At 72.2% G+C, this 48,795-nt stretch carries 39 protein-coding genes and 1 tRNA gene; 27 read left to right on the top strand and 13 right to left on the bottom strand.

Annotation, left to right across the window (positions count from 1 at the left end):
- Window positions 1-95: 95 nt before the first annotated feature.
- The 7 genes from BIU98_RS02410 (at window position 96) to BIU98_RS18800 (ending at window position 9,215) form a co-directional block, all read left to right on the top strand.
- Window positions 96-4,592, top strand: coding sequence for an FtsK/SpoIIIE domain-containing protein (locus tag BIU98_RS02410; RefSeq protein WP_083392898.1), 4,497 nt, complete (start codon window positions 96-98; stop codon window positions 4,590-4,592).
- A gap of 50 nt (window positions 4,593-4,642) precedes the next feature.
- Window positions 4,643-4,939, top strand: a complete 297-nt coding sequence (locus BIU98_RS02415; protein WP_071270879.1) for a WXG100 family type VII secretion target — start codon at window positions 4,643-4,645, stop codon at window positions 4,937-4,939.
- Between the two features lie 53 nt (window positions 4,940-4,992).
- Entirely contained in the window at window positions 4,993-5,556 is a 564-nt protein-coding gene (locus BIU98_RS02420; RefSeq protein WP_071270882.1) for a hypothetical protein, read from the top strand.
- Window positions 5,553-6,437: a hypothetical protein gene (locus BIU98_RS02425; protein WP_071270885.1), complete on the top strand. Its 885-nt coding sequence runs from the start codon at window positions 5,553-5,555 to the stop codon at window positions 6,435-6,437. The genes BIU98_RS02420 and BIU98_RS02425 overlap by 4 nt, the downstream gene beginning before the upstream one ends.
- Window positions 6,430-7,971, top strand: a complete 1,542-nt coding sequence (locus BIU98_RS02430; protein WP_071270895.1) for a hypothetical protein — start codon at window positions 6,430-6,432, stop codon at window positions 7,969-7,971. The genes BIU98_RS02425 and BIU98_RS02430 overlap by 8 nt, the downstream gene beginning before the upstream one ends.
- On the top strand, window positions 7,968-8,438 hold the full coding sequence (locus tag BIU98_RS02435; protein ID WP_139200522.1) for a hypothetical protein: 471 nt from the start codon (window positions 7,968-7,970) through the stop codon (window positions 8,436-8,438). Before BIU98_RS02430 ends, BIU98_RS02435 begins: the two co-directional genes overlap by 4 nt.
- 390 nt (window positions 8,439-8,828) lie before the next feature.
- The gene (locus BIU98_RS18800) at window positions 8,829-9,215 is read left to right on the top strand and encodes a hypothetical protein (protein ID WP_139200523.1); all 387 of its coding nucleotides are present in this window, start codon (window positions 8,829-8,831) and stop codon (window positions 9,213-9,215) included.
- Between the two features lie 190 nt (window positions 9,216-9,405).
- Here the strand turns inward: BIU98_RS18800 and BIU98_RS02440 are convergent, their stop codons facing one another.
- On the bottom strand, window positions 9,406-11,619 hold the full coding sequence (locus BIU98_RS02440; protein ID WP_254787769.1) for an ATP-dependent DNA helicase RecQ: 2,214 nt from the start codon (window positions 11,617-11,619) through the stop codon (window positions 9,406-9,408).
- 110 nt (window positions 11,620-11,729) lie between these two features.
- A complete protein-coding gene (locus BIU98_RS02445; RefSeq protein WP_254787770.1) occupies window positions 11,730-13,112 on the bottom strand; it encodes a hypothetical protein in 1,383 nt (460 codons plus the stop codon).
- A gap of 237 nt (window positions 13,113-13,349) precedes the next feature.
- Here BIU98_RS02445 and BIU98_RS02450 point away from each other — a divergent pair.
- From BIU98_RS02450 to BIU98_RS02465, 4 genes are all read left to right on the top strand, one after another.
- Window positions 13,350-13,423: transfer RNA gene (locus BIU98_RS02450), tRNA-Pro, on the top strand.
- Window positions 13,424-13,567: 144 nt separating this feature from the next.
- Entirely contained in the window at window positions 13,568-13,912 is a 345-nt protein-coding gene (locus tag BIU98_RS02455) for a YciI family protein (RefSeq protein WP_071270913.1), read from the top strand.
- A gap of 94 nt (window positions 13,913-14,006) precedes the next feature.
- Complete coding sequence (locus tag BIU98_RS02460) at window positions 14,007-14,423, top strand: phage holin family protein (RefSeq protein WP_071270916.1); 417 nt, start codon at window positions 14,007-14,009, stop codon at window positions 14,421-14,423.
- 141 nt (window positions 14,424-14,564) lie between these two features.
- Window positions 14,565-14,897 carry a hypothetical protein gene (locus BIU98_RS02465; protein WP_071270918.1) on the top strand — a complete coding sequence of 111 codons (333 nt, stop codon included), beginning with the start codon at window positions 14,565-14,567 and terminating at the stop codon, window positions 14,895-14,897.
- Between the two features lie 63 nt (window positions 14,898-14,960).
- Here the strand turns inward: BIU98_RS02465 and BIU98_RS02470 are convergent, their stop codons facing one another.
- Complete coding sequence (locus BIU98_RS02470) at window positions 14,961-17,384, bottom strand: excinuclease ABC subunit UvrA (RefSeq protein WP_071270921.1); 2,424 nt, start codon at window positions 17,382-17,384, stop codon at window positions 14,961-14,963.
- 91 nt (window positions 17,385-17,475) lie between these two features.
- Window positions 17,476-18,186, bottom strand: a complete 711-nt coding sequence (locus BIU98_RS02475) for an alpha/beta hydrolase (RefSeq protein WP_071270924.1) — start codon at window positions 18,184-18,186, stop codon at window positions 17,476-17,478.
- A 139-nt stretch (window positions 18,187-18,325) separates the two neighbouring features.
- Here BIU98_RS02475 and BIU98_RS02480 point away from each other — a divergent pair, with 139 nt between their 5' ends.
- A complete protein-coding gene (locus tag BIU98_RS02480; RefSeq protein WP_083392899.1) occupies window positions 18,326-19,024 on the top strand; it encodes an SGNH/GDSL hydrolase family protein in 699 nt (232 codons plus the stop codon).
- Window positions 19,025-19,042: 18 nt separating this feature from the next.
- Here BIU98_RS02480 and BIU98_RS02485 read toward each other — a convergent pair whose 3' ends face one another.
- The 5 genes from BIU98_RS02485 to BIU98_RS02505 form a co-directional block, all read right to left on the bottom strand.
- Entirely contained in the window at window positions 19,043-20,986 is a 1,944-nt protein-coding gene (locus BIU98_RS02485; protein ID WP_071271020.1) for a DUF6807 family protein, read from the bottom strand.
- A 29-nt stretch (window positions 20,987-21,015) separates the two neighbouring features.
- Window positions 21,016-22,734: a hypothetical protein gene (locus tag BIU98_RS02490; RefSeq protein ID WP_071270927.1), complete on the bottom strand. Its 1,719-nt coding sequence runs from the start codon at window positions 22,732-22,734 to the stop codon at window positions 21,016-21,018.
- Window positions 22,734-23,711, bottom strand: coding sequence for a carbohydrate ABC transporter permease (locus BIU98_RS02495; RefSeq protein ID WP_254787771.1), 978 nt, complete (start codon window positions 23,709-23,711; stop codon window positions 22,734-22,736). The genes BIU98_RS02490 and BIU98_RS02495 overlap by 1 nt, the downstream gene beginning before the upstream one ends.
- The gene (locus BIU98_RS02500) at window positions 23,708-24,682 is read right to left on the bottom strand and encodes a carbohydrate ABC transporter permease (RefSeq protein WP_083392901.1); all 975 of its coding nucleotides are present in this window, start codon (window positions 24,680-24,682) and stop codon (window positions 23,708-23,710) included. Before BIU98_RS02500 ends, BIU98_RS02495 begins: the two co-directional genes overlap by 4 nt.
- A gap of 89 nt (window positions 24,683-24,771) precedes the next feature.
- Window positions 24,772-26,052 carry an extracellular solute-binding protein gene (locus tag BIU98_RS02505; RefSeq protein WP_139200524.1) on the bottom strand — a complete coding sequence of 427 codons (1,281 nt, stop codon included), beginning with the start codon at window positions 26,050-26,052 and terminating at the stop codon, window positions 24,772-24,774.
- Window positions 26,053-26,318: 266 nt separating this feature from the next.
- Between BIU98_RS02505 and BIU98_RS02510 the strand changes: the two genes are divergently transcribed.
- The 5 genes from BIU98_RS02510 to BIU98_RS02530 all read left to right on the top strand — a co-directional run bounded on the left by BIU98_RS02510 (window position 26,319) and on the right by BIU98_RS02530 (window position 33,451).
- Window positions 26,319-27,350, top strand: a complete 1,032-nt coding sequence (locus BIU98_RS02510) for a LacI family DNA-binding transcriptional regulator (protein WP_071270933.1) — start codon at window positions 26,319-26,321, stop codon at window positions 27,348-27,350.
- A gap of 293 nt (window positions 27,351-27,643) precedes the next feature.
- Window positions 27,644-28,822 (top strand): Gfo/Idh/MocA family protein, encoded by a 1,179-nt coding sequence (locus tag BIU98_RS02515; RefSeq protein WP_071271029.1) that lies wholly within the window; start codon window positions 27,644-27,646, stop codon window positions 28,820-28,822.
- A complete protein-coding gene (locus BIU98_RS02520; protein ID WP_071270936.1) occupies window positions 28,819-30,087 on the top strand; it encodes a DUF993 family protein in 1,269 nt (422 codons plus the stop codon). The genes BIU98_RS02515 and BIU98_RS02520 overlap by 4 nt, the downstream gene beginning before the upstream one ends.
- Complete coding sequence (locus BIU98_RS02525) at window positions 30,084-30,980, top strand: sugar phosphate isomerase/epimerase (RefSeq protein WP_254787772.1); 897 nt, start codon at window positions 30,084-30,086, stop codon at window positions 30,978-30,980. Before BIU98_RS02520 ends, BIU98_RS02525 begins: the two co-directional genes overlap by 4 nt.
- On the top strand, window positions 30,977-33,451 hold the full coding sequence (locus BIU98_RS02530) for a glycoside hydrolase N-terminal domain-containing protein (protein ID WP_071270939.1): 2,475 nt from the start codon (window positions 30,977-30,979) through the stop codon (window positions 33,449-33,451). The genes BIU98_RS02525 and BIU98_RS02530 overlap by 4 nt, the downstream gene beginning before the upstream one ends.
- Window positions 33,452-33,582: 131 nt before the next feature.
- Here BIU98_RS02530 and BIU98_RS02535 read toward each other — a convergent pair whose 3' ends face one another.
- Both BIU98_RS02535 and BIU98_RS02540 read right to left on the bottom strand, forming a co-directional pair.
- Window positions 33,583-34,284, bottom strand: coding sequence for a bifunctional 2-polyprenyl-6-hydroxyphenol methylase/3-demethylubiquinol 3-O-methyltransferase UbiG (locus BIU98_RS02535; protein ID WP_071270942.1), 702 nt, complete (start codon window positions 34,282-34,284; stop codon window positions 33,583-33,585).
- A 164-nt stretch (window positions 34,285-34,448) separates the two neighbouring features.
- Window positions 34,449-35,195, bottom strand: coding sequence for a FadR/GntR family transcriptional regulator (locus BIU98_RS02540; protein WP_071270945.1), 747 nt, complete (start codon window positions 35,193-35,195; stop codon window positions 34,449-34,451).
- Between the two features lie 139 nt (window positions 35,196-35,334).
- On the opposite strand from BIU98_RS02540, the gene BIU98_RS02545 reads away from it, so the two are divergent.
- The 6 genes from BIU98_RS02545 to BIU98_RS02570 all read left to right on the top strand — a co-directional run bounded on the left by BIU98_RS02545 (window position 35,335) and on the right by BIU98_RS02570 (window position 41,649).
- On the top strand, window positions 35,335-36,723 hold the full coding sequence (locus BIU98_RS02545; RefSeq protein WP_071270948.1) for an MFS transporter: 1,389 nt from the start codon (window positions 35,335-35,337) through the stop codon (window positions 36,721-36,723).
- Window positions 36,720-38,441, top strand: coding sequence for a dihydroxyacetone kinase family protein (locus BIU98_RS02550; RefSeq protein WP_071270951.1), 1,722 nt, complete (start codon window positions 36,720-36,722; stop codon window positions 38,439-38,441). Before BIU98_RS02545 ends, BIU98_RS02550 begins: the two co-directional genes overlap by 4 nt.
- A 103-nt stretch (window positions 38,442-38,544) precedes the next feature.
- On the top strand, window positions 38,545-39,027 hold the full coding sequence (locus BIU98_RS02555) for a ribose-5-phosphate isomerase (RefSeq protein WP_071270954.1): 483 nt from the start codon (window positions 38,545-38,547) through the stop codon (window positions 39,025-39,027).
- Window positions 39,024-39,896, top strand: a complete 873-nt coding sequence (locus BIU98_RS02560) for a triose-phosphate isomerase family protein (RefSeq protein ID WP_071270957.1) — start codon at window positions 39,024-39,026, stop codon at window positions 39,894-39,896. Before BIU98_RS02555 ends, BIU98_RS02560 begins: the two co-directional genes overlap by 4 nt.
- A complete protein-coding gene (locus tag BIU98_RS02565; protein WP_139200525.1) occupies window positions 39,893-40,738 on the top strand; it encodes a sugar phosphate isomerase/epimerase in 846 nt (281 codons plus the stop codon). The genes BIU98_RS02560 and BIU98_RS02565 overlap by 4 nt, the downstream gene beginning before the upstream one ends.
- Window positions 40,735-41,649, top strand: a complete 915-nt coding sequence (locus BIU98_RS02570; RefSeq protein WP_071270960.1) for a phosphogluconate dehydrogenase C-terminal domain-containing protein — start codon at window positions 40,735-40,737, stop codon at window positions 41,647-41,649. The genes BIU98_RS02565 and BIU98_RS02570 overlap by 4 nt, the downstream gene beginning before the upstream one ends.
- Here BIU98_RS02570 and BIU98_RS02575 read toward each other — a convergent pair.
- Window positions 41,639-43,198 (bottom strand): hypothetical protein, encoded by a 1,560-nt coding sequence (locus BIU98_RS02575; protein WP_071270963.1) that lies wholly within the window; start codon window positions 43,196-43,198, stop codon window positions 41,639-41,641. The two genes, BIU98_RS02570 and BIU98_RS02575, sit on opposite strands and share 11 nt — an antisense overlap.
- A 125-nt stretch (window positions 43,199-43,323) precedes the next feature.
- Between BIU98_RS02575 and BIU98_RS02580 the strand changes: the two genes are divergently transcribed.
- Window positions 43,324-44,082, top strand: coding sequence for an SDR family NAD(P)-dependent oxidoreductase (locus tag BIU98_RS02580; protein WP_071270966.1), 759 nt, complete (start codon window positions 43,324-43,326; stop codon window positions 44,080-44,082).
- 4 nt (window positions 44,083-44,086) lie between these two features.
- Here BIU98_RS02580 and BIU98_RS02585 read toward each other — a convergent pair whose 3' ends face one another.
- On the bottom strand, window positions 44,087-44,884 hold the full coding sequence (locus BIU98_RS02585) for an SDR family NAD(P)-dependent oxidoreductase (protein ID WP_071270969.1): 798 nt from the start codon (window positions 44,882-44,884) through the stop codon (window positions 44,087-44,089).
- Between the two features lie 123 nt (window positions 44,885-45,007).
- Between BIU98_RS02585 and BIU98_RS02590 the strand changes: the two genes are divergently transcribed.
- From BIU98_RS02590 to rlmN, 3 genes are all read left to right on the top strand, one after another.
- Window positions 45,008-45,904: an AraC family transcriptional regulator gene (locus BIU98_RS02590; RefSeq protein ID WP_071270972.1), complete on the top strand. Its 897-nt coding sequence runs from the start codon at window positions 45,008-45,010 to the stop codon at window positions 45,902-45,904.
- 172 nt (window positions 45,905-46,076) lie between these two features.
- Window positions 46,077-47,045, top strand: a complete 969-nt coding sequence (locus BIU98_RS18360; protein WP_083392902.1) for a C40 family peptidase — start codon at window positions 46,077-46,079, stop codon at window positions 47,043-47,045.
- 100 nt (window positions 47,046-47,145) lie between these two features.
- Window positions 47,146-48,390 (top strand): 23S rRNA (adenine(2503)-C(2))-methyltransferase RlmN, encoded by a 1,245-nt coding sequence (rlmN, locus tag BIU98_RS02600; RefSeq protein WP_071270975.1) that lies wholly within the window; start codon window positions 47,146-47,148, stop codon window positions 48,388-48,390.
- The last annotated feature ends 405 nt before the right edge of the window (window positions 48,391-48,795 follow it).

The raw sequence follows: 48,795 nt of genomic DNA on the forward strand, positions 1-48,795 counted from the left end.
GCCACGAGCCTCCCGTCCGGCCTGTGGAGAAGTCCGCAGGCCGTCGGTGCGGTCCTCTACGATGGTCGGCACGGGGGTGACGTGTGAAACTCAAGATGACCATCGCGGACACGGCGGGGACCGAGCAGGACGTCGTGGTGACGGCGGACGTGACGGCGACCATCGGGAGCCTGGCGAACCGGCTCGCCACGGGCAGTCCCGGGGGCGACGTCCCCCTGACGCTGCGCGTGCAGTTCCCGGACCGGCCGCAGGCCCGCCTGCTCAACCCGTCCGCGACCGTGCACGAGTCCTCGTTGCGGTCGGGCTGCCGCGTCGAGATCGTGCCGGCGACCGAACGCCGGCGCGGCGACGACGTCGAGGACGCCCCGGCGGCGATCGTGCAGGTGCTCTCCGGCCCGGAAGCCGGCCACGAGTACACGCTCACGCAGGGCGTCAACCTGATCGGTCGCGACGCCATGGCGCAGGTCTACCTGTCGGGTGACCACGAGGTCTCCCGACGGCACGCGTCGGTGATGGTGGGTGACACGATCGAGGTCGTCGACCTCAACTCCGCCAACGGCGTCGCCGTGGACGGCCGGCTCGTCGCCCGGGCCTTCGTCGAGCCCGGCACCACCATCCAGGTGGGGGAGTCCCGCCTGCGGATCGTCCCGCTCGCGGCCCCCGGTGTGCCGGTCGTGCCGGGGTCGGTCGGTGCACCGGCGCACGACGCCTTCTCCCGGTCCCCGCGCGTGGACCCCGCACACCGCGGCAAGCACTTCACCCTGCCGGAGATCCCGGTGCCCGGCGAGAAGCCCCGGCTGCCGATCCTCGCGATCCTGGCGCCGATCGTGCTCGGCGCCGTGCTCTTCCTCGTGACGAAGCAGCCGTACACGCTGATCTTCATCGCGCTCTCGCCGGTCATCATGATCGGCACCTGGATCGACCAGCGCGTCCAGGTGAAGCGGCGCAAGCGGGACGAACGCCAACGGTTCGAGGAGTCGCTCGCCGACACCCGCACGCGGCTCGCCGCCGAACGGGAACGGGAGGTCCAGGCCAGGATCGCCGAGTCGCCGTCGCCCGCGGTGGTGACCGCCGCCATGCGCTCGCGCTCCGAACTCCTCTGGACGCGCAAGCCCGAACACACGACCTTCCTCGAGGTCCGGTTCGGCGCCGGCACGCTGCCCTCGCGCGCCACCATCACGATGCCCTCGAAGAACTCGGGCAGCGTCGACGACTGGAACCGCGCCGAGGACCTCGCCGACGAGTACGCCACCGTCGGCCCGGTCCCCGTCATCGAGACCTTCGAACGCGCCGGTGCGATCGGCGTCGCCGGCACCGGCCTGGCGGCGGACGACGTCGCCCGGTCGCTCGTGGTGCAGCTCGTCGGGCTCCACAGCCCCGCCGACCTCGTCGTCACCGCGTTCGCCGGTGGCACCACCACCGACCAGTGGGGCTGGCTGAAGTGGCTGCCCCACGTCGACTCGCCCTACAGCCCGCTGCGGTCCGGCGGCCTCGTGCGCGACTTCGCGGGAGCGTCGACGCTCCTCGCCGAGCTCGAGGGCCTCGTGGCCACCCGCCGTGACGCCGGCGCCGGCCGTGGCGAGCACGTGCGGTCCCGACTCGACGAGTCCCGTGCCCTCGACGAGGAGCACGGCGAGTCCGTCGACCGCCTGCCGGCCACCCCGGCCGTGCTCGTCGTCGTCACCGCCGAGGCCCCGGCCGACCGCGCCCGGCTGGTGGCCCTCGCGGAAGAGGGAGCCGACTTCGGCGTGTTCGTGCTCTGGCTCGCGCCGACGCAGCAGGCGCTCCCGGTGGTGTGCCGGACCTACATCACCCTCGACCGGCAGACCGGCACCGCGACCGTCGGGTTCGTCCGCACCGGCCAGGCCGTCGAACTCGACGAACTCGACCGCGTCGACCCGCTCGAGGCCGCCACCGTCGCCCGGGCCATCGCCCCCGTGCAGGACACTGGCGCCCGTGTGCTCGACGAGACCGACCTGCCGCACAGCGTGGCCTTCGTCGACCTGTACGAGGGCGACCTCGCCGGCGACCCGGCCGCGGTCGTGAGCCGCTGGTCGAAGAACGACAGCCTCACCGCGGACTGGGTCCCCGGCGCCGGACGCGAAGCCGGCGGCATCCGGGCCGTCATCGGACAGGGGCCGAGCGAACCGCTCGCGCTCGACCTCCGCGCTCAGGGCCCGCACGCGCTCGTCGGTGGCACCACGGGCTCCGGCAAGAGCGAGTTCCTGCAGACCTGGATCATGGGCATCGCGGCCGAGTACGCCCCAGACCGCGTGACCTTCCTGCTCGTCGACTACAAGGGCGGTGCCGCATTCGCCGAGTGCGTCGGGCTGCCGCACACGGTGGGGCTCGTCACCGACCTGAACCCGCACCTGGTGCGGCGTGCGCTGACCTCGCTCCGTGCCGAGCTGCGCTACCGCGAGCACCTGCTGAACGAGCGCGGCGCGAAGGACCTCGTCACGCTCGAACAGCGCGGTGACCCGGCCGCACCGCCCGCGCTCGTGATCGTGATCGACGAGTTCGCGGCGCTCGCGTCCGAGATCCCGGAGTTCATCGACGGCGTGATCGACGTCGCCCAGCGTGGCCGGTCACTCGGGCTGCACCTGGTGATGGCGACCCAGCGCCCCAGTGGCGTCATCAAGGACTCGCTCCGCGCCAACACGAACCTCCGCATCGCCCTCCGCGTCGCGGACGAGGTCGACAGCAGCGACGTGCTCGGTGTCCCCGACGCGGCCTGGTTCGACCCGGGGACCCCCGGTCGAGCCGCGGCCAAGACCGGCCCGGGGCGCGTGCTGGACTTCCAGACCGCGTACCTCGGCGGCCGGTCCGACGACGTCGTCGTGCACGAACCCGACGTCGACGTGCAGGACTTCCCGTTCGGCCCGGGCACGATGTGGCCGAGCGCCGTGCGGGCCCCGCGGGACACCACCCGGGCGAAGGACATCGAACGGCTCGCGGGCACCATCGCGGCCGCTGCCGACCGTCGCGCGCTCGCCATCCCGCGCAAGCCGTGGCTCGACCAGCTCGGCGAGACCGTCGACCTCGGCACGCTGGCACCCTCGACCGGTGCGGCGCTCGTCATCGGCACGCTCGACGTCCCCGAGGACCAGCGCCAGTCGGCGCACGCGGTCGACCTCGACGTCGCGGGGAACGTGGCCGTCATCGGCACGGGTGGCTCGGGCAAGTCCACCGCGCTCCGTGCCGTCGCGGTCGCCGCGTCCGCCGTGGCCGACCGGCACCCGGTGCAGATCCACGCGCTCGACTTCGGTGGTGGCGGGCTGTCCATGCTCGAGGCCCTGCCGACCGTCGGGTCCGTCATCAGCGGGCCGGACGACGAACGCATCACCCGGCTGCTCACGGACCTCGAAGCCACGATCGCCGACCGGTCCACGCGGTTCGCCGCTGCCCGCACCGCGTCCCTCACCGAGTACCGCGCGGTCTCCGGCAAGGCCGAGCCGCGCATCCTGGTGCTCATCGACGGCATGGGCGCCTTCCGCAACGAGTACGAGTTCCGTCCCGGCACCCTGCAGCTCTTCGACCAGGTGCTGTCCCTGGCGTCGACCGGTCGCGCGCTCGGCGTCCACCTCGTGATGGCGGCCGACCGCGTCGGGGCCTTCCCGACGAACCTGCAGGCCAACATCGGCGAGCGGATCGTGCTGCGGCTCGCGAGCGAGATCGAGTACAACGCCGCCGACGTGCCCGCTGACGTCCTGGACGACGCCGTGCCCGGGCGCGGGCTCGTGGACGAGCACGAACTCCAGGTCGCCGTGCCCGCCGGCAGCGCGGACCTCGTGGTGCAGGCGGCGGCCGTGGAGGCCCTCGCCGCGTCGCTCGTCGAGCGTCGCGTGCCGCGCACCCCGGAGATCCGGCGGCTGCCGTCCGTGGTCGACGCCGCGACGCTCGGCTCCTCCGTGGGTGGCCGTCCGACGATCGGCCTGGCGGACGACACCCTCGCCGCCGTCGGCATCCCGACCGACGGGCTGTTCGTCGTCACCGGCCCGTTCGGCTCCGGTCGCAGCACGACCATGCGCACCCTCATCGGTTCCGTCACGGCGACCTTCCCCGACCGACCGGCCTACCTGGTCGTCGGACGCCGCAGTGCGCTCCGCGACGCCGCCGACTGGGCCGAGCTCGCCACGGACTCCGACTCCGCTGACGCGCTCGCCGGACGCCTCGCCACGGCGCTCGAGACCGGCGGTGTCGTCGGACCGGAGCCCTTCATCGTGATCGAGAACGTCGGCGACTTCGAGGGGCTGCCGGCCGAGTCGCAGGTCGCACGGCTGATCAAGGCGGCTCGTCGCGCCGGGGTGTTCGTGCTAGCCGAGGCGGACACCGTCACGGCTCCGAGCGCGTGGCAGCTCTTCGGCGAGCTGAAGACCGCCCGCGCCGGCATCGCCCTGCAGCCGGAGGAGACCGACGGCCTGACCCTGTTCCGCACCGCCTTCCCGCGGTGCACACGGTCGGACTTCCCGCTCGGACGCGGCTTCATGGTCGACTCCGGACGGATCACCCGCGTCCAGGTCGCCCTGCCTGTCCACAGGGGTTCACATCGCATGGGTGATGAACGAACCGGTGGTGCTACCGTGGCATGAGTCGTCGGAGGGGCTGACGACGAGAACGACCAACTGAACGGGGAATCACCATGCCGAACATCAACGTGTCCTACCAGGAGCTCAACGGCAACGCCGACCGGCTGCTCGCAGGGCGTGACGAGATCAACGCGACGCTGTCGAAGCTGCAGGCGCAGATCGCGTCGCTGACGCAGGCGGGGTTCCAGACCGACCGCTCGTCGGGTGCGTACAACGACGCGTACCAGCGCTTCACCTCCGGTGCGCAGAACACCATCGGTGGTCTGAACGACCTGGCCCAGTTCCTCCGCACCACCGCGACCACGCTGGGCGACGTCGACCAGCAGCTCGCATCCAAGCTCGGCCGCTGAGGCTGATCCGGGGGAGGACCGCCGCTCCGGCAGCGGTCCACAGGGGGTGAACTGTGTACGGGGAGATGTCGAACCTGCGGGCCAAGGCCCGGGCGCTCCGCGACGACGCTGACGGTCTGCGCTCACGAGCCTCTGCGCTCGTGGCGCAGGCCGAGGCGCTGTCGTCGTCGTCGAAGGCCGTCGAGGGCGTCCGCGCCCGCGTGCGGGAGTCCGGTGCTGAGCTCGGCAAGAAAGCCCAGCTGCTCGACGACGCCGCTGCGGCGCTCGAGGCCCACGCCAGGGCCGTCGACGCCGTGAAGGCGCAGATCGCCGAGGCCGAGCGGATCGCACGCGACCTCTGGAACCAGGCCTCGAACCTGGTCGCGAACGTCGTCAACACCGTCAAGGACGTCGCGAGCACCGCCGTGAACGGCTTCATGAACGTGCTCGGTGCCGCGATGTCGGGCAACCCGGACCAGATCCAGGTGTCCGTGTTCATGGCCGGCGGGCGCGAAGTGTCGAGCTCGCAGGTCTCCAGCGCGCAGTCCTTCATCGCCCAGGTCCCGGCACCGCCGGAGTCTGGGTCGAAGGACTGGATCGACGTCCGGAGCGCTGCCAGCCGGAACGGCATCGGATGACGCCCGGGCCGGACACCACCACCGACGTCGTCGAGTGGGACCTGTCCCTCGATGAGCTCCGCGCCGTACGGGAGCACCTGCCGGGGCTCGTGCTCCCGTCGTTCGTGCCCGAGGGCACGTCCACGGCTGATGCCGGTCTCGTCGACGTCCTCGTCGCGAAGGGCGTGCTGACGGCGATGCCGACGCCCGCCGCCGAGTCGTGGTCCGAGGACCTCGATGCACCGTTCCTGATGACGCTGGCGTTGCAGAACGCCGGTGCCATCGTCATCCAGGTCTCAGCCTGGACGCCGACCTCGACCACCGCGCACTCGACGGTCATCCAGGCCGCCGCTTCGTCGCACCTGACCGTCTGGACCGGTGTCGACCACGGCGAGGGCCGCGCGCGGGTCCGGGGGACGGTCCTCGACCTCGCGTGGCAGACGCTCGCGTCGCTGGTGCCCGAGCTCGACGTCACCGACCGTGTCCGTGGCACCACGACGGTCAGCACGGTGGCCTCGCAGGCGATCGTCGACGCGATCAAGGGGCGGGACGCCCGGGTGCTCGATGCCGTCGTGCGCGAACTCCACGTCCCCGCCGAAGCCGTGACGCTCTTCCGCGGGCTGGCCGAGCCGGTCCGGCACGGCTTCCGGGTCAAGGCCTTCACGCTGGACGGAGGCCCGGTGTTCGCAGGCAACTGGTTCGGCACCAGCCACGGGTGGCTGCGGATGAGCGTTGGTCTGGACGCCGCCGCTCGGACCGGCGAGGTCACACCCGAGCTCATCACCGACGCCGGCACGGTCACCGTGACGGCGCAGACCGACGAGGACATCCGCACGGAGTTGCTGAGCCTCGTCGCCGGACTCATCAGGGACAGGGATGTCATCGGGGGCAGCGATGTCTGACGGACTCAAGGTCGACTTCGCGGAGATCGACCGCATGGTGACGGGGCTGACCAACCTCAACGCCTACGCGCTGCCGCTCGTGCCGAAGGTGGGGGCGTTGTCGGCTGACGGCGACTTGCTCGCCTCGGCGATCCTGTCGCCGGGAACGGCTGTCGCTGCCGAGGGCGCGGTGCTCAGCGCATCGGCGCAGCTCGGCGTGACGATGGTGACGACCGAGGCGCTGGTGCTGATCACGGCGTCGATCGTGAAGGTCTATGAGGCGGCGGAAGTTGCTCTGGCACTGTCAGCGGCAGCTCTCGAAGTCGCCGGGGCAGTCGCCAGCCAGCAGATACAAGCAGGACTCGTGCACGCGGGTGACGCCGTGCTCGGATACTTCACCTCGGCAAGCACGGCCGCGACTGTGGTCGTTCTCGCCGTAGGGTCCTTCGCGCAGGGGCTGGGCCAGAACCTCGAGTTGTCGGCCGCAGTATCGTTGGCAGCTGCATTCGCGCAAACAGACAGCCCGCTCGACCTCGTGAACGGCGATTTCGCCCGCCATCTTGCTGCTGCGTGGGACGAGAACTTCTCCTGGTCCGATGCCTTCAGTGACGTAACTCGGACGTTCGAGAGCAATCTGGGCGCCGTGCCAGGTGGCTACGACGCGCTGATGTTCCTGGTCCTGCACGATGGTCGGAGCCTCGGGTTCTTCAACGACGGCCGATTCGACAAGCACGACGTTGACCAGAAGTCGATGAAGAAAAGCGCAGATAAGACCGTCGACGACCTTGACGCCTCGATCCCCGAGATTGCTGAGGGGCTGGACATCGACCCGACAACGGGAGCCATCAAGCCTCACTCTATCGCGGACGTCTTCGCCGGTGCGGCTCAAATTGACAACATCGGCAAGAAGGACTTCGCGGACATTCGGATAGTGGAGCGCAAGGTCGGTGAGGAGAGCTACTTCACCGTGCAGATCCCCAGTACCCAGAGGTGGGCACCATGGGGGCTCGGTAACCCCTGGGGCCAGGGAGCGCCGAACGATCTGACGTCGGACGTACTTGCTCTTCAACAAGGCGATCAGACGGCGCTTGCTGAGGCGGTCAAGCAGGCTATGCGGGACGCAAAAGTCGGTAACCACCCGGTGATGCTCACAGGCTTCAGTCTCGGGGGCATTACCGCTGGAGCGATCGCTCAGGGCAACAACGGCGAATTCAACATCCAACAGGTCGTCACGGCGGGTGCGCCTATTGCCAGGATGGACATTCCTGCTGACGTTCACGTCACGGCGCTCGAAAGCACGCAGGACGCTGTGCCTACGCTGGACGGGAAGGCCAACCCGTCGGCGTGGAGCGTCAGCCCGACGCCTGAGACTGCACGACTCGACAACGAATCTGCAGGCACGGTCATGTCTCCGAAAAACGTGCACGACGCAGCGCGTTACGCTCAGATGGCTGACAACTACTCCTCGAAGATCGACCCCGGCGTGTCTCAGTTCCTTGAGGACTCTCATGGCGCGACGATGACGGTGAAGGACGTTCAAGTGGTGCGACGATGAACAAATACACCAAGTGGTGTGCCCTTGCGGGAGCCCTTTTGATGATGAGCAGCCTGGCGGCTTGTTCGAGTAGCCAGGCCGGGCGGACGGCACCGGAGGCAACAGCAGCCGTCAAGTCTGTCAATGGAATCGCCGATGCCCAGGTTGAGATGCGGAACTACCGGTCCGGATTCACCTCGAACTGGGGCGTCACAATTTACTTCACACCTGACAGCGAATTTGATGAGATTGACAAGAAGGCCCTGTTCGAGCGGATGTTGCGGATTGGCTGGTCAGTGAATGAGCACAAGATCGACACCGGGGTGTCGATAGCTCTCGAAGATGACGATCAACAGATCAACCTCGTACAGATGGCAGAAGAGGCTGGCCTGTCCGACTTTCGCCGGGCGGGAAACCTGACTTCCCGCTTCACTGTGCCAACCCGGGCCCTGCAGGACGAGTTCGGTGATTGGCCGGGTCGGGATTAACTCGCTCGGTTTGTTCGGTCGCACAGTCCCTTGGAGGACCCGGGAACCAGACGACCGTCACCGATCACCAAGTTGCGGAGAGCCAAATGAGCTCGGCACGTCAACGACTCGCGCTGATCACTGCGGCCATCGTCGTGGTGGGAGCCATCGGAGGGTGCAGTATCGCGGACGACCCGGCCGGTACGGACTAACCGTCGAGTTCCGGCGGCCGTCGCAATTCGGATTCCAGCATCGGCTCTTCCCTTCAAGGTGGTTCGATGAGCGCGAAGGACTACTATGTCGCTCGAAAATAAGCATCGTCGCCTCGGAGCATCTATTGCGTTGCTTGCCGTAGCTGGGGTATTTCTTTCGGGGTGTTCTAGTGTTCGGGGAGGAAGTGACTCTCCCTCCGTGACGCGCACTATGGATCAAGCGGATCAATTCAGCGCTACAGGGATTGAACACCACGAGATCTCGAAGACGTTCGGGTCGACGGACCTCGTCATTCTTCGATCGAAGTACAGCGGTGATGTGGAAAGCGGCGATGAAAGCGTTCGGCTGGCTCGGTATCTGCTCGAGGCTGGATATGCAGTCAATGACCACAAGCCCACCTCGGGCATCCGCGTGATTCTGCAGGGGTATCGGGGCCAGCCGCTCGGACTTGCCCTAGAGAATTCCGGTTGGCAAGGCGTCGTCTATGAAGAGTCGGAGCCAGGGCGGTTCTTCGTCAACGGTGCCGTGCTCGAGAACAAACTCGGCAAGTGGCCCGGGCGTATGCCCGAGACCGCACCGCACTGATTGCTGCGGCACTTCGGTGTGAGTCTCATGGCGCACCCTCGGGGACATGACGTCGAAAACGGATCGGCGGGACCTCGGTTCGAACTCCTCCACGGGTCCCCGGGGCGAACTCGACTCCGATCCCAACACAGGAAGTCGTCTCGGATCGTTGGTGCTGTCGGTGCGATGGCGTGTGCGACGGATCCGAGCGTCAGGCGACCGTGGCCAGCGCGAACGGCAGCACGGCTGACGCCCCAGCGCGGCGGAGCTCCCGGCCCGCAACGGTCATCGTCCAGCGGCTGTCGACGAGGTCGTCCACGAGCAGCACCGGCCCCTCGTGCGACTGCAGTGCCGCCCCGAGCTCCGGCCCGACCGTGAAGGTGTCCCACACGCCACTCAGCCGGTATGCACTGTTCGTCGCACCGTCCCCACGCGGCACCCCACCATCGCGGTCGAGCGTCCCGAGGAACTCGAGCTTGCCGATCGACGACAACGCCGACGCCAACGACGCGACGAGCTGGGGCCGCGAGCGCGACGACATCGCGATGACACCGGTCGGCCGGGTCTCCCACGGCCAGTCGCGGAGCGCACGGATGCAGCCGTCGAGGAGCTCCCGTGACACGGGCGCATCGGGCACTCCGGAGGCGAACAGCGCTCGCAGGGGACCGCCCCAGCCGAGGTCGGTCAGCCGTGCGACAGCACGCCCCGGAGCGACGACCTCGCCCGGGCCGAGCTTGCCGCGCACGGGGACGTTCAACGCCGACATGCCGGAGGGCCACTGGGCCCGCGGCGCGATCTCGACGCCGACCTGGTCGAGGGCCGAGGACGCACCCTCGGCGGCAGCGCCCGGCACGTCGGTGGGGTACCAGACGCCCGCACAGTTGTCGCAGCGGCCGCAGGGCTCCGCGGACGGGTCGTCGAGGTCCTGCTGCAGGAGTTGCATCCGGCAGGCGTCGGTCGACTCGTAGTCGAGCATCGAAGACGCTTCGGCGGCACGGGCAGCGGCCACGCGGGCGTAGCGGGCCTCGTCGTACTCCCACGGCTGCCCGGTCGACACCCAGCCGCCGGTGACACGGCGGACGGCGCCGTCGACGTCGAGCACCTTGAGCAGGAGTTCGAGCGTGGAGCGCTTGATGTCGACGAGGCCTTCGAGCGCGACGGTCGACATCGCGGAGTCGGTGGAGAGGGCGTCGAGCACGGCCGTCGCACGCGACTGGGTCGGCATCGAGGCACTGGCGAAGTACTGCCAGATCTCGCGGTCCTCACGCCCCGGCAGCAGGATCACGTCGGCGTTGTCCGTCGCACGGCCGGCACGACCGATCTGCTGGTAGTAGGCGACGGGGGAGGAGGGAGCCCCGACGTGCACGACGAAGCCGAGGTCGGGCTTGTCGAAGCCCATACCGAGCGCGCTCGTGGCGACGAGGGCCTTCAGCTCGTTGTTCTTGAGCTGCTGCTCGAGCTGTTCGCGTTCGTCGGTGTCCGTCCGGCCCGTGTAGGCCCGGACCGCGTGGCCGCTCTCGCGCAGGAGCCGTGCGATGTCCTCGGCCGCGGAGACCGTCAGCGTGTAGATGATGCCGCTGCCAGGCAGGTCGCCGAGGTGTGCCAGGAGCCAGCCGAGCCGGGCGCGGGCGTCGGGCAGCGTCAGCACGCCGAGGCGCAGCGACGCCCGGGCGAGCGAGCCGCGGATGGTGAACACCGGGTCGGCTGGGCCGGCGGTGAGCTGTTCGGCGACGTCCTCCACCACGCGCTCGTTGGCGGTGGCCGTGGTGGCCAGCACGGGAACGCCGTGCGGCAGGGACCGGATGAGTTCGGCGAGCCGGCGGTAGTCGGGCCGGAAGTCGTGGCCCCAGTCGGAGATGCAGTGGGCCTCGTCCACGACGAGCATCCCCATCCGGGCGATGAGCGCCGGCATCTGCTCGTCGCGGAACTTCGGGTTGTTCAGCCGCTCAGGGGAGACGAGGAGCACGTCGACCTCGTCCCGCGCCAGCTTCGCCTGTGTGTCGGACCACTCGTGCGCGTTCGCGGAGTTGATCGACACCGCCCGGACTCCAGCCCGGGCTGCGGCCGCGACCTGGTCCCGCATGAGCGCCAGGAGCGGCGACACGAGCACCGTCGGACCGCCCCCGCGACGGCGGAGCAACAGGGTCGCCAGGAAGTAGACCGCCGACTTGCCCCACCCGGTGCGCTGCACGACGAGGGCGCGCTGGCGGTGCTCGACCAGGGCCGAGATGGCCTCCAGCTGCCCGGGGTGGAAGACCGCGTCGGGGCGACCGGTCAAGGCGAAGAGGGCCTCCCGTGCCTCGGCGGCGAGTTCGGTCGACGGCGGAGCCGTCGGCGCCGCTGCGGCGCCCAGCGCGGACGCCGACGGGGCAGCCGCGGACGCAGACGGGACGGACGGTCCGGAGCCGAGCACAGGAGAGGACATGCCCCCATGCTGTCAGCACCGTCCGACGGAACGCGCCCCCAGCCTCCCGGCTGTGGACAGACCGGAGGATGTGGAGAGCCAACCGGTCGGGAACGGCCGGACGATCCCCGCTACTGGTAGGTGACCAGCGACGGCGTCGGCGTCACCTGCGACATCGTCTCGGACGGCGACAGCATGGGCGTGTCCTCGTCGTAGAAGTTCTTCCAGCCCCAGTGGATGCCAGCGGGCGCGCCGACGTGGAGCGCCTTCCACGTCGCCTGCTTGTCCGGCTGGGAGCCCTGCCCGTCGACGTGCACGAGCATGTCGAGCTCCGGGTGTGCCTGCAGCGACGAGCGGTCCTGGATCATCGACAGCCGGAACTGGTGCAGGACGAGGGCCTTCGGCGGCAGGTCCTCCGATCGGACGAGGTCGGCCAGCCAGGCGGACACCTCGTTCACCTCGGCGGCGCTCACCGTCCCGATCTGCCGCAGCGGGACCTGGTCCGGTCCGAGTCGCCACTCCGGGTCGAGCGCGAGCCACACCCCGGGTCGCTCCAGCAGCGACTCGTACCGCTTCGCCTGCGACAGGAAGTCCGAGCGGCCCGGCTGCAGGTCGATGATGACCGGCATGCCCGCGTCGTGCGCCGCGTCCACGTACGGCTCGAGCGTCGACACCGGCAGCTCGGTCGAGTAGTCGCCGTCCGCACCCGCGTCGCCGGCAGCGACCGTCGCGATCAGCTCGAACGCGGGGGTCACCGGCTCGTCCGTCAGTCCGTCGTACGTCGTCGCGAGGTCGCGCACCCTCGTCACCGATGCCGCGGGGTCCTGCTCGCCGAGCACCCCGAGTGCCGGCGCGCCCGGCGCCCCGTACATCGCGACGTACCGGTGCCCGTCGAACGGCCGCTGGCCGCCGTGCGGCAGCTGCCAGCCGCCCTCGGCCGCACGGACGGTCCACCGGGGGTCCCCGAGCTTCACGAAGGCTCTCCCCACCAGGACCGTCGGCGACTCCTCGTGCTCGTGCAGGGCGCGGACCACCTCCGGCGCGGCGGCCGGGTCGGTCACGCCTTCCGGCATGGTCACCACCGTCGCACCCGCTGCCTTCGCGGTCGCGGAGACAGCAGCGTCCTCCGTCGCCTCCGCCATGACGACGGTCACCGACCGGGAGGCTCGGGGTGCGTCCGCGTCGTCCGTCTCCTCCGACGCGGCTCGCTTCTCGACCGATGTGTCGATGTGCACGGTGCCGACGGTCTGGTACCAGGACGCGTCGAGTCGCCGGAGCTCGGCTGCCACCGCTCGGCGCCGCTCGTCATCGACGAGCAGCACCGGGACGTGAGCGGTGCGAGCGGCGCTCGCCGCCTTCCTGATCGCCGGCGCGTCGTCGGCGGGGGCGAGGACCGCACCCGGTGCCGAGGCGAACAGCGCACGACTCGCCCGGAGCGCCCGTTCGGCGGCATCCCGCTGTGTCACGACGGTGATCGTGTCGGCGGAGGCCTTCGTCAGGGTGGCGCGGGTCACGGGGGGTGCTGTCCCGGTGCAACCGGCTGCTCCCAGCAGGAGCCCTGCGGTTGTGAGCAGAACGACGGAACGGGTGGAACGGGAACGCATCGGGCCACCCTAGGGGAGTCGCGCCGGACTGGGCGATCCGAGGTGGCGCGGCGAGGGCTCGTCGTCCGCTATGCTTGTCTGGCTGCTCCGCGCTCGGTCGGGTGCGGGTGGCGGAGTCCCTCGGGACTCCGAGTTCTCCGGAACTCGCGGGCTGTGGCGCAGCTTGGTAGCGCACTTGACTGGGGGTCAAGGGGTCGCAGGTTCAAATCCTGTCAGCCCGACCGACAAGCCCCGACGGAACCACGGTTCCGTCGGGGTTTCTTGCGTCCGGCCTCGTCTGTCCCAGCGACCGCCCGGGATCCGCCGTGCCGAGCACGCCCAGGTGGAGGACGATGGGCCGCACCGCACTCAGGAGATGATGCGCCATGCAGTTCCTCGTCAACGTGATCGACGACGGCCAGGCCGAAGCCGCTGGCCGGACCGAATCCGCCACCGCCGCTGAGGCCGACGCGGTCCAGGCCCTGAACGACCGGCTGCAGGCCGACGGTCGGATCGTGTTCGCCGGCGGCCTCGCCGGGCCTGCCGACAGTGTCGTCGTCGATGCCCGGAGCGGGGACGCCGTCGTCACCGAGGGCCCGGTCGTCGACGCGGCCGAGTACGTCGCGGGGTTCTGGGTGCTCGAGCTCCCGGACGTCGAGACGGCCCGAGCAGTCGCTGCCGAGGCCTCGACGGCGTGCAACCGGAGGATCGAGCTGCGCCCGCTGCTGTGAAGTGCCCGAGCAGCAGCGGACCCGGCGTGACGATCATCGGAGTCGTCGCGTCCCGTTCACGGGCGCAGCATCCCGTGCCCGGACAGGAGACACCATGAGCACCACTGACCACGACGACACCACCACCAGCCGGCCGTCCTTCCGGGACACCGTCACCGCGGGCCTCGCGCAGAAGGCGCTCGAGCCGGTGCTGCGTGCCGTACGGGACGAGATCGCGTCGGCTCGGCGGGAGATCAGCGAGCGTGCGACGAGCGCGAAGGCGGGGCTGCTGCTCACGGGCGTGGCGGTCGGGTTCGCGCTGACGACCCTCGTCGTGCTGGCCGGCTTCGTGGTCGCGCTCCTGGCGCTGGTGCTGCCGGTGTGGGCGGCGGCGGGCATCACGTTCGCCGTGTTCGCGATCGTGACCGCGGTCCTGCTCGTGCTCGGGCTGCGCGGCATCCGCCGTGGGGTACCGCCGGTGCCGTCGGACACGATCCGCTCGGCGAAGGACCGCCTGACCGACCATTCGTAGCGGCGGCCGGAGCGACGTCGAGCTGACGGATGCGGTCGGCGACGCGCGGGTCCTGCGAACCAGATCCGTCACGCGTCGATCCGGGAACGTCGATCCCGGCGAGCATCCCGGTACGGTGGAGACCTCTCGGGGGGAGCAGACATGAGCGACGGCAGCGACGGCAGCGACGACCGCGTCCAGCACGACGAGCGAGACCAGGGACCGCGCAGCATCGGCGAGCAGCGGGTCGCTGCCTGGATCGGCGGCGTCATCGGCCTCGTCGTCGCCATCGACGTCGTCTACCTGCTCGGGCACGCCATCGACGCCGGTGGGTCTGGTGCGTTCGCGTTCGGCCTGGCGATCCTCGGCGTCCCGCTCGCCGTCGTCACGCTCTTCGTCTGCGGTCTGCTGACGCGCCGCTACCGCGGGTTCCTGGTGAGCGTCGGCTTCGCGCTCCTGGTCTCGCCGTTCCTCGGCCTCGCCCTGAACACCTGACGCACGGCCGGCCGCACGGCCAGCCGCACGGCTGGCGCGCCGCGCCGACCAACGACAGCCCGGTCACATCCCGAGCTGTTCCCGCAGGTAGGGCGCCGTCCGGCTCGTCGTCGACGCAGCGACCTCGCGCGGTGTCCCCACGGCGACGACCTGCCCGCCGGCGTCGCCCCCGGCCGGCCCCATGTCGATCACGTGGTCCGCCCCCGCCACGACGTCCATCGCGTGCTCGACCACGACGACGGTGTTGCCCGCGTCGGTGAGCCGGCCGAGCTGCGCCGCCAGGAGTTCGACGTCCGCCGGGTGCAGCCCCGTGGTGGGCTCGTCGAGCAGGTAGAGCGTGTGTCCGGTCCGTGCGCGCTGGAGTTCGGTCGCGAGCTTGATGCGCTGCGCCTCGCCCCCGGAGAGCTCCGGTGCGGGCTGCCCGAGCCGGAGGTACCCGAGCCCGACCTCACGCAGGGTCTCGAGCCCGCGGGCGGCGATCGGCAGGGGAGCGAGGAACGGTGCGGCCTCGTCGACGGTCATCGCCAGGACGTCCGCGATCGACGCGCCCTGCCACAGGACCTCGAGCGTCGACGCGGTGTACCGGGTGCCGTGGCACTCCGGGCACGGCGCCCAGCTGCCGGGCAGGAACAGGAGCTCGACGGAGACGGACCCCTCGCCCTGGCAGACCTCGCAGCGGCCGCCGGCGACGTTGAACGAGAACCGCCCGGCGGTCCAGCCTCGTGAACGGGCCTCTGGCGTCGCGGCGAAGGCTGCTCGGACCGCGTCGAAGAGCCCGGTGTACGTGGCGAGGTTCGAGCGGGGCGTCCGTCCGATGGCCTTCTGGTCGACCACGACGACCCGGTCGACGATCGAGCTCTCCAGAGCAGCCGAGGGCAGGACCCCGCCGACGAGCGACGACTTGCCCGACCCACTGACCCCGGTGACGGCGGTCAGGACCCCGAGCGGCAGGTCGACGTCGATGTCCTGCAGGTTGTGTCGGCTGACCCCGCGCAACGCCAGCGTGCCGACCGGCGTTCGCACGGTCCGGGACACTCGGGATCCAGAACCCGCAACCAGGTACCGCCGCGTCACCGACGCCTCGACCGACGCCAGCCCGTCCACCGGCCCGCTGTACAGCACGGTCCCGCCGCCGGCTCCCGCCCCGGGCCCGACGTCGACGATCCAGTCCGCCCGCCGGACGATGCTCATGTCGTGCTCGACCACGAACACGCTGTTGCCGCTCGCGCGCAGGTCCTCGAGCACCTCCATGAGCGACTCGGCGTCAGCGGGATGCAGTCCCGCGCTCGGCTCGTCGAGCACGTAGACCACGCCGAACAGCCCCGAGCGCAGCTGCGTCGCGGTCCGCAGCCGCTGGGTCTCGCCGGGGGAGAGCGTCGGCGTCGACCGGTCGAGCGCCAGGTACCCGAGCCCGAGCCCGGTCAGCACCTCGACCCGAGTGAGCAGGTCCGACGCGATGGCCACGGCGACCGAGGAGCGCTCGCCGGAGGACGCCTTCGACGTCGCCGCGGACGCGTCCGTGATCGCCGCGATCGGCCGCAGCACGTCGGCCAGGTCGGTCAGCGGCAGCCCGTTCAGCCCCGCGATGGAGTGTCCGCCGACGGTCACGGCCAGGGCAGCGCGGGTCAGTCCAGTCCCGTGGCACAGCCCGCACGGCCCGGACTCGACGAACCGCAGCACCTTGTTCCGCTGCGACTCGCTCTGGGAGTCCGCCAGGGTGTGCAGCACGAACTGCCGGGCGCTCCAGAACCGTCCCTTGTAGGGCTTCGCCACGCGGTCGCGCTTCGGGTGCACCTCGACGACGGGCTGTTCCTCGGTGAACAGCAGCCAGTCGCGGTCCTCGCGGCTCAGCTCACGCCAGGGCCGCTCGATGTCGTACCCGAGCCCCGCGGTCACGTCACGCAGGTTCTTCCCCTGCCAGGCGCCGGGCCAGGCGGTGATCGCGCCGTCGCGGATGCTGAGGGAGTCGTCGTGCACGGCGGACGCCTCGGTCACCTCGTGCGCGGTGCCGAGCCCGTGGCAGCGGGGGCAGGCACCGGCGACGGTGTTCGGCGAGAACGAGTCGGACTCCAGCCGGTCCGCCCCGTCCGGGTAGGTGCCGGCGCGCGAGAACAGCATCCGCATCGAGTTCGACAGGGTGGTCAACGTGCCGACGGTGGACCGGGCACTCGGGGCACCGCGACGCTGCTGCAGCGCGACCGCCGGCGGCAGCCCGGTGATCGAGTCCACGTGCGGCGTCGACCCCTGCGCGATGAGCCGCCGCGCGTACGGCGCGACGGACTCGAGGAAGCGCCGCTGCGCCTCCGCGAACACCGTCCCGAACGCCAGCGACGACTTGCCGGACCCGGAGACGCCCGTGAACGCGACGATCCGGTCACGTGGGACGTCCACGTCGACGTCGCGCAGGTTGTTCTCGCGGGCTCCGCGGACACGGATGAAGTCGTCGTGCCCGGGGTGGTCGGCAGGGGCGGTTCTCGAAGTGGGCATCCCCTCGAGACTAGGCGCGCGCCCTGGACGCGGTGACCACCGGACGGGAGGCTCGTGGCGGCGCCGCCACGGGCCTCCCGTCCGGTGCGGCTCAGCCGAGCAGGCCCGTGAGCTGCTCCACGACCAGGTCCGGTCGGGTGATGAACGGGTGGTGCCCGGTGGGCAGCTCGACGGAGCGCGTCGCGCGCGCCGCGTGCTCGCGCTGCAGCGCGACCGAGGTGCTGCGGTCGTCGCCGCACACGATGGCGGTGGAGTCGACGTCCTGCCAGCCGGCCTCGGTCGTCGGCGTGACGAACGCGGCGGCGGACTGCGCGGTGACGCGCTCCCAGGCGGCCTGCTGGGTGGCGGTGTCCGCGTCCTGCAGGAACCGGGCTCCGAAGGAGTCCGCGTCGTAGCCGCTGACGCCGAGCGTGCCGTCGCCGTGGTCCGCGATCGTGACCGGGTCGGACTCGCCGCTCATGATCGCGGCCTGGGCCTGCCCGACCGCCGGCAGGTACGACGACACGAGGACGAGGTGCCGCACGGCGGGGTGGTGTCCCGCCTCGGCGATGACGGTACCGCCGTAGGAGTGCCCGACGACGATCGCGCCCGCGTCCGGGTCGACGGCGTCCAGCGCTCGCCGGAGGGCAGCGGCGTCCTCGACCAGGCCACCCTCGGGCGAGCCGGACGCGGTCTCTCCGCACGAGGGCAGTGCGATCGCACGGCTGCGGATGCCGGTGGTCTCGAGCAGCAGGTCAGCGGTGGGCTGCCACCACCAGGCACCGTCGCGGACCAGGGCGCCGTGCACGAAGAGGAGTTCCATGCGCCGACGCTACGACCGCAGGCGACCCCTCGCGGCCCGGTTCGCCGACGGCGCACGGGGCGCCGTCGGTGGTGTCGGAAGACCGCACAGTTCACGCGCTGCGGCGGCGGAGCCGTCCCCGGCGATCTACGGTTGAGGCATGAGCAGGTTCCGCACGGTCCTCGTCGCCGTCGCACTCGGCGTGTGCATCCCGCTCGCCGCGGTCGGCGTGGCCGTCGTCGTCCACCCGGCGCTGGGGAACGCCGAGTCGAGCCAGACGGTCTCCGGTCCCCGCGCCGGCACCTCGGTCGTGACGATCGGCGACTCGATCATGGCGGGCTACGGCCTCGACGACACGACCAAGGCGTGGCCCGCGCTCCTCGCCCGGAAGGACCACGTCCGCGTGACGAACCTCGGGTGCAGCGGCGGCGGGTTCCTGACGGTGGGTGACTGCGGCACGGACTTCGCGGGCCTCATCGCGCAGGCCAGGGCCGCACACCCGTCGATCGTCATCGTGCAGTCGACGGACAACGACATCGGCAACAGCGCAGCGTCGATCGAGACCGCCACGCGCGCGACCCTGCGAGCCCTGCACGCGGCGCTGCCGAAGGCCGAGATCGTCGCGCTGAACACCCTGTGGGACCAGCCGACCGCAGCTCCGCCCGAGATCGCGCAGGGCACGGCGAGCATCCGGCGGTCCGTCCGCGCCGTCGGGGGCACCTTCGTCAGCATCGGGCAGCCGCTCCGTGGGCACCGCACGCTCCTGCAGGCCGACAGCGAGCACCCGACGGTCGCTGGGCAGCGCGTGCTGCTGGACCGGGTCCTCCGGGACGTCCGCCGCGCCGGCGTCCGCCTCTGACCCTCGTACCACCGAGGGTCAGGCCGGGCGACGGCTGAGCAGCGCCTCCGGGTCCTGACGACCGTCGGCGACGACCGCGCGGAAGGCCCGGACCAGCGGGACCCCCGGGTGCACCGTCGCCGGGGTCGACCACGCCAGGGCCGACGCGATCGCCGGGTACTCCGCGAACCGGACGAACCACGGGTCGCGGTGCCCGAGCGCCTCGAGGACGATCGTGACGGGCCGCCCCTCGACGTCGGCGCTCCAGGCGACCCACGGAGCGACGGAGCCGTGCACCGCGGACTCCCCGGTGGCCGTCGGGGTGCGGACCTCGACGTCCGTGCACGGCGGCAGGCGCCAGGTGAACCCGCCGTACCCGGCACCGACGCGGCCGTTGCTGCCGGGGCCGCCCAGCAGGACGTCGTCGTCGCCCGGGGTGCTGAAGGACGAGGTCGTGCGGAGCTCCCACGCGCCGGGGCCCAGTGACCGGGTCGCCGTCGTCCGGTCCTCGTGCAGGCGCGGTCGCCCGTCGGGCCCGCGCCACGACAGCTCGAGGGTGTGGGAGTCGCCCTCGACGGTCTCGCGTTCGACGGTGACGGTGCCGTGGTCGTCGCGCCAGACGTAGCCCTCGCCGCGGACGTAGGTGCGACCACCCCAGCAGTTCGTGCCGTCGACGTCGGGGATCGCCGGCCCCACGCCGCAGTGCCAGTCGTGGTCGGGCGGGTGGTGCGCGCTGACGACGACCCCGGCGAGCGTCCGCACGGGGTGCAGGTACGGCCGGGGGACCGAGGTCGGGATGGTGCCGGCGCCGTCGAGCACGGTCGCGACCTCGGCCCGGGTGCCGTCGGCGGTCGGGACGGTCAAGCGGTGCAGCACGTCGTCGCGTGTGGCGTGCGCCCAGGGAGCGTCGACCTCGGAGAACAGCGCCAGCTCCTCGGCGGCGCGCTCGACGAAGGACTCGACGTCCTGCACGACGGGGTGCCGGGCGGGTCCCTCGTCGAGCCAGGTGACGAAGGGGTGGTCGATCTGCACGGGCTCCGTGGCCCGGACGGCCTCGAGCACCTCGACGAACGCGCCCGTCGACACCAGGGGGACGAGCAGGTCGGTCCCCGTGCGGCGGTGGTCGAGGAGGTCCTCGAGCAGGTCGGTGCGGCCGTGGTGCTGCGTCGGGGCGTCGGGCAGCGTGACGTGGTCGAGCGTGTAGTCGAACCGCGCGGTGCCGTCCGCTCCGGTGACGCGCACGGAGGGCACGGTCTCCTCGGCGGCGCACAGGGTCAGCGCGGCCGTGGCCTCGCGTCCCGATGCGGTCGTGACGCGCACCGACGACGTGTCGTCGCCCTCGATCGCGTTCGCCCGGTACAGCTCGACCTCGACCCGCGCCACGTCGGCGGCACGGCGGGCACCGACCAGGGCCAGCGCGGTGGCGACGGCGTGGGCGAGGGGGTTCGTCACGACGCCGTCGAGCACGTCGACGCCGTGCAGCCGTCGACGGCCGGCCCAGGCGGACCGCTGCCAGTAGGCGTCGTCGCGGCGCCAGGTGCCGACGGCCGCCGCCGAGCGGACCGCGCCGACGACGTGGCCGTCCCGCAGGGCACCGAGCGCGTCGGACCCGAGGCTCTGGAACCCGACCTGGACGACCCGTCCGGTGCGGCGTTCGGCGTCGAGCAGTTCGGCCAGGGCGGCCCGGGTCGTCACCGGTGGCTTCTCGAGGAGGACGTCCGCGCCCGCCTCGAGCGCCGCGAGGGTCAGCGGGAGGTGTGCCGCGATGGGGGCGGCGACGACGACCACGTCGACGGGACCGTGCGCGGAGGCAGCAGCGAGGTCGGCGACCACGGGGACGCCGCCGTCCGTCGGGCCCTCGAGCGCCGGGTCGAGGACCGCGGTGAGCGTGCAGCGCCCGGCAGCGACGAGCCGGTCGACGTTCGCGCGGTGGTGCAGGCCGTACCCGCGGGCGCCGACGAGCACGACGCCGGGCAGTGCCACGGGCGTGCTCCGGTCGGTGCCTGCGGGCGTCACACGGACGTCCCGGGGGACCCGCCCGTGCCGATCGTGACGCGCGTGCGCCCCGGGGCCCGCCCGGTCACGAAGACGTGCTCGCCGTCGGGGCGGTCGGTGCCGCCGAGGAACGCGTAGTCCTGGCCCGGTGCGTAGAACGCCGGCTGCGCGGGACCCGACCCGTTGCCCGGCCCGACGGTGACGACGTCGTCGCCGACCCGGTAGCTGCCGGTCCCGTCGGCGAGCACCCGGTTGCCCTCGGCGTCGTGGTCCATGCCGGTGACGGTACCCCCGGCGCGGAAGGACAGCTGCAGCGCCCACGGCACGTCCGCGCCGTCGAGGTCGAGGTCGAGCACGACGGCGTCGGGCAGCACGGTCACGTCGACGGTGGTCGTCAGCGTGACGGTGTCCACCGCCCGGTCGCCGAAGTCCATCGCCGCCGAGAACCGGCCCTCGTCGCGCAGGTCGTAGGCGCCGTCCGCACGGCGGCGCTCGCTCGGGAGTGGCTGGTGGTAGCCGGCCTCGACCGACTCGGTGAGCCGGAAGCGCAGGACGTCGTCGGCGTCGGGCGACAGCGTCGTGAGGGTCGTCGGGCGGAACGGCCCCAGGCCGAAGAACTCGCGGGACAGCCGCACGTCGGACAGCACGACGTCGCCGGCGAGCACCCGCAGGAACGTCGGGCTGTTCGCGAGTCCCGAGCGGACGTGCCCCTGCGCCGGCACGTCCGAACCCGCGAACACGACGACGCTCCGCCGGGGCTCCCGGACGTGCACGAGCCGGGCGTCCGCGAAGTGGAGCACCTCGCGCGCCGGAGCGGTCGGCGGTTCCCCATCGGGGAGCGGGCGTCCGAGCAGCGGGTCGGTCATGGCCCGCGCGGCGACGGCGCCCGGCTGCCACATCCCGAGCGTCACCGCACGGCGGGCAGCGGCGGCGACGTCGGCGCGGTCGTCCCGCACGGCGACGTGCCACAGCAGCGGCGCGAACGGGCCGATGCCGAACGGGCGGGACTGGTCCTGCCGGCGCGACTGCACGGTCTCGACGGTGTCGTCGGGGAGCAGCAGGGCGAGCACCGCGTCGATGCTCCGGCGTACCGGCTCCAGGAGCTCGGCGCGGTCGAGGACCTCGGCGAGCACGAGGAACGACGGGCACGACACCGCGACGGCGTAGTTCGGGCTGCGCTCTGACCACAGCCCGTCGGCGTCGATGTCCGCGCCCTCGGCCAGCCACTCGTCGATCCGGGCGACGAGCGCCGGGTCCGGGTGCAGGCGGTGGACCCGGGCCAGGGCAGCGGAGATCTCCCAGCGGTGGTTCGGGGTGTGCACGCCGCCGGTGCGCAGGGCGGGGGCGGCGCGGAGCACGATCCGGTCGAGGTCCTCGGCGAGGGCACCGGCGACGCTCGAGTCGGCACGGACGGGGCCGAGCAGCTCGAGGGCGTCGCAGCAGTCGTTGACCGTGAACGCGGAGTCCGGCGGCGACAGGACGTTGTCCCCGCCGACGAAGGTGCCGTGCTCCGACTGCCGGGCGGCGAGGTGCCGGACGTACCCGTGTGCGGTGGTGAGGTCGGTCTCGTCGGCCTGCGCCGGGCCTCCAGTCCGGACCCACGCGCCCACCAGCGTGAGCGCGCGTGCCATCAGCTCACGGTGCTGCAGCGTCGCCGGGTCGTCGGAGCTGGACCGTAGGTCCCGGACCGCCGCGTCGGCGGCCGGCCCCACGGCCTCGAGGAAGGTCGGTCCCATCAGTCCTTCAGCCCAGCGTTGAGGTCGGCGCCGTTCACGTACTTCTGGAACACCAGGTACAGGAGCAGGAGCGGCAGGATCGAGATGACCGAGGCGCCGAGGAGCACGGTCCAGTTCACGTTCTCAGCCCCGACGATGCTCTGCAGGGCGATCTGGATCGTGAACTGGTGCGGGTCGTTCAGCACGAGCAGCGGCCAGATGTAGTCGTTCCAGCGCCACTGGAACGAGAAGATCGCCAGGGTCAGCATGATCGGGCGGGAGATCGGCAGCATGATCCGGACGAAGATGCCGAACTCGCTCGCGCCGTCGATCCTGGCCGCCTCGACGAGGTCGTCGGGGACCGTCAGGAAGAACTGGCGGAACATGAAGATGCCGGTCGCGGTGATCACCGACGGCACGATGATGCCGGCGAGCGAGTCGTACAGGCCGAGGTCGCGGATCACGATGAAGGTCGGGGCGAGGATGACCTCGGTGGGGAGCATCGTCGTCGCGAGGATGCAGACGAAGAACACCTTCAACCACTTGTTGTCGTACTTGGCCAGGGCGTACCCGGTGCAGGCGCTCGCCAGGACCGTCAGCACCGTGGTGACCAGGGCGACGATGATCGTGTTGCCGAAGTACCGGGCGAAGTCGAAGCTCGACCAGGCCTCGGTGAAGCCGGACACCGACCACTGCTTCGGCAGCAGGGTCAGCGGGTAGGAGAACAGCTCGCTGCCCGGCTTGAAGGCGCTGAGGACGAACCAGAGCACGGGGAAGCCGAAGGCGAGGATGAAGACCCAGAGCAGGGCGGTCGCGGCGACGGCCTTCCCACGCGGGACGCGGGTGCGGCCGGGGCCGCCGGTGCGTGCGCTGCGCTTCGTCACCTGGTCGGTGACGGCAGCGGCGGTCGTCGCGGCGGCGACGCCGGCGGGGCTGGTCGCTGCCCCGGTGGTCGCGGCGGCGCCGGCGGGCGTCGACGGCAGTGTCGTGTCGGTCATCGGCGTGACTCCGTCCGGCGGTTCATGGCGAGCTGGATCAGCGCGATGGCCATGAGGATCAGCATGAGGACCATCGACGCGGCGCTCGCGTAGCCGATGTGGGCGTTCTGGAACCCGTTCGTGTAGATGTACTGCACGAGCAGGTTGTTGTCGGTGCCCGGGCCGCCGTTGTTGAGCGCCTGGATCGTGGCGAACTCCTTGAACGCCCCGAGCGAGGACAGCAGCACCACGATGAACGACGTCGGCGCGATGCTCGGCAGGGTGATGTAGCGGAACTGGTGCCACGCGCCGGCGCCGTCGAGCGAGGCGGCCTCGTAGTACGACTGCGGGACGTTCCGGATCGCGGCGACGAACAGCAGCATGTTGAACGCGGCGCCGGCCCAGGCGGTGGCGAAGATGACCACGAGCAGCGACAGGTCGGCGTTGGACTGCCACGGCACGGCCTTGCCGCCGAGGGACTCGATGACGAAGTTCGCCAGCCCGAAGTTCTCGCCGAACATCCAGCGCCAGATGACACCGGTGACGATGGGGGAGATCAGCCACGGCACGAAGAACACGATGCGGGCGACGCTCCGGCCCTTCGCGGCGGGGCTCGTGAGCATGAGGGCCATCGAGAGCGACAGCACGAAGCCGAGCGGCACGGCGACGACCGCGTAGATCAGGGTGCGGACGAGCGCGGCGTAGAAGGTGGAGTCGCCGAAGAGCTCGGAGTAGTTCTCCAGGCCGATGAACTTCGGGTCGCTCACGCCGTTGTAGTCGGTGAACGAGTAGCCGAGGCCGATGACGGCGGGCCACACGAAGAACACGACGAACAGCACGGCGTTGACCGCGACGAAGGCGATCGGGGCGAGGACCGGGCGGCTGACGCCGGAGCGGCGACGGCGTGGTCGGCCCGGCGTGCTCGGCCGGGCGGGTCCGGGTGGGACGGCCGCGGTGGCGGTGACGTCACCCGCTGCGGTGCTGGTGCTCACGATGATCCTCTTCGTTCGTCGTGCCGGGGTGGGGGAGGGACCGGTGGACGGCCGCCGGGTGCGGTGTGCGTACCCGGCGGCCGGGGTCGTCAGCCGACCTGTTCCTCGTAGTACTTCGTGATCGTGTCGAGCGTCTTCTTCGCCGACTGCTGCCCGTTGATGAGCTTGCCGACCTCGGTGGTGGTGGGGTCGGTGCCGAGCTCCTTGCCCTCGATGGCCCAGGTGGCGGCCTCGTTGGCGTAGGCGCTCGAGATCGGGTCAGCGGCCTCGATCTCCTTCGTGTACAGCGCGAACGAGTCCTTGGCGGCCTGCGAGGTGAACGGGTAGTCGATGTCGAGCCCGTTCTCCACCGGCAGGAACCCGTTGGTCGCGGAGAGCTTGGTGTAGTTCGCCGGCTCGTACATGTACTCGATGAACTTCTTCGCGGCGGCACCGCGGGCGTCCGAGTTCGCGAACCCGACGATGTTGCCGCCGTAGTTGATCTCCGTGGCGTGGGTCGGGTCGGCGGGGGTCGCTGCGCTCGCCCAGTCGAAGTCCACGTTCGACGCGAAGTCCGAGGTCTGCCAGACACCGGAGAAGTACGCGACGACCTGGCCGCTCTTGAACAGCGCGTTCGGGTCCTGCCCACTGGCCCAGACGGACTTCGGCATGGTCTCGTCGTCGTTCATGTCGGCGAAGTCCTGCAGGGCGCCGACCATCTTCCCGTCGCTCTCGAACGAGCCGTCCTCCTGCTGCTCGAGGAAGGTCGTGCCCTTCGTGTACATGTAGGCACGCAGCCGCGACGGCGAGGCGTCGAACGTCAGGTCGTACTTGGCGCCGGTCTTCGCCTTGACCTCGTCGGCGGCCTTCAGGAACTCGTCCCAGGTCCACGCCTTCGCCGGGTCGGTCGGGTAGCTGACCCGGGCCTTCTCGAACAGCGACTTGTTCACGAACAGGCCCGCCGCGGTGATGTCGGACGGGATCGAGAGGACCTTGCCGTCCTCCGCCTTCGCGATGAGGTCCTGGTTGATGCCGTTCGCCTCCTTGCCCGTGACCGAGCTGAGGTCGACCGTCTGCGACGTCCAGATCGGGTCGATGGCGGCAGCGCGGACCACGTCCGGCAGCGACTTCGCCTGGGCGGACTCGCGGAGCTTCGTCTGCAGGCCGTCGTACGGCAGGTTCACGATCCGGACGTTGACGCCCGACTCCTTCTCGTAGGCGGTCGCCAGGTCCTGGTAGCCCTTCTCCTGCGCGGTCGAGGTCGACAGCCAGAACGTCAGCTTGTCCACCTTCCCGCCGTCGTCCCCGGAACCTCCGGAAGCGCAGCCGGAGAGGAGCGCGAGGGCGGCGAGGCCGCCGGCGAGTGCGAGCACTCGTTTGGATGACTTCATCGTCACTGCTTTCGTTCGGGCCACGGACTGTTCGCCGTGGACGAGCATTCGGGATGTCTCGGCCGAGGGTCCAAGGTCTACACGATCGGCGACCGGTTGGGCAAGCGCTTTCCCGCATTTGTCCTCACATCCACATCGGCCGGGAGGCTCGGCTCGCCCAGGTGCACACGTCCGGTTCCCGACGGGGCCGGTTCCGCCGCTGGAGGGGCGGAAACCGCTAGCCTGACGCCGGACGCGCACAGCAGCGCGCACCGGAGAGGACGCCCGTGTCGGACCGCAGCACCGCGACCCTGGCGGACGTGGCCCAGCGCGCCGGGGTCTCCCTCGCCACGGCGTCCCGCGCGCTCAACGGCAGCGCACGACGGGTCCGTCCCGAGTTCCTGGAGCGCGTCCACGTCGCGGCCCGCGAGCTGCACTACACCGCGAACGTGCAGGCCCAGGCGGTGGCGCGTGGCACCACGACCTCGTTGGCGCTCGTCGTCGGTGACATCGCCGACCCGTACTTCGCCGCGATCGCCGCCGGGGCGATCCGGGCCGCCGACGAGGCCGGGCTCGTCGTCACGATCACCTCGACCGGCGGGGACGCCTCCCGCGAGCGCGAGGTGCTCGACGTCGTCGCCGGGCTCCGTCCCCGCGCCGTCGTGCTCGCCGTCAGCCGTCACCTGGGCGGGAACGGCGATGCGGTCCGCGACGGCATCGCCGCCCTCGTCGCCGGGGGCGCCGGGGTTTCGGCGCTCGTGTCCGACGTCGACGGGGCCGCGGCCGGCGTGGAAGGCGTGCACGCGCTCGTCGTCCGGAACCTCAGTGGTGCCGCGGCCCTGGCCGGGGCGCTCGTCGAGCAGGGGCACCGGTCCTTCGCCGTGCTGGCGGGGGAGCCCGACCTGGTCACGGCGCACGCCCGGGTCGAGGGCTTCGTCGCGGGGCTCGCCGCCCACGGCATCCGGCTCGACCACGGGGCCGTGATCCCGTCGGCGTTCTCGCGGGACGGCGGCTACCAGGCCATGACCCAGCTGCTCGACGCGGGGTCGCCGCCGCGGTGCGTGTTCGCCGTCACGGACCTGATGGCGGTCGGGGCGCTGACGGCGATCCGGGAGCGCGGGCTCGTGCCGGGCGTCGACATCGGGGTGGCGGGCTTCGACGACGTCCGGATGCTCGTCGACGTGGTCCCGGCGCTCAGCACCGTGCGGCTGCCCCTCGAGGAGATCGGGGCGCGGGCGGTCCGTCGGGCACTCGGAACGGACGACGACGCGGACGACGTCGACGGCGAGGTCGTCCTGCGCGCGAGCACCGCCCGCTGACCCCTCCCCGGCGGCGTTCCCGAGGCGCGAGCTCCGCGACCGGTCACGACACCCCGCACGCGGGTCGTCCACCGGCCACAGCTCGTCGTCCCGCGCCCCTCCGACCGACGCTTCTCGACCGCTCGGCAGACGTGAGCGGGGTGTCCTGACCACTCGGCGCCCCGCCGCCGACCCCGGGGCTGCGCTCCGAGCACGGTGTGGTGTACGGTGCCGGGCAAGCGCTTTCCGCACCGGCGGGAGCAGCTCGGCGAGCAAAGGAGCACGCGTTGACCACCCGCACCCTCGGCATCATCATGAACGGCGTCACGGGACGCATGGGCTACCGGCAGCACCTCGTCCGCTCGGTGCTCGCGATCCGTCAGGACGGCGGTGTGCTGCTGCCCGACGGCTCCCGGGTGCAGCTCGAACCGGTGCTCGTCGGCCGCAACGCCGGCAAGCTCGAGGAGATCGCCCTCCGTCACGGACTGGAGCACTGGACGACCGACCTCGACGCCGCGCTCGCCGATCCGCGCTGGGACGTCTTCGCCGACTTCGCCGTCACGAGTGCCCGCACCGACGCGATCCGTCGCGCAATCGCCGCGTGCAAGGCGGTCTACACCGAGAAGCCCACCGCGGAGACCTCCGCCGAGGCCCTCGAGCTCGCCCGCCTGGCCGCCGAGGCCGGCGTGCCGAACGGCGTCGTACACGACAAGCTCTACCTGCCTGGTCTGCGCAAGCTCGCCCGGCTGATCGACTCCGGGTTCTTCGGCCGGGTGCTCTCGGTCCGCGGCGAGTTCGGCTACTGGGTCTTCGAGGGAGACTGGCAGGACGCCCAGCGCCCGAGCTGGAACTACCGCAGCGAGGACGGCGGCGGCATCGTCGTCGACATGTTCCCGCACTGGAACTACGTCCTCGAGCAGCTCTTCGGTCGCGTCGAGTCGGTGTACGCCCGCGCCGTGACCCACATCCCCGAGCGCACGGACGAGCAGGGTCACGCCTACCCGGCGACCGCGGACGACGCCGCCTACGGGGTCTTCGACCTGGCCGGCGGGATCACCGCGCAGATCAACTCGAGCTGGGCCGTGCGGGTGGACCGCGACGAGCTCGTCGAGTTCCAGGTCGACGGCACCCACGGCAGCGCGGTCGTCGGGCTGTTCGGCTGCCGGGTCCAGCCGCGCACGACGACGCCGAAGCCGGTGTGGAACCCGGACCTCCGCGACGACCGCGACTACCGCGGCCAGTGGCTCGAGGTCCCGGACAACGACGAGTACGGCAACGGCTTCCGTGCGCAGTGGGAGGACTTCCTGCGCGACCTCGTCGCCGGCCGTCCGCACCGGTACGACCTGCTCTCCGGCGCCCGCGGTGTCGCGCTGGCCGAGGCCGGCCTCCGGTCGAGCGCCGAGGGCCGCCGCGTCGACCTGCCGGAACTCCACCTGCCGGAGCCGCACCGGACGGCCGGAGCCGACCCGAGCCTCCAGGCGGTCTCCGCATGACGGACCTGACCCTGCTCGCCGCCGACGGCACCACCCGGACGGTGCCCCTGCAACCGGCGCCCACCTGGACCAAGCCCGACGGCCTGCTGACCGAACGCGTCGTGTACGCCGCCGCCCACGTCGTGCCCCGCGGCGGGTCCGAGACCACCCCCGGCGCCCCGGCCGACCTCGACTGGGACAGCACCCTGGCCTTCCGGCACCACCTGTGGTCCTGGGGCCTCGGCGTCGCCGACGCGATGGACACCGCGCAGCGCAACATGGGCCTCGACCCGGCTGCGACCCGCGAGCTCGTGACCCGCAGCGCCGCCGAGGCCGCGGGCGTCGGCGGCCGCATCGTCGTCGGGGTGAACACCGACGACCTGCCCTCCGAGGACGCCAGCCTCGACGCGATCGTCGACGCCTACGTCCGCCAGCTGCACCACGCCGAGGACGCCGGCGCCGGCGTCGTGCTCATGGCCAGCCGCCACCTCGCGCGCGCTGCGTCCGGGCCCGACGACTACCGCTCCGTCTACGAGCGGGTCATCGCCCGAGCCGGCGCCCCCGTCGTGCTGCACTGGCTCGGGGCCGCGTTCGACCCGGCGCTCGCCGACTTCTTCGGCGACGAGCGGTCGGCACCCGAGACGGTGCTCGCCGTGATGCGCGACGCGGGCGAGCGGGTCAGCGGCATCAAGATGAGCCTGCTCGACGCGTCGGCCGAGGTCGCCCTGCGCGCCCGCCTGCCCGAGGGCACACGGATGTACACGGGCGACGACTTCCACTACGTCGACCTCATCGCGGGCGACGGGGACGCGCACTCGGACGCGCTGCTCGGGGCCTTCGCCGCCGTCGGGCCGGCCGCGTCCGCTGCGATCCGTGCCCTGCCGGACGAGACCGCGTTCCGGGCGGTCCTCGGTCCGACCGAGGCCCTCGCGCGCCACGTCTTCTCGGCGCCCACGTGGTTCTACAAGACCGGGATCGCGTTCCTGTCCTGGCTCAACGGTCACCAGCCGTCGCCGGCGATGGTCGGCGGCCTGCACGCGGGCCGCAGCCTGCCGCACCTGTCGGAGACGGTCCGGCTCGCCAACGACTGCGGTGCGCTCGAGCAGCCGGAGCTCGCCGCCCGGCGCTGGCACGCGCTGCTCGCGGTACACGGGGTGGACCGGCACGTCACGTCCGTCGGTGGTGCACAGCCGGCCGGGAGGCCCGGTTCGGCTGGCGACGTCGCTCCGGCCGGGAGGCTCGGCTCGGCTGCCGACGTCGCTCCCGTCCCCGAGTCGGTCGCGTGAGCGCCCCGGCTCCGGCGCGTCCGCTGCCGGCGGTGGGCGCGGCCCGGCTCTCGCTGAACCAGGCGACGCTCAAGTACGCCTCCCTGGCCGACGCCATCGCGGCGGTGACCGCCGCGGGTCTCGAGGCGATCGGGACCTGGCGCGAGCCGGTCGCCGACGTCGGGCTCGACGAGGCCGTGCGGATGGTCCGCGACTCCGGGCTCCGCGTGTCGACGCACTGCCGGGGCGGGTTCTTCACCCTGGCCGACGGTGCAGAACGCCGGCTGGCGATGGACGACAACCGGCGGGCGATCGACGAGACCGCCGCGTTGGCCGATGCCGGCGCACCCGGGTCCCGGCCCGTGCTGGTCCTCGTCGCCGGGGGACTGCCCGTCGGCTCGAAGGACCTCGGCGCCGCGCGTGCCCGGGTCGCCGACGCCCTGACCGAGCTCGTGCCGCACGCCCTCGACGCCGGGGTCCAGCTCGCCGTGGAGCCCCTGCACCCGATGTACGCGGCCGACCGTGCCGTGGTCTCGACCCTGGCGCAGGCCCTCGACCTCGCCGCGCCGTTCCCCGCCGAGGCGGTCGGCGTCGCCGTCGACACCTTCCACGTGTGGTGGGACCCCGCGCTCGAGTCGTCCATCGCCCGCGCCGGTGCTGCCGGGCGCATCGCGACCTACCAGGTGTGCGACTGGGTCACGCCGCTCGCCGCCGACCCCCTGCTCTCGCGGGGCTACCCGGGCGACGGGCACATCGACTTCGGCCCGATCGGTGCCGCGGTCGCCGCCGCCGGGTACACCGGGGACGTGGAGGTCGAGATCTTCAACCAGGCCGTGTGGGACACCGCGCCAGCCGTCGTCGTCGACCGGGTCGTGCGGAGCGTCGCCGCCCACGTCCCGCTGGGGCCGGCATGACCGCCGTGCTCCGGTACCGCGGCCCCGCGACCACCTGGACCGACGCGCTCCCCGTCGGCAACGGCCTGCTCGGGGCGATGTGCCACGGCGGCGCGCTCGTCGACCGGCTCGGCATCAACGACGGGTCCGCCTGGTCGGGCACGGTCGCCACTGAGCACGTCGACCCGCTCGACCCGCAGACCGTCCGGGCAGCGCTCGCCGAAGCCCGCGCCGCGATCGCCGAGGAGCGCTTCGACGATGCCGCGGACGCCCTCCGACGAGTGCAGCACCGGCACACGCAGGCGTTCATGCCGTTCGTCGACCTGCTCGTGACGATCACGCCCGACGGGGACGGCCTCGTGCAGGAGCACGAGCGGACGCTCGACCTCGCGACCGCCACTGCGACGACGTCCTTCGTGCTCGACGGCCAGCCCGTCCGCACGGCGACCTGGGCATCGTGGCCGGACCGGGTGCTCGTGCACGAGCTGGTGTTCCCGTCGTCGGGCGTGGGGGTCGTGGACGTGTCGCTCGAGACGCTGTTGCATGCGCCGCTCGACGGGTCGTCCGGTCCGGCGGCTGCAGGGGCTGCGGGGGCTGCCGCCGGTGTGGCGGTGGCCGGGGATGCCGCCGGTGTGGTGGCGCACGGGCTGGGCGACGCGGCGCTGCTCGTCCGGCTGCCGAGCGACGTCTGGCCGCCCCACGACAGCGACGTGCAAGACCCGGTGCGCTGGGACGGCCCGGCGCTCGAGGGTGCCGCCGTGCTCCGGGTCGTCGACGGCGACGGACGTCCCATCGCGTCGGGTGCTGGCGCTGGCGCTGCCGGCGCTTCGGGCGACCACGTCCGGGTGACGGCCCGCGGCACCGTCCGGATCGTGCTCGCCACGGCGACGACGGCGCAGGGAGCCGGCCGCGAGCCGACCGGTACCGCGGCGGACGCGGCCGCGACGGCGCTCGGCATGGTCGACGCCGCGGTCGCCATGGGCATCGACCGGGTCCACGACGCCCAGCGCGCCGACCACGCCGCCCTGGTCGATCGGTTCACCCTGACGCTGCCGGACGGCGACCACGTCGACGACACGACCGACGAGCGTCTCGCCCGAGTCGCGGAGGACGGCATCGCGACCGACCCCGGGTTCGCCGCGCTCCTCGTCGCGTACGGCCGCTACCTCCTCATCTGCTCGTCCCGCCCCGGTGGCCTGCCCGCGACGCTGCAGGGCATCTGGAACGCCGCACTCCGGCCGCCGTGGAGCGCGAACTACACCACGAACGTCAACCTCGAGATGGCGTACTGGCCCGCCGAGGTCACCGCCCTGCCCGAGACGGTCGAGCCGCTCGTCGCGCTGGTCCAGGCCGTCGCCCGCAGCGGGGAGCAGACCGCAGCCCGGCTGTACGACGCTCCCGGGTGGGTGGCGCACCACAACACCGACGCCTGGGGCTACACCCAGCCGATCGGCGAGGGACAGCACGACCCCGCCTACGCGTTCTGGCCCATGGGAGCGCTCTGGCTGCTCGACCCGCTCGTGGCGCACGCCGACCACGGTGCCGACGACTCCTTCGTGCGCGACGTACTGCTGCCGCTCGTCGCCGGCGCGCTCGAGTTCGTCGACGCCTGGCTCGTCACCGGCGACGACGGGACGCGGCACACGGTCCCCTCGACCTCGCCGGAGAACCACTTCGTCACCGCGACCGGTGCCCCCGGGGCGGTGGACACCGACGCCGCGATGGACCTCGCGCTCATCGGCATGACGGTGTCCGCCTACCGACGTCTGTCGGCGCGGATCGGGCAGACGCCGGACCCGCGACTGGCGGCGCTCGCCGACGCCCTGCCAGCGATCGAGCCGGGAGCCGACGGAGCCGTGCCGGAGTGGCGTGCGGACCGGCCGCACGCCGAACCGGGGCACCGCCACGTGTCCTCGCTCGTCGGCGCCTACCCCGGCACCGAGCCGCTGGACGGGCCGATGGCCGCAGCGGTCACCCGGACGCTCGACGCCCGCGGCGACGACTCCACCGGGTGGTCCCTCGCGTGGAAGCTCGCGCTCCGAGCCCGGCTCGGCGACACCGCCGCGATCGGTCGACTCCTGCCGCTCGTGTTCCGGACGATGGACGGCGTCGACGACGAGGGGCAGCGGGGCGGGCTCTACCGCAACCTGTTCGCCGCCCACCCGCCGTTCCAGATCGACGGCAACCTCGGCTTCGTCGCCGCGGTGGCCGAGATGCTCGTGCAGTCGCACCGCGGTGGCATCGACCTGCTCCCGGCCGTGCCCGAGGCCTTCGCGCACGGATCCGTCCGCGGGCTCGTCGCCCGACCCGGCATCGACGTCGACGTGACCTGGGGTGCGGTGGGCGAGGACGGCGCGGAACTGCTGCAGGCTGACCTGCGGGCACGCACGCCGAGGGCACTCGGCGACCACGTCGTACGGCACCGCGGGCGCGAGGTCCTGGTCCGGCTCGCCGCGGTCGGCGTCCGCGTCCGGGTGGTGTTCTCCGCCTGACCGTCGGCGGTCGCTCGGCGGTTGCTCGCACCGTGCGCGTTGCTCCGGCCCGTGCGAGGTCGACCACCCCGTGCGGGACGTCAGCGTCGCACGGTGTGGTCGACCTCGCACCAGAGCGAACCACCGCGGGCTCAGCGGCGCTGGACGAGCACCACGCTGTCGAGCAGCTCGTGCACGGTGCCGTCGTCGCGGGCGACGGAGCGCGGGCGCAGCTCGGCCGTGACGACCGTCCAGGCGCCGACGGCGGCCTCGAGGTCAGCACCCTCGCCGCGGTCCACCCCGAGCGCGGCCAGGTCGTCGTCCGGCGTCGGGAACCGGTAGGACCGCAGCTCCTCGGGCAGTTCGCCGGGCGGGGCGGCGTGCGCGGTGACCAGGAGGTGCCCGCCGGGTGCCACGAACCGGGTCGCCCGGCGCAGGATCGCCGCGCGGGGGATCTCGATCGGCCACGACTGCAGGAACGAGGCCGTCACCAGGGTGAAGCGCTCCTCGGTGTCCCACGTCGCCAGGTCGCCGGCGTCGAACCGCGCGAGGTCCTCGACGCCAGCGTCCGCAGCGGCCGCGCGACCTCGGGCAGCGGCGGTGGGGGAGAGGTCGACACCGGTCGCCCGCCACCCCCGCGAGGCCAGCCACAGCACGTCACCGCCCTCGCCGCAGCCGAGGTCGAGCGCAGAGCCGACGGGCCCCTGCTGCTCGAGCGTCGCGACGACGTCGGCGAGCACGGCGTTCACCCGGCCCGACCACATCCGGTCCCCGTCGGCGTACCGGGACTCCCAGTACGTCGCGGCGTCGGGCAGTGCCTCGGGCGACTCGTGCTCGTGCTCGTGCGTGTGCATCCGCCCAGTGAGACACACCAGACCGCCCGGACGCGAGCCCCGTTGCCGAACCGGCAACGCCGCACCGTGCGCGTTCCGCCGGCCCGTGCCAGGTTGACCACTCCGTGCGGGACGCCAGCGGCGCACGGCGTGGTCAACCTCGCACCAGAGCAAGCGCGCGACAGCTACTCCGTCGGCACCGCGTCCGCGTGCTCGATGCGGGCGCTCGCCGTGGCCATGTGCTCGTCCATCGCCCGGAGCGTCGCGGCGACGTCCCGCGTCCGCATGGCGTCGTAGATCGCCCGGTGCTCGTTGTACGCGGCCTCGGTGGCCTCCCGCGTGCTGACCCGGCGGCCGACCCACACGCTCAGCATCGACCGGAGACTCTGCAGCAGGTCCGCGAGCACGTCGTTGTCGGCGGCGCGGGCGAGCTGCACGTGGAAGCGGACGTCGGCCTCGATGAACGCGGAGGGGTCGTCGAGGGTGGCCTCCTGCCGGTCCAGGTGGTCGCCGAGTGCGTCGAGTTCCTCGTCCGTCGCCCGCTGCGCCGCCAGGATCGCCGCGGTGCGCTCGAGCGAGGACCGGATCTCGAGCAGTTCCCGCGTGCGGTTCGACGCGAGCATCAGCCCCCACGAGAGCGTCGTCGGCAGCAGGTCGGACATGCCACCGCGCAGGTACGTGCCCGAGCCCGGCCGGATCTGCACGATGCCGAGGATCTCCAACGCGGCGAGGGCCTCGCGCACCGCGGACCGACCGACACCGAGCCGTTCGGCGAGCACGCGCTCGGACGGCAGACGCGACCCGGGGGCCAGGTCGCCGGCGGTGAGCAGCGACACGAGCTGCCGGGCGACCTCGGACGCGGGGGACCCGACCGGCACCGACTCGAGCTCGAGCCGGATGTTGAGTGGGTCGTTCTCGCTGAACGCGGGCATGTGCCGAGCGTAGCGGTGCCGTGCTCGCCGACCCGGCGCCGCGCACGAATCGGTCAACCGGTTGACAACTCGTTTGGATCGGCGCAGGATGGTCCGCGTTCCAACCCCGACCAACGTCGTTCCCCCAGCAGGAGTCACTGTGGACATCCCCGCCACCCGAGGCATCCCGACCTCGGTCGTCGAGAAGACGACCATCCGGAAGATCGCCATCCGCATCGTGCCGTTCGTGGCGCTGATGTTCTTCATCAACTTCCTCGACCGCACCGCGATCTCCTTCGCGGCCCCGAACGGCATGGAGGCCGACCTCGGCCTGACCGCCGCGCAGTTCGGCTTCGCGTCCGGGGTCTTCTTCATCGGCTACCTCGTGCTCGAGGTCCCGTCGAACCTCGCGCTGCACAAGTTCGGCGCCCGGATCTGGCTCGCCCGCATCATGATCACGTGGGGCATCGTCTCGCTGCTCTTCACGTGGGTGCAGAACTACCCGCAGCTGGTCGGGCTGCGCTTCCTGCTCGGCATCGCCGAGGCGGGGTTCTTCCCGGGCGCGATCCTGTTCCTCTCCACCTGGGTCCCGGCACGCCACCGCGGCAAGATGCTCGCGCTGTTCTACCTGGCGCAGCCGCTCACCAGCGTCATCGGGTCCCCGCTCGCAGGGTGGCTGATGACCCACGAGGGACTCCTCGGCGGCCTCGCCGGCTGGCGCTTCATGTTCCTCTGCGTCTCGATCCCGGCGATCATCGTCGGCGTCCTGTGCCTCTTCGTCCTCAAGGACAAGCCGTCCCAGGCCAAGTGGCTCGACGAGGACGAGAAGGTCTGGCTGGAGACCGCGCTCGCGAAGGAGGCCCAGGGCAAGAACGACGGCCACGGCAAGGGCGCCCTGCGCTCCGCGTTCGGCAACGGCCGCGTCTGGATGCTCGCGTTCGTCTACTTCGGCTTCATCTACGGCCTCTACGCGCTGAGCTTCTTCCTCCCGACGATCATCGACGGCTTCCAGGAGCAGTTCGGCACCTCGTTCGACCTGTTCCAGAAGGGCCTCATCACGGCGATCCCGTACGTCCCCGCCGCAGTCGTCCTGTACTTCTGGTCGCGTGACGCCTTCCGCCGCGGCGTGAAGGTCTGGCACATCGCGCTCCCCGCCCTCGTCGGTGGCCTGAGCATCCCGGTGGCGCTGTTCATGAACTCGCCGGCAGCCACCGTCGCCGTCATCGCGGTCACGGCCTGCGCGATCTTCGCCGCCCTGCCGAACTTCTGGACCATGCCGACGCAGTTCCTCACCGGGGCCGCAGCAGCAGCGGGCGTCGCGCTCATCAACACGATCGGCAACCTCGGCGGCTTCGCTGCCCCGTACATCACGGGCATCGTCAGCGAGTGGACCGGTGGCTACCAGGTCCCGATGTTCATCGTCGGCTTCTTCATGGTGCTCTCGAGCATCCTCATGGTCGTCGTGTCCCGCCAGCACCGCGGCGAGACCGGCACCGCCCCGACCACCACCGACGCCGACCGCGCGGTCACCACGGAGGCAGGCGCATGACCCGGCTGTTCAACGACCCGGCGGACTTCGCCGACGAGATGGTGGACGGCTTCGTCGCGGCGAACCAGTCCCGCGTCCGGCGCGTCCACGGCGGGGTCGCCCGGTCCACGGCGAGTCCGGACGGCACGGTCGCCCTCGTCATCGGCGGCGGCTCCGGCCACTACCCGGCGTTCGGCGGGCTCGTGGGCCACGGGCTCGCGGCCGGAGCGGCGATGGGGAACCTCTTCGCCAGCCCGTCCGCGCAGCAGGTGACCGCGGTCGCGAAGGCCTCCGAGCACGGCGGCGGGGTGCTGCTGTCCTACGGCAACTACGCCGGCGACGTGCTGAACTTCGACGCCGCCGAGCGCGCCCTGCGCGCCGAGGGCATCGACGTCCGCACGGTCCGCGTCACCGACGACATCGCGTCCGCCCCGGCCGCTGAGGCGCACAAGCGTCGCGGCATCGCGGGGGACCTCTGCGTGTTCAAGGTCGCCGGTGCCGCCGCGGAACAGGGCATGACCCTGGACGAGGTCACCGAGATCGCCACCAGGGCCAACGACCGCACCCGGTCCTTCGGGGTCGCGTTCTCCGGCTGCTCCCTGCCCGGTGCCGACGAGCCCCTGTTCACGGTCCCGGAGGGCCGCATGGCGATCGGGATGGGCATCCACGGCGAACGCGGCATCGACGAAGCCGACGTCCCGTCCGCTGCCGACCTGGCCCGGCTCCTCGTGGAGCGCCTCCTCACCGAGCTCCCCGACGGCGTCACGGCGGACGGCGCCCACGTCGTCCCGATCCTGAACGGCCTGGGGAGTGTGAAGTACGAGGAACTGTTCGTCGTCTACGCCACCGTCCAGCGCCTGCTCACGGACGCGGGAGCCGTGGTCGTCGAGCCCGAGGTCGGCGAACTCGTCACGAGCTTCGACATGGCCGGGGTCTCCCTGACGCTGTTCTGGCCGGACGCGGAACTCGAAGAGCTCTGGGCAGCGCCGGCCGACACGCCCGCGTACCGGAAGGGCGGCGCGGTCCCGCAGGAGCGCCTGCCCGAGCACGTCCTCACCGCCCACGTCGCCGCGCCGGTCACCCCCGGCACCCCGGACTCGCAGGCCTCCGCCCGGATCGTCGCCGACGCCGTCGCCGCGATCCGCACCACGATCGACGCGCACGCCGACGAACTCGGTCGCATCGACGCCGTCGCCGGTGACGGGGACCACGGCATCGGCATGCAGCGCGGCTCGACCGCCGCCGACGCGGCCGCTCGGGACGCCGCCGACCGCGGTGCCGGTGCCGGCAGCGTCCTCGCGATCGCGGGGGACGCCTGGTCCGACAAGGCCGGTGGCACCTCCGGCGCGATCTGGGGTGCCGCCCTGGAGGCGCTCGGTCGCGTCCTCGGCGACACCGACCGGCCCGACCCGTCCACCGTCCAGCGCGCGGTGCATGCCGCGACCGACGCGGTCCTCGCCTTCGGCGCGGTCGTCGGCGACAAGACCATGGTCGACGCCCTCGTCCCCTTCGACGACACGTTCGCCGAGCGGGTCACCGCGGGCGACGACCTGGTCACGGCGTGGACCGCGGCGTCCGACGCGGCCCAGCGCGCCGCCGACGCCACTGCGGCGCTCCTGCCCCGCATGGGTCGGGCCCGGACGCACGGCGAGGACGCGGTCGGCACCCCCGACGCGGGTGCCGTGTCGTTCGCGCTCATCACCGCGGCAGTCCTCCGGACGCTCGACGTCCCGGCCTGACCACGACGCAGCCCGCAGCCCGCAGCACCAGCACCACCACCACCACCACGCGCACCAGTACCAGCACCAGCACCAGCACCAGCACCACACGAGAGGCACCCCCATGAGCGAGCAGTTCCGTCTGGTCGTCGGCTCCGACGACGCCGGCTTCGACTACAAGGAGGTCATCAAGCGTGACCTCGAGGCCGACCCGCGCGTCGCCAGCGTCGTGGACGTCGGCGTCGACGCGGACGGCCACACCGCCTACCCGCACGTCGCCGTCGACGCCGCCCGCCTGGTCGCGAACGGCGAGGCCGACCGCGCGATCCTCATCTGCGGCACCGGACTCGGCGTCGCGATCGCCGCGAACAAGGTCCCCGGCATCCGTGCCGTCACCGCGCACGACTCCTTCAGTGTCGAGCGCTCGGTCCTGTCGAACGACGCCCAGGTCCTCTGCATGGGCCAGCGGGTCGTCGGGGTCGAGGTCGCACGGCGGATGGCGAAGGAGTGGCTCGGCTACACCTTCGACCAGAGCAGCGCCAGCGCCGAGAAGGTCAACGCCATCTGCGAGTACGACGGCAGCGCCCCGGTCGGGACCGACGCATGACCCGGGCCACGGCGACGCCCCGACTGACGATCGGGGTGTCCCTGAAGATGTACTTCGGCCACGCCCGCACGATCGCGTGGGCCGAGGCCGTGGCCGACATCGCCCGCACGCACCCGGTCGTGACCGACGGCACCGTCGAGCTGTTCGTCATCCCGACCTTCCCGTCGCTCGTCCCGGTGCGGGCAGCGCTCGAGGGCTCCCGCGTGCTCCTCGGCGCGCAGGACCTGGCGTGGGCGGACGAGGGCGCCTTCACCGGCGAGGTCTCCGGCCGTGAGCTCGCGGAGATCGGCGTCGACCTCGTCGAGATCGCGCACGCCGAACGACGCTCCCTGTTCCACGAGTCGGACCAGGACGTCGCCGGGAAGGTGCACGCCGCCTTCCGCAACCACCTGCGGCCGCTCATCTGCGTCGGCGAGTCGACCCGAGCCTCTCCCCACGAGCTCGGCCGTCACGCTGCTCCGCAAGCTCCGCAGCGCGCCGGTACCGGCTCGCGTGGGCCCAACCCGGAAGAGGTGACCGACGCGATCAGGGAGGTGACCGCCCAGCTCGACCGCTTCGTGGCCACCGCGGTGGCGGACGGCATCGCCGGTCCCATCATCGTGGCCTACGAGCCGGTCTGGGCCATCGGCGCACCCGAGCCCGCGCCCGACGATCACATCGTCGCGGTGCTCGCCGGCATCGAGGCCCACCTCGCCACCCGACCGGAGCTCGCCGGCAGCGTCGTCATCTACGGCGGCAGCGCCGGTCCCGGCCTGCTGACGCGGGGCCGGGGCCGCATCGGCGGGTTGTTCCTCGGCCGCTTCGCCCACGACCCCGCCGCGATCCGGACGATCCTCGACGAGGCCGAGCAGCTGGGGGCCGACGCGTGACCTCCCTCCTCGGACTCTCGACGTACGCCTACTTCTGGCGGATGTCCGACCGCGTCCCCGCGCCGATGTCCCTCGAGGACGTCCTCCGTGACGCGGCCGCGCACGACGGCGTCGACCTGTTCCAGATCTGCGACCACCTGCCGCTCGACACCGCGTCGGACGAGCGGCTGGCCGAGCTGAGGACCCTGGCCGACGACCTCGGCCTCGTGCTCGAGGTCGGCACCCGCGGCACGGCGCCGGAGCACCTCGCCCGGTACCTGCACGTCGCCGAGCAGCTCGGCGCGACGCTCGTCCGGTCGATGTGGACGAGCGGCGACGACCGTCCCGACGCGGTCGAGACCGAACGGCGACTCCGCCAGGCCCTGCCCGCGTACGAGGCCGCCGGCGTCACGCTCGCCCTCGAGACCTACGAGGTCGTGCCCACCGCGGACCTCGTCGACGTCGTCGCCCGGATCGGCTCCGACCACCTCGGGATCTGCCTCGACCCGGCGAACACCGTGGCTGCCCTCGAGCACCCGGCGGACGTCGTCGCGTCGACCGCCCCGTACGTCGTGAACTGGCACGTGAAGGACGCCGACTTCACCCGCACCCCGGGCTGGGTCGGCTTCCAGTACACCGGCGTGCCGATCGGCACCGGTCGCATCGACCACGTCGCCATCCGGGACGCGATCGACCCGGACACCCGGGGCGTCAACCGTGTCATCGAGTTCTGGCTCCCGTGGCAGGACGACACCGTCGCTGCCGAGCCGGAGCCCGACGAGACACCCGCACAGACCACCACCCGCATCGAGGCGGCGTGGACCGAACACACCATCGAGTACACCAGGAGCAGGGAATCATGACCGACACCGCCATCAGCCACACCACCGCAGCCGGCTCGGGCACCGCCGACGTCACCGTCGCCGTGATCGGCGCCGGCGGCAAGATGGGCACCCGCGTCTCGAACAACTTCGCCAAGAGCGAGTACACGACGCGCTACAGCGAGGCCTCGCCCGCCGGCCAGGAGCGCATCAAGGACCTCGGCCGCGAACTGACCGACAGCATCGAGGCCGCCAAGGTCGCCGACGTCGTCATCCTCGCCGTGCCGGACGTCCTGCTCGGCACCGTCTCGGAGCAGCTCGTCCCCGAGATGCGCGCCGGTGCCACGATCCTGACGCTCGACCCCGCCGCGGCCTACGCGGGCCTCCTCGCCAAGCGCGAGGACGTCCACTACGCCGTCGCGCACCCGTGCCACCCGTCCGTGTTCCTCGAGCGGACCAGCAAGGAGGAGTGGGACGACACCTTCGGTGGCATCGCCGCCCCGCAGGAGGTCATCGCGGCCTTCGACGCCTCCGAGTCGCTCGGTGACGCCGACGGCAGCGCCCAGGCCATCGCCGAGGCCGTCATCACGACCATGTACGCGCCCGTCATCCAGGTGCACTGGGTCACCGTCAAGCAGCTCGCCGTGCTCGAGCCGACCCTCGTCGAGACCATCGCCTGCATGATCGGCGACTTCCTCCACGACGCCCTCGAGGAGACCGTCAACGGCGTCGGCGTGCCCCGCGAGGCCGCCCGCGCCATGCTCTACGGCCACACCTGGATCGCGCTGACGAACGGCCTCCGCGGCTCGAACCCGTTCTCCGACGCCTGCCACATCGCGATGGGCTACGGCCGCGAGAAGCTCATCAAGGAGGACTGGAAGCAGGTCTTCGACGACAGCGAGCTCGACAGCGTGATCGCCAAGATGCTGAAGATCGACGCGATCAAGCGCTGAGCGACCGCCCGGTCGACCCCCGCGGGCCCCAGGCCTCGTCGAGCGTGATGCTCACGAGGCCCGGGGCCTGCAGTGCGTGCACAGCGCGGCGGAACCAGGCGTCCGCAGCGGGGGAGTGCTGCTCCGGGTCCGTCGCGTCCGGCACGAACTGGGGCCCGTGACCGTCCTCCACGTCGGCGCGGGTCACCGGGACCGGCGTCGAGGTGGCGACGGCGTTGAACCGGGGACGCAGGGTCACCGGTCCGACGTGGAGCGGTCGGCCTGCGGCCAGCCTGGAGGCACTCATCGCCACCCAGCGCAGCATCCGCACCGCCTCGGTCACCTGGGCACGGGACCGGTCGTGCATCTGCGGCGTCACGCTGAAGGTCAGGGGGCCGTCCCAGTCGCGGAGGAGCTCGATCGCCCGGTTCAGTTCGGTGAAGTGCGCGCGGGTGCCGGCGACGACCTCGAGGCCGCCGTCCGCCCGGGCCGCTTCCCGCAGCGCCTGCTGCAGGGACGGCGTCGTCACGTGGGTGCGCGGGTCGAACGCCCCGACGCGGACCACCGCGCCGCTGCCGAGCACGTCGTCGATCGCGGCGCGCAGTGCCACCGGGTCGTCGGTCACGAACCGGACGTCGAGCGGGGCGTGGACGGCGTCGCGGCGGGCCGACGCGAGCACCGCGGCGGCGTTCGGTGCCCCGACGACCGGTTCGACCAGGATCGGCACGCCCGGTCGCAGCTCGTCCTCCGCCGGGCGCAGCGCTGCCGGAGCCGACGACGCGAGCAGCTGGAGCACCGGGGCGGGACCGGACACGGGGTCCATCGCCGGGTCGTCGACGGGCGGGACGTCCGAGAGGACCGTCACCGTGCCTCCCGTCCGCACGTGCGCGCAGCGCAGGGTGAGGGCCTGCCGGACGGACGCACCGGGCGCGAGCGCGACCGGGAACGGCTCCGCGAGGGGTGTCGAGTAGGTCTTGAAGGACGCGTCGGACCAGTTCCGCTGGTCCTCCATCTCGAAGACGTCCCCGGTCAGGGTCATCGCGACCGCGATCGTCCCGGCGGTCCAGCGGTACCCGACCACGTCGACGGCGGGCTGGTGCGGGGCGATCCAGCGCGGGTACGCCGTGACGGACGGCCGACCGTCGGGGTGCTCGACGACCAGGGGCACCCCCGCGAGCCCGGCGGGGTGCAGCGCGACGAGCCCGATGCGGTTGCGGCGGAACGGGCGGAGCGTCGTCGCGGACCCGTCCACCCGCAGGACGTCGCCCTCGATCCGCACCGCGAGCGTGTACTCGAGCGCGTCATCGCCGTCGAACCCGCTCCGCGCACCGATCCGCACGTCCACGCCCGTGCTCGTCCGTTCGACGGTCCGCGTGACCAGGGTGTCCTCGGCGGTCCGCCAGTCGTGGTCCCGCGTGACGAACCGCACGGCGCGCAGCACCGGCGTGCCGTCGTGGGTGAGGTCCGCGACCTCGGTCCCGCGCAGCCGAAGGCGCCACGGGCCGACCGTGACGTCCTCGTCGGGGGTGGCGTCCGGCCAGGCGTCCGCGCGTGCGTCGTCGTCGATCACGGCGTCAGTCAACCCCGTCCCGCGCTCCACCGCCAGTACCTGCGAACCGGTTGACCATTCCGCGCCGATCGGTACGCTGAGCGGACGGACGGGGCGACGGCGCCCCGCGGGACGGGGCAGATGCGATGACCGGGCGACTCGACGGCAAGGTGGCGCTCGTGACGGGCGCGGGATCGGGGATCGGGCGGGCGATCGCCGACCGCTTCGTCGCCGAGGGCGCCCGTGTGGTCTACGCCGACCGGAACACCGACGCGGCGACGACGGCGGCCGGGGCGGCCGGTGCCCTCGCCGTCCCGCTGACGATGGACATCGCGTCCGAGCCCTCGGTCGCCGACGGGTTCGCGTCGCTCGCGGACGACGGCCTCGTGCCGGACGTCGTGGTCGCGAACGCTGGTGTGCAGCTCTTCGGCCAGGACGCCGCCGTGGCCGACGTGTCGCTCGAGGCCTGGGAACGCACGCTCGCCGTCAACCTGACGGGCACGTTCCTGACGCTCAAGCACGCCGTGCGGGCGATGCGGCCCCGCGGCGGCGGCTCGATCGTCTGCACGGGCAGCCCGACGGGCTTGAACGGGGAGGGCTCGACCTTCGCGGCGTACTCGTCGACGAAGGGCGGCATCCACGCGCTCGTCCGCTCGACGGCCATGGCGTACGCGCCCGACGGCATCCGGGTGAACACCGTGGTCCCCGGGTACACCGAGACCGGCCTGGTGTCGACGATCGCGACCGACCCGGCGGCGCGGGCGGCCATCGTCGCGCGCACGCCGCTCGGCCGCGCGGGGACGCCGGACGACGTGACCGGGATCATGGTCTACCTGGCCAGTGACGAGTCGTCCTTCGCGACCGGCGCCGAGTTCCGTGTCGACGGCGGCATGACGAGCCTGTAGCCGGTCAGCTCATCCGGGTCGACGCCACCCCGCCGTCCACGTCGATGGTGCCGCCGTGCACGAACACGGCCTCGTCCGAGGCGAGCCACCGCACCGCGAACGCGATGTCGACCGGCCGCACGGGCACCCCGGCGGGGGTCCCGGCCGTCATCGCCGCCAGCACGTCGGCGGAGTCCGCGTTCCCCGGCGTCGCCGTCGCACCCGGCGCCACCGTGCTGACCCGCACCCCGCTCGGCCCGAACTCGGCCGTCCACGCCCGGGTCAGCTGCTCGACGGCGGCCTTCGTCGCCGGGTAGAGCGCCATGAAGGGCACCCCGACGCGGGCCATCCACGACCCGATGTTCACGACGACGCCGGAGCCCCGCGCGGCCATCGCCGGGGCGAGCTCCCCGACGAGCACGTGCGGCGCCCGGAGGTTCGTCGCCCAGAGCTCCTGCATCGCCGCGTCGGAGACGGTCGCGGTGGGGCCTCCGGGGTAGACGCCGGCGTTGTTCACGAGCACGTCGACCCGCCCGCCGAGCGCCTCGGTCGCCCTGGCGGCGAGGTCACGGACGGCGTCGGGCTCGTCGGACAGGTCGGCACGGACGGCGACCGCGTCGCCGCCCTGCGCGGTGATGGCGTCCACCACCCGCTGGGCGCGCTCGGCACTGCGACCGGACACGGCGACCCGGGCACCGGAGGCCGCCAGGACCCGGGCGATCGCCTCGCCGATGCCGCTGGTCGCGCCGGTCACGAGGGCGGTGCGGCCGGCGAGCCGGTCGTCACGGGGGAGGGAATCGAGGACTGCGTCGTTGGTCTGCATGCCGTCCAGCCTCCGGGTGGTACCGGCCCGTCGGGTTGCCCGGATCCGCGAGGTCCTTGCCCGATCCCGCACGAGCCCGGAGTGGTCGCCGCCGCCCACGGCCGGGCGGGGTTGGATGAGCACATGGACGACCGCACCAGCGACCCCCTCGACCGCGCCCTCGCGACCGCGCTCCGCCGTGTCGAGGACCGCCGCACGGTGCCGGAGCTCGGCCTCGTGGTCTCCCGCGTGCACGACACCACGCCGCTCGGCTACCAGCGCTACACGCCGTCGCTCTCGGTGGTGCTCGCCGGGCGCAAGCGCTCGGTCGTGGGGGACGACGACCAGGTCTGGGGCCGCGAGCACTTCATCATCACGCCCGTCGACCTGCCCGTCATCGCCGGGGTCGTCGAGACCGTGCCCGAGGTCGGCTTCGTGTCCGCCGTCTGGCAGCTCGACGCGTCCGTCGTGGCCGAGGTCGCCGGCGCGATGGCCCGCGCGACCCCGTCCGACCAGGAGCCCGGGCGGCTCGGCACCTGGACACCCGGACTGGCCGACGCCTTCGCCCGGCTCGTCGCCCTCATGGACACGCCCGAGGACGTCCCCGTCCTCGCACCCCTGCTCAGCCGGGAGGTCGTGCTCCGGCTCCTGCAGACCGACCAGGCGCCGCGCATCCTCGCCGCGATCGGCACCGGCGAGGCCGAGGTCGTCGTCGCCGCCACCCGCCTGCTCACGGAGCGGACCGCCGAGCCGTGGTCGATGGCCACGCTGGCCGATGCCGTCCGCACGAGCGAGTCCACGCTCTACGCGCGCTTCCGGAGCGCCACGGGGATGTCGCCCATGCAGTACCTCAAGCGGCTCCGCCTGGGGGAGGCCAAGCGCCGGATGGTCGTCCACGGCGACACCGCGGCCCAGGCTGCGTCCGCCGTCGGCTACCGCAGCGCCTCGCACTTCTCGCGGGACTACCGCGCCGCCTACGGGCGCCCACCGGCCGAGGACGCGGCCGTCGCGCGCACCCACTTCGCGCTCGTCCCGGCCTGACCCGACGGACAGGAGGCTCACCCCGGCCTGGCAGGACACCGTCAGCCCGGGGCGAGTCTGTGACGGGCCGCAGGAACTCCCCGCCGTTCCCCAGCCGGGATCAGGTTCGTGACCAATACGTTATCTTCCCGAGTCGCCGCACGAGACGGGCGGTTCTGACCCGGAAGGAACCATGGGACGCCACGCACTGCCAGCAGGTGACGACGACCGTCGACCCGCATCCACCACCGTCCCCAGCTCCACCGCCAGCGTCACCGCACCCGCATCCGCAGCCCGCGCCCGTGGCCGTCGTGCCGCCGCCGGACCCGCGGTCGCCCGCACCACCTTCGTCGAGCACGAGCAGCCGGCCCGCGTGGTCGCCCTCGCGCCGACCCGCGCCGCACGCCCCTTCGTGGTGGCACCGTCCGCGGCCGGGTCGTCAGCTGCCGCCGCCGTCTCGCGGAACGCTGCGCTCCGTGCCGAGCGGGCCGTCGACCCGCGGCACGTCCGCCGCGCTGCCAACGCCAAGCGTGCCGCGCTCCTGCTCGCTCCGGCCCTGGCGATCACCTCGACCCTGTCGTTGTCGATCCCCGCGAACGCCGCGACGCCCGACGCGCCTCCGGTGCCCGCGACGACGGCGTCCGAGCACCTGCAGACCTTCACGGTCGCCCACGACGTCGAGGTCCCGATCATCTCCTCGGACGGCATGACGACGACCTCGGTCGTGTCGTACCCCACGCTCGTGCTCCGGTTCGGCGTCACCACCGCCCAGGCGCAGGCCGCGCTCTCCGCAGCGCTGTCGCCCGGCGGTGACCGGGCCACCGTGCTGCAGACGGCACTGGCGTACATGGGCGACCCGTACGTCGAGGGCGGTGCGAGCCACGCCGGCATCGACTGCTCCGGGCTGACGATGGTGGCGTACCAGGCCGTCGGCATCCCGCTCGCGCACTACGTCCCCACGCAGGACGCCGCCGCGACGACCATCCCCGCGTCCGAGGCCAAGCCGGGCGACATGGTCGTCTACGACAACGAGGACCACGTCGGGCTGTACCTCGGCGACGGCCTCGTGCTGCAGGCCCCGCACCCCGGCGAGGTCGTGGACATCGTCCCGATGTACTCGGCTGCGCACCACTTCGCCCGACTCCTGCCCGCCGGTTCCTGACGCCCCGCGTCGGGCGCACCCGGCGTGCCCTGGAGCCGCGGGTCCACCGGGCCGACGGCCGCACTGCCGAGTGGGGCCGAGCCTCCCGTAAGCTGGAGTGATGGCCACCGAGATCCGCACCCCCTTCGAGGAGCAGAGCGCAGCAGCCCGCTCCGCCCGACCGCAGGTGCGCCCTCGCACCGAGGGCTGGAAGCAGGCGACCGACACCGACGGCCGACCACTGCTGCAGTTCGCGTCGCCGAAGCGGGGCAAGCCGCCGGTGCACCTCGCCGACATGACGACCGAGGAACGCGAGGCCGCCGTCGTGGCCCTCGGCCTGCCGAAGTTCCGGGCCAAGCAGCTCGCGACCCACTACTTCACGCACTACACGTCCGACCCGGCGAAGATGACCGACCTGCCGGCGGCCCACCGCGAGCAGCTCGTGCAGGGCATGCTCCCGCCGCTGCTCACCGAGACCCGACGGCTGGCGACGGACAAGGGCGACACGATCAAGTTCCTCTGGAAGCTGCACGACGGAGCCCTGGTCGAGTCGGTACTCATGCGCTACCCCGGCCGGATCACGCTGTGTGTCTCGTCGCAGGCCGGGTGCGGCATGAACTGCCCGTTCTGCGCCACGGGCCAGGCCGGACTCACGCGGAACATGTCGACGGCGGAGATCATCGAGCAGATCGTCCGGGCCAACGCCGCCATCGCCGCGGGGGAGCTCGGGGGTGACCCGCGCAAGGGCGGACAGGACCGCGTCGACGCCGAGCGCGTGACGAACATCGTCTTCATGGGGATGGGGGAGCCGCTCGCCAACTACAAGCGCGTGATGGACGCCGTCCGGTTGATGGTCGCTCCCCAGCCGAACGGGCTCGGGATGAGTGCCCGTGGCATCACCGTGTCGACCGTGGGGCTGGTGCCCGCGATGCTCAAGCTCGCGGACGAGGGCATCCCGGTCACCTTCGCGCTCTCCCTGCACGCGCCCGACGACGAACTCCGCGACGAGCTCATCCCGGTGAACTCGAAGTGGAAGGCCGACGAGGCCATCGACGCCGCCCACAACTACTACGTCAAGACCGGCCGGCGGGTGTCGATCGAGTACGCCCTCATCAAGGACATGAACGACCACGCCTGGCGTGCGGACCTGCTGGCGGAGAAGCTCAACAAGCGCGGCAAGGGCTGGGTGCACGTGAACCCGATCCCGCTCAACCCGACCCCCGGCTCCGTGTGGACGTCGTCCGAGGTCCACGTGCAGGACGAGTTCGTCCGCCGACTCAACGCCGCCGGCATCCCGACGACCCTCCGCGACACCCGCGGCAAGGAGATCGACGGCGCCTGCGGGCAGTTGGCCGCGGCGGAGTAGTTGGCTGGCGCCGAGGGTCGTCCTCGGCGCTCGTCTCAGGAGGCACGGTGCTCATCGGCACCGTGCCTCCCGTCGTTCCCGGGGTCGCGTCCGGTGTTCGTCGCCCGGATCTCCGCCGGTCATGCGGGGTCCGCCCGGCGTTCACCGGCACGCGACACGCCCGGGTGCGACGACGGTTGGCGGGGCCCTGGGGCCGTGTGTAAAGTAATCACTCGTTGCCGCTGATGCGGAGAACGGAACGGCCGAGACGGTCACAGGGTGAACACCCTGAGACGCAGTCCGGACGGGGTCCCGGTCAGGCAACCATCGCCGGTGTTCTTCACCGGTGGTCACAACCAAGAACGAATGCCTCTCTGGCGGAATCCTTCACGGGTCGAGCGGGGAGTGCGTCTGGTCCTTGAGAAC

Origin of the sequence: Curtobacterium sp. MMLR14_010, from assembly GCF_001865015.1 — a bacterium.
Classification (GTDB): Bacteria; Actinomycetota; Actinomycetes; order Actinomycetales; family Microbacteriaceae; genus Curtobacterium.

Bases quoted from the DNA above. Each gene is read 5' to 3' on its own strand.
- BIU98_RS02410 (WP_083392898.1), top strand. From the start codon at position 96: ATGACCATCGCGGACACGGCGGGGACCGAGCAGGACGTCGTGGTGACG.
- BIU98_RS02415 (WP_071270879.1), top strand. From the start codon at position 4,643: ATGCCGAACATCAACGTGTCCTACCAGGAGCTCAACGGCAACGCCGAC.
- BIU98_RS02425 (WP_071270885.1), top strand. From the start codon at position 5,553: ATGACGCCCGGGCCGGACACCACCACCGACGTCGTCGAGTGGGACCTG.
- BIU98_RS02430 (WP_071270895.1), top strand. From the start codon at position 6,430: ATGTCTGACGGACTCAAGGTCGACTTCGCGGAGATCGACCGCATGGTG.
- BIU98_RS02435 (WP_139200522.1), top strand. From the start codon at position 7,968: ATGAACAAATACACCAAGTGGTGTGCCCTTGCGGGAGCCCTTTTGATG.
- BIU98_RS02440 (WP_254787769.1), bottom strand. From the start codon at position 11,619: ATGTCCTCTCCTGTGCTCGGCTCCGGACCGTCCGTCCCGTCTGCGTCC.
- BIU98_RS02455 (WP_071270913.1), top strand. From the start codon at position 13,568: ATGCAGTTCCTCGTCAACGTGATCGACGACGGCCAGGCCGAAGCCGCT.
- BIU98_RS02460 (WP_071270916.1), top strand. From the start codon at position 14,007: ATGAGCACCACTGACCACGACGACACCACCACCAGCCGGCCGTCCTTC.
- BIU98_RS02465 (WP_071270918.1), top strand. From the start codon at position 14,565: ATGAGCGACGGCAGCGACGGCAGCGACGACCGCGTCCAGCACGACGAG.
- BIU98_RS02470 (WP_071270921.1), bottom strand. From the start codon at position 17,384: ATGCCCACTTCGAGAACCGCCCCTGCCGACCACCCCGGGCACGACGAC.
- BIU98_RS02475 (WP_071270924.1), bottom strand. From the start codon at position 18,186: ATGGAACTCCTCTTCGTGCACGGCGCCCTGGTCCGCGACGGTGCCTGG.
- BIU98_RS02480 (WP_083392899.1), top strand. From the start codon at position 18,326: ATGAGCAGGTTCCGCACGGTCCTCGTCGCCGTCGCACTCGGCGTGTGC.
- BIU98_RS02490 (WP_071270927.1), bottom strand. From the start codon at position 22,734: ATGGGACCGACCTTCCTCGAGGCCGTGGGGCCGGCCGCCGACGCGGCG.
- BIU98_RS02495 (WP_254787771.1), bottom strand. From the start codon at position 23,711: ATGACCGACACGACACTGCCGTCGACGCCCGCCGGCGCCGCCGCGACC.
- BIU98_RS02505 (WP_139200524.1), bottom strand. From the start codon at position 26,052: ATGAAGTCATCCAAACGAGTGCTCGCACTCGCCGGCGGCCTCGCCGCC.
- BIU98_RS02515 (WP_071271029.1), top strand. From the start codon at position 27,644: ATGAACGGCGTCACGGGACGCATGGGCTACCGGCAGCACCTCGTCCGC.
- BIU98_RS02520 (WP_071270936.1), top strand. From the start codon at position 28,819: ATGACGGACCTGACCCTGCTCGCCGCCGACGGCACCACCCGGACGGTG.
- BIU98_RS02530 (WP_071270939.1), top strand. From the start codon at position 30,977: ATGACCGCCGTGCTCCGGTACCGCGGCCCCGCGACCACCTGGACCGAC.
- BIU98_RS02535 (WP_071270942.1), bottom strand. From the start codon at position 34,284: ATGCACACGCACGAGCACGAGCACGAGTCGCCCGAGGCACTGCCCGAC.
- BIU98_RS02540 (WP_071270945.1), bottom strand. From the start codon at position 35,195: ATGCCCGCGTTCAGCGAGAACGACCCACTCAACATCCGGCTCGAGCTC.
- BIU98_RS02550 (WP_071270951.1), top strand. From the start codon at position 36,720: ATGACCCGGCTGTTCAACGACCCGGCGGACTTCGCCGACGAGATGGTG.
- BIU98_RS02555 (WP_071270954.1), top strand. From the start codon at position 38,545: ATGAGCGAGCAGTTCCGTCTGGTCGTCGGCTCCGACGACGCCGGCTTC.
- BIU98_RS02560 (WP_071270957.1), top strand. From the start codon at position 39,024: ATGACCCGGGCCACGGCGACGCCCCGACTGACGATCGGGGTGTCCCTG.
- BIU98_RS02570 (WP_071270960.1), top strand. From the start codon at position 40,735: ATGACCGACACCGCCATCAGCCACACCACCGCAGCCGGCTCGGGCACC.
- BIU98_RS02580 (WP_071270966.1), top strand. From the start codon at position 43,324: ATGACCGGGCGACTCGACGGCAAGGTGGCGCTCGTGACGGGCGCGGGA.
- BIU98_RS02585 (WP_071270969.1), bottom strand. From the start codon at position 44,884: ATGCAGACCAACGACGCAGTCCTCGATTCCCTCCCCCGTGACGACCGG.
- BIU98_RS02590 (WP_071270972.1), top strand. From the start codon at position 45,008: ATGGACGACCGCACCAGCGACCCCCTCGACCGCGCCCTCGCGACCGCG.
- BIU98_RS18360 (WP_083392902.1), top strand. From the start codon at position 46,077: ATGGGACGCCACGCACTGCCAGCAGGTGACGACGACCGTCGACCCGCA.
- rlmN (WP_071270975.1), top strand. From the start codon at position 47,146: ATGGCCACCGAGATCCGCACCCCCTTCGAGGAGCAGAGCGCAGCAGCC.